We start from the raw sequence: 57,671 nt of genomic DNA on the forward strand, positions 1-57,671 counted from the left end.
ACACCAGTACAGTTACCCTGTTGCAAAGTATGGCTATGTTAGAACTGTTGTTGAAGATGCCTATGGTGAAAAAGTTCGCTACCTAAAAGTAAAGTTATTGAGCGATCGAGAAGTTATTAAACTGTGGCAACGCTACCAAGATATTCATTCGGGTACAGTCCACCCTTCCTGTTATTGTGGTGGTCGCTTCCATATGAACTCCAAACCATCTTCATAAGGGGAAGATGGCTTTCACATGTGAAACACGATCTCCCCCTCCCCCTCTCCTGGTTCAGGCCTTTCACATGCAAAACACGATCTCCCCCTCCGCTCTCCTGGTTTAGGTCTTTCACATGTGAAATACGATCTCCCCCTCCGCTCTCCTAGTTTAGGTCTTTCACATGTGAAACACGATCTCCCCCTCCGCTCTCCTGGTTTAGGTCTTTCACATGTGAAACACGATCTCCCCCTCCGCTCTCCTGGTTTAGGTCTTTCACATGTGAAACACGATCTCCCCCTCCCCTCCCCTGGTTCAGGCCTTTCACATGTGAAACACGATCTCCCCCTCCGCTCTCCTGGTTTAGGTCTTTCACATGTGAAACACGATCTCCCCCTCCCCTCCCCTGGTTCAGGCCTTTCACATGTGAAACACGATCTCCCTCTCCTGGCTTAGGAAGCTTTCACATAGGCTCATTCTGTTTTGCCTGATTTGGGCAGTTTGGCGGGGTTGCATTTTTTATAACTCATGTAGGCTAGTTATATAGGAGAGATTACATCTGTATCTGACCGAAATTGTTTCGTTGTAACTTTTGATAAGAGGGTAATTGAATGATTAAAGAAGAACTATCCTCCAATGAGGCTCAGGATGGTATGCGCCATGCTGGCTACGCACAATGTGTATTCATCCTGGCACAGTCCCTAATCTTTCCTAATTTAGGGAGTATAGGGGCTTTAATTGCAGCTTTATGTGGAATGATGCCTTGGGTTATTCGAACGGCTAAACAGGATCAACTACAAGCATTTTGTATGGTTGTGGCTTCTCTTTGCTTAGCTACAGCCTATGGGAAGCTATGTGAGGTGATCATTTCTATAGCACAGGGAGTTTGATGTTATGGATGTTGTTCGCTCCCCCTACCTTCTCGCTGAGTTAAAAAAGAGAGGCCTCGCTGATGAGGTTGTTTTATCTGAGATATCTCAGCCAGGATATCTCATTCCTATTAGTCAATTGAATAAGTTAGCCAGTCACTTTGGGATTGATCTATCAGAGCAAATCTGTGCACACGAACAGGCTGTTAGCTTGAGATTCAAAGCAAAAATGAGAGGGGGATTGGCTGCATATCTGTTTGAGCACGAAGGTTGTTTTAGATATGCCGAGGGATCAGGCCATGCGGAGATGATGGGCATAGAACAGGATGGCGAGATTGGTCTACCTAGTCGTGCCGCAGATGCAATGTTCTTAGAGCAAATCCTGATTCAGGTGATATCTCGTGCAGAATTTATGCTGAAAAAAATTAACGATAAGTTTGTACGCTCTGAGCAGAACATTGAATTCCGTGAACAGCTTGCTCCAGGTATCTTCAAACTTAACTACCGAGGATTCAAATATAAGGAAAATAAAAACTCAAAGAAAGGAAGTATGTCAGTAATTTCTGTACAGGGTAGAAGATTCAATTGCGTTACGAGTGTTGCGCGAGCTTATGGCATGGACCCTGTTACAGTGCGCAAGCGTATTTCTGATATAGGAAAGAAGGCTGAGGAGTTATCAGAAAAAGAATGGGAAAAAATACTTACTAAAAAGAAAGCAATTCATATTTGTTATGGCGGTAAAACTTATACGACAGTAGCTGACTTTTGCCGTGCATATCATCTCATTGCATCCCGTGTGTATCCTAAAATCAGAAGTTGGGAAAAAAACAAGGGAAATATAAATCTGGCTGGGGACATGTTCTGGCAAGAAATTATTGATAGTTGCTCAGCAAAATTTACTGATAGGAGTCGTTTGATATGATAGGACAAAAACTACGAATTGGAGTCATTGTTGCGATAGTTTTAGGTTCTATTGGCGTGGGAGCTGGGATCTACCAGTTGGCTGTGAAAGATCGAGAGACTAAAGCAGAGATGGACCAGATTAAAAAGGAAATAGCTCAGAGACGAGATACTCTTACTTTTAAGAACATGGCTGAGTTTGATACCGCAGTGGAAGCAAGTGTTAATAGGTTTATCATGAAAAAGCAACAGGATGAGGTAAAGAGTAAGTTCGCTTTATTTTCATCTGCACCTGAGAAAACTGATGGTAAGCATATTTATGGTGATATGGATGCTCGCTTTACCCTTGTTGAGTTTTCTGACCTGGAGTGCGGGTACTGTAAGCAGTTCCATGATACACCCAAGAAAATCGTAGATTCCAGCAAGGGGAACGTAAATTGGCAATGGAAACATATGCCTTTAGATTTCCACAATCCGGCAGCATACAAACAAGCCGTAGCTGCTGAGTGTATTGCTGAGCAGAAGGGTAATAGGGGCTTTTGGGTATTCTTGAGTGATGTCTTTGAACATACCCAAGGGAACGGGCGAGGAGTGCAAGATCTTGCCGCTTTGGTTTCTGGCGTTGGGGCTGATATTAATGTGTTTAGGGCTTGTTTGGCTTCTGGGAAGTATGACGAGCAAGTTAAAGCAGACATTCAGAAAGCTAAAGAAAACGGTGTCAACGGTACTCCAGCTACGTTTGTTGTCGATAACATCACAGGACATACTCAGCTTTTAGGCGGGGCACAGCCGCCCCAGGCCATCATGGCTGTTATGCGAAAAATGATGGTAGAGTCTCAGCAAGAGGACGATGGAGCCTCTAATAACCAGTGACAGTTGTTATGGATCGCTGGTGGCTGTATCTACCTAATGGTCTCAGAAGCTGGCCTCGATGTCAGCTTCATTCTATTTATAGTTCAAAAAGTTCTGAACCACTTCTAGCCGGGGATTTTACGCTAGGAGACCTAGAACACTCCGTGTTAATCCAATCAAATTTGCCCAAAATGGGTATTGGTAAGGAAGCAGTAGGTTGGAAATGGGAGCACAATGATGGTACGAGTTTCACATGTGAAACATGCTCAATTGTAAATTCTGTCAGCGTCACACCTCTTTACAGCATCATAAAATGATGCTATAAAGTAAGTGTATCATCTGAGAGTGATTATATTGTCGTTGAGCGACTCATGTGGCAAATGAAGGTAGGGTGTTGGGAACGCTGTTGTTTCCTGGGGACCTGAGGCAGAAAAAAACATCACTGTCGAGATAATACTAAAAGCTAATCGAGGATTCAGAGGGGAACAACATGGCTGCTATCAATTCACTTCGCGCTCTTAAAGGTGTCACTCCAGCTCAAGATCTGAAAAAAGGCGATGGTTTCACCATTGCTCCCCAGCTCCTACTTGAAGAGGAGGGGTTTAATACTCGCGGAGCCTTTTGTGACAATTACTATGATCGCCCTGACATTAAAGAGGGTATCCGTGTCTTGGCTGAGGCTTATAAGCGCGGGGATTATGTTCCTCCAATCATCGTCAAAGTTATCGATGGCAAAGTCTATATTCGTGAAGGGCACCGCCGTCGTCGGGCGCTTCTACGCGCTATTGAGGAAGGCGCAGATATTAAGCTTGTACAAGTGGTGGAGCATCGTGGTGATGAAGCGGAGCAGAACTTACTGATTGCAACAAGCAACGATGGCCTCCCTCTATCGCCTCTTGAGCGAGCTGTAATTTATGCTCGACTCGCACATTGGGGATGGAGTGATCAAATGATCGCCCTGCGTGTTGGTCGCTCAGCCGAGCATGTTCGTAGCGCCCGTGCGCTTTTGGAAATGCCATTAGAGCTAAAACGGATGATTCAAGAAGGTACTGTCGCCGCTACCTACGCACAAGCTCTTTATAATGAGCATGGAACTGCTGCTGTTGATATTTTGAAAAAAGCCCAAGAAGAACAAGGCAGCGGCGATAGTGATAAGCAGACTAAGAAGTTGACGAAGAAATCCGTTGAGAAGGGGCCTCGATTGGGGAAAAAGGTAGTGGAGGCTATGCGCCGTAGTGTAAGCACAATTACTAACCGCCTCGATGATATTAAGCCGACCGCTGATGGTGATTTTACGCTGACGCTGAGTAAGGAAGATGTTGAGGCCCTTCAAGAGTTGAGGGCGAAACTGACTGAGCTGGAGTCGAAGTCTAAGCCTAGTAGCCCTGAGGCAGATAGTGGGGAGTAATCCTATGCTTCCGGTAGGCGTGGTTAGGTTAGCTTGCCTAAGTTAACCTAACCGAGAATCCACCAGCATCGATTTTATTGTACATGCGGCCTTCTGGCCGTTTTTTGTTTCTAGATTGTTTTAACAGGACCATAATTAGATATTGCAGTATCATTTTTTGGGCTATAAAATCTTTCACATGTGAAAGAGGACTTTCGTTGTTGACTAATCATAGGGGTGAGTATGGGAAAAGTAATTAGTTTCTCCAACCAGAAAGGCGGGGTTGGTAAGAGCACCCTCTGTATCCAACAAGCATTTTATTTGACTCTGATAGAAAAGAAGAAAGTGCTGGTGTTGGATATGGATGGACAAGGGAATACCTCTTCCCGGCTGGCCCCTAGACGATATCTAGAGGATGGCGAGTTTGAGCCGATTCTTTCTGGGACGAAGGCTGCGGAGTTGTTCGCTTATGAACTGGATAAGGTTGAAGTGATGTCCTGTCCATGTGGTGCTGATCTCATCCATACACCAAAGAATGACTCTGACCTATTCGAAATGGAGGCTATCCCTCTAGGTCAGGCGATGAACCCTGCTCGCCATTTGGCTGATTTAATCGAAAACTACGATTACGTGCTGGTGGATTGTCCTCCTGGCCTCGGTAGAAAGCTGGTGGCTGCTCTGGTTATGTCAACCCATGTAGTATGCCCGGTTAAGCTCTCCGGCTTTTCTGTAGATGGTGTAGAAGGCCTCCTGAATACGATCATTGGTATTCGTGAGGCGTATAACCCAGAACTGGAGATCTTGGGGATTGTGATTAACGATATGGATCGTTCTGTTAATCATGAAAAATCGTTGAAGACTTTAGAGGCAACTGTTCCTGAACTTTTGTTCGAGAATAAGATAATGCACCGTCCGCCGCTGGATAGTGCAATTTCCGAAGGGGTTCCTGTCTGGGAGTTGCGCTATGGACATGTTGCGGCAAAAGAGGTTCTAGCAGTATTGGCTGAAATTGTTAAAAAGGTGGGCTAAGCCATGGCGCTAAAAAATCTAAAAAGCTTATCCGATCTGGCTAAAGCGGCAACTGGTAAACGAGGCAAGGAGATCCTTGTCGTTCCTGTCGATGATGTTGTATCTAAGGTGCAGGTCAGAAAGCGCTTTCGTAAAATTGAAGAACTCGCGGCTACTATACTTACAGATGGGCAGCAATCACCCATTATCGTGTCCCCTAAAAATGAGCATGGTAAGTATGTAATTCAGAAGGGAGAGCGACGTTGGCGAGCCTGTAAGCACGCTGGAATTGAGACAATCGAGCTGATCATTAATGACCAAGAGTTAAATCCTCTAGACGAAACTGCCGGGGAGCTCATCGAGAACATCCAGCGTGATGATCTCACTCCAATGGAGATCGCCCTAGCCTTGAATAAGTTCGTTGAGGATGGATGGTCGCAGCGAAAGATTGGTGAACGTATTGGCAAGAGTGTTTCGTTTGTCTCGACACATCTGTCCTTACTGAAACTGCCTATGTGTGTGCAAGAACTGTATGAACATGACATGTGTTCTGACATCGAAACACTAAACAACTTGCGACTGTTGTTTGATCTAGATGAGTCTCGGTGTCAAACAGTCTGTTCTGCTGCTCTGAGTGACGGTATCTCTCGCAAGCAGAGTAGAGAGTATTTAACCGATGCTAAGGTTGCTTTGCTGAAGCTTCCTGACTGTGTGCAAGACGTCTATGAAAAGGGATTATGTACTGATGTTGATACCTTGAAAAATCTTGGTCTCTTGTTCGATGTGGATGAGAATCGCTGCCGTACTGTTTGTGCTGTAGCTTTGACCGATGGGATATCCAGTAAACAAAGTTTGGAGATCTTGAATGATGCCAAGCGTGTTAAGGAGGATATTCATAATTCTGGCTCTACTGAGCATCGAGGCATGGATCAGAATATCACTCATACTGGTGTAGAATTAGGTTCTGAATCAGGTTCTGAATCAGGTTCTGAATCAGGTTCTGAATCAGGTTCTGCACCGGAGACTAACCCTGATTTGAGTAGTGGTGTAGTAACTCCGTCGCCTAAGAGCAAAGAGTGGAAGAATGCCCGTGCGGAAAATTTGATCTTTACTGTCAGTGTAGAGCTAGATGGTGAGATGAAGCGCGGTATTATCATGACAGAACGAGTGTCGTTGTCTCCAGCAATGGCTTGCGTGAAAATACTGGATAACAGTGGTAAAGAGAAGCATGTCATGGTGCCGGTGTCAGACATCCAGCTTCTGGCTATCGAAGGTTAATAACAGGATTAGGCCCAACTTATTTGGTTGGGCCTGAGGAAATAGGTGAAGGTACATATGAAAATTTCACAGGACATGAAGAGAAAATTTGCATTAGTTAATGCCCTGTCTAAAGCTGAGAAGCCAAGCCTCCAGGACCTTCACAAGTTTACAGATATCCCAGAGTCAACAATCAAGCGCCAGCTTTCATCGTTACGTGATGAGTTTGGAATGAACATCCTGTTTGTTAGAGAGTCAACTGGTGAACGCGGTGCCACTGGATACTATATCCTTACCGATTGGGGGATTTTAGATCGTAAGGCTTTCATTACCCGATATGGTAATCTTTAGTGATTAACATTATGAAGTTAAAGTAAAAAACCGACTGTGATAGTCGGTTTTTTCATACTTAGATACAGTGGCTCAATGTGTGGGGAGGTTGTTCCGCATAATAGGATACTCCTTTGGTTTGTCGCGAGATTGTATTGATACAGACTATGCTCAAACTCCTGGGAGTAACATCACGTGACTCAAAGTAGTGTAGTAGCTGGATCAGGCAGGATTTGATCATCAGTGGGTCAATGTCTTCTAGATTGATTGATAGATGCCTTATAGCTTCGGTTCCACTTTCTTTGATCCGGTTTTCCATCCACTGGATAGTATTGATGCCAGATCCACAACATGGTTCGTAGAAGTCATTCCCATCTCTATTGTTCACAAGTTGGGAAAGCAGTAAGCCAACCTCGGGGGGGGTAGGGAAGTAGCTTGTCCCTTTATGATGCAAGCCGAACATACTGAGTATGTATCCTAGCGCGTCATTGGTTGGGTAGAGCTTCATTGTGGACGATAGAGTATGCGAAAGTTCTATGGCTACACTGTTCAATTCATCAGGGATTACTTCTTGAGGGGGGTATAGCCTTGTTTGGAGGTAAGCCCAGTTATCGATGAATGCCTCAATGAATCTATTCGTCCCCATACGATAGCGTGATTGCTCAATAAGGCTTATTGCCTTTGCTCTTAAAGCAGCAAGCTGAGCAGACATATTGGCTCCTATTTTTGTCATGAGAAAACAATCTGACCAATCCCCCAGACGCCCTGGGGGAATAAGAGATTAGTTATGAATGCTTCGCGCTAATTTGGGAGCAGCACATTTTTGCTATTGCTTCACCACACCACTCAGGCATTGTCCGTAAGAGAGGAATAACCTGTTCGGCAGGCATCTGAGGAAGGTCCGACAAACGGACTTTGAGAAGTGGCACAGTTTGTTCTATCGGCGCAATCAGTGGGTTCAACTCGAAGAGTGTTTCGAGGTTGCTAATTAGACTAACGCTTGTGTTTATCGTAGACTGGACTTGCATAGTAACTCCGTCGCATTGAGTGATATGTGGCCCCCTGCTGCAACAGGGGGTTTTCTTTCTCCGTATCAAAAAATACTATTTATAGTATCAAAAATCAATACCGTAAACATACGGATAACCCGTATGTTGAATGTGATTGATAATCACTGATTGCCCCTAATTCTGTTGAAATTGTAAACGAAACGGTTGCAAGGGCCCTTCGTTTCGCTATACTGACGGTAGCGTCAACTTTGACGTTATTATCGCTTATATGAAGACTTTGGATTGATGACGGAGGTGATTATGATTACTCATACACCATACACTATCGGTAAACGCTATGACCTGTTGGGTCGCTTTCGCGTGCCGGGTGTTCCGGGGGAATTCGAAGTTCGTTTTAACAAAGAGCGTGTTAAACGCCCTTTATTAATCGTTGTTCATGATAAGTGGCAGCAAGCAGATCGTCGTGAGCAGATTGCACCCTTGATGGTTCTCCAGTATGAGGCTGACGGACGTGAGAAGTGCATTGAGCAGATTGATGCTGATGCCGTTCCTGCGGGTGATCTGAATTTTTCCAACATTCTAAAAAGTCAGGCTGTTGAGCTTTGCAGGAAGTTAGTGGGATGGAACTCATTAGGTCATGTCGCCGCTTATAATTGAAGAGCACGAAAAAAATTTAATTTGGCCTGATGACATAGATGACAGTCAGGCCTATCAAGATTTAACTCCTATCACTGATAATGTCGGTGATCAGCATCGTGTTGTTCTCGAAGAGGATCTTGGGATGTCGCGGTTGTATCTGCGCCATGTTCCATCAGATCAGATTTCAGCAAATGTCGTACTTGAGTTTTGTCCCGTCACTCCTAACGGTTTCCCCCAGCCAAGCCCACAGGTGACTTCTGTCTATGTTCATGAGGATTATCGAGGCGCTAAGCTTGCTATGCGCATCTATCGACTTGTTATGAGCCATTACGGAGCAATAATTAGCGATACCCATCAAACCACTGGTGGTGCTCTGATCTGGTTACGAATGGTTAGAGAAGATAGTGTTCTGATAAACATCATGCAGGTTCAAGAAGATGGGAGTTTAGAATACCGTTACTCTAATGGTGAGCCGGAGGCTTACCAGGGTGATAGTGATGCTCTTGAGGCTGTTGCTCAGACTATCTGGGGAGGGCCGGAAGAAGTGATCGCTCCCCTAGATTTTGAAATCCTAGGGTTTACACCAGCTCATGTGACGAGAGAGTCCGTCGTACTGGCCGCACGTATCGTATAGTCTTTACTCCCCACTTCAATGTCCTTTCCTTACTCCCTTGATTCCGACTTTCACATGTGAAAATCGATAGGGTGTAGATACATCTTGGCTTGGGTATGATAAGTGGAGTTTCACATGTGAAACCCTTTCTTTTTTACGAGCTTTAGTGGGTCTAGGTGATGGATTATGAGTGTATGGGGATCGATAGCTTCTACGGTGGCCGGTGCTGCAATAGCCATATGCGTTAGTTGGCAAAATCATTATCTCACTAACAAAAGAGAGAGGATGATACGTGATCAGAAAGAGTACGAGGAGTTGCTGTTTATAGGAACAGAGTTGATATTCTCTCTTGAGAGTTATGTACGAGCGTGTTTGGATATCGCTACCGACTACAGAGATATAGAGCAAGACGGGAGAACTCGAACAACTATAGGCACTCCCATAATCTCCTTTGATGATATTTCAGGCAATTGGCGTGTTTTATCGGCATCTCTTATGTATCGCATACGAGAGCTGCCGTTCCTACAAAACGAGATAGAAAGCCTCATACATGATGAGGCGGATCATGATTCGGAATATGCTTTTCATGTGATGCGATGTCAGTATGCCAAGCTAGCGGTTAGAGGCTTAATCCTATCTAAGCAGCTTCGTGCAGAGATTAAAAAATTAGCCCAATCTAATAAACCTCATGATAAAAAAGCTCGCCTTCCCGATCCTAGCTATGGGAAGAACTTTGATGTAAGAGTTTGGCAAGCTTGGCGTCGGGCAGCTAATGCTCGGAGACAGTACAGCCGTGATTTGTGTGTTTAGGATAGAGCCACGTTCGCGGCTCTACTGTGCGGCATATTAAGAGGGGCTATCTGACTTTTTAAACGGTAGGGTTCCTTTGCAGCTTGGGTATGTTGAACATCCCCAAAATTTTGATGCTCGCTTTTTCCCTGGTGCTTTCCCTTTTTTTAGTTTCATAACACTGCCGCAGTTAGGACAGTTAGGGCAGTTCTCTTCCTCAATACGTTGTTCTGGTTTCCCTCGATTATCTGGGTATGTCTTTTTGCATGTGACATTTTGGCATCCCCAGAAAAACCCATTTTTCCCTTTTATTCTGTGTAGTTCTCCACCACAGTTAAAGCAGTCATATGTTGGGGGCTTCGCGGTAGCAAAAGCCTTATCCATTGCGCCTCCCTTCTTTGAGAGAGCTGGTGCCACATTTTTGAGCTGCTCAACGATCTGACAAGTCCAAGACATGATTTGTTTCATGAAGACAGACATGTTTCCTGATCCAGAGGCGATCTTCTCTAGCTCTTGCTCCCAAGCCGCTGTCATACCAGGAGATTTGATGGCCGGAGGGAGCACCGCTATCAGCGCGTGTGCCTTGTCAGTTGCAATTAAGTTTTTTTTCTGGCGACTAAAATACCCCTTATCAACAGCGCCTTGAATAATACTGGCTCGTGTAGCTGGTGTTCCTAGCCCCGCAGTGTCTCTTAGAATCTGTTTGAACTTCTCCTCAGTCACAAATTTGGCAATATTCTCCATCGCAGATAACAATGTTGCCTCAGTAAAGTGTGGAGGAGGGCGAGTCATCTTGTTTGCTAGCTCAGCGTTATTCAAGCGAGCTGGCTCACCTTGGCTTACGTGGGGGAGCTTCTCCTGTTCGATGGGCCTGTCATCGCTGTCGTTTTCGCCTTGAGGATCACTTTCATCCTCAGAAGTGAAGAGCACTTTCCATCCTTGTTTAGTCGGCGTTTTCCCCGAGGTATTGAAGAAATGATGCCCACATTGCACCTCAATTTTTGTCTTGGAGAATTCGAACTCACTATAAAATTGAGCAATGTAGAAGCGACGAATAATATCGTATAGGTTATATTCAATCTCACTCATTGATGAGATATTGACCTTTGCTGGTGTTGGGATAATCGCGTGATGCGCTGTAACTGCTGCGTCGTTAAATACCCGTGCTTTACGATGTGGATTAGTACCAGCCACCAGCCCAGAGACATTGTTATCGGAGAGAATTAGCGCTTGTAGGATATCTGGGATGTCTCCTTTTTGGCTTTCAGGTAAGTATCGACTATCTGTTCGTGGATAAGTTGTTGCTTTGTGAGTTTCATATAAAGCTTGGGCAGCGTTCAGAACTTGTTGAGCAGTGTAGCCCCAACGGTTACTAGCATATTGCTGTAGGGATGTTAGATCAAAGGGGAGGGGGGCTGACTCTTTTCCTGGTTTTGTCTCCGCCTTACTAATGATGGCATTCGCTCCATTGATCTGGGAGATTACCTTTTCAGCAAAAGCTTTGTTGATACAACGTCCTTGTTCATCACTGCACTCATCTGGAGGTGTCCATTGGGCGGTGAACTGCCCGTTTTGTACGGAAACACACACACCCATAGTCCAGTATGGAGATGGCGTAAAAGCTGAGATATCTCGATCTCGTTGGCAAACTAAGGATATCGTTGGAGTGATAACCCTTCCAACGTGAAGGACTTGTTTGTATCCAACGTTACGGGCGAGAACTGAATAGAGCCGACTTGTATTGATGCCCACCAGCCAGTCAGCTCTTTGTCGAGCAAGAGCTGCATAATAGAGAGGAAGTGTCTCTGAACCATCTTTGATCTGAGCTAGTGCTTTTCTAATGCTGGCTTCATCGAGAGCTCTTAGGCACACTCTGCGGATCGGACCAGCGTAGTGAAACCTGTCTAGTAATGAACGAGCGATAGATTCACCTTCTCGATCATAGTCGGTAGATATATAGATGGTCTTGGCCTTTTTAACTAGGTGCTCAATTGCTTTATATTGTTTTATTGAGTTTTTTCTAACGTTATACATCCATGTCGTAGGCGTTATAGGTAATGTCTCAAGAGACCAAGACTTAAATTTTTCGTCGTAGTCTTCCGGCATGAAAAGCTCAAGCAAATGACCTACTGCCCAAGTTATGACAGTATTCCCCCCATCATGTAGGAAGCCTTCTCCTCGTTGGCGAGCATTTAGTACCTCTGCCAGATCTTTCGCTTGAGAGGGTTTTTCACAGATATAGAGATCCATTATATTCCTCCACTCATTAAGGAATGTTGCTTGGCTAAGTCAACCCAGTTTTGAGCTAGGCTACTCATTTCGGGGTGGTCTCTAGATAGGTTATTGAGTACACCTGAAATGACATAGGCTGCTTCTTGGGGACTTTCTCTCAAGCTAGCCTCTTGAAGCATGATGGTTAATGCTTCATAGAGCTTTGCTTGTTGTTGTTGGATATCGTTGGGAGTGACTATTTGAGAGCTTTGCATGGGTTCACCACCGAGAAAGGTCTAACAGAGTTTCGAACGATGCTCCGTTCAGCGTCTGATATGGGCTTTTTAGTGCAGAAGTGCGTCCAAGCAGTTAGATAATCGTTGTAGCTATGGGAGGGAGGGATGCAACCAGTTAAGGCGTTTCTAGGGATGTTGGTTTCTCCTTGGGCTTTTATAAACCGCCAATCATGCTCATCCATCCCTTTTCCGTTGTCACAATATCGTTCCCAGCGGGATAATTCATATAGTGAGTAACCTTTCCCCTCACTCATGGAGTTGAATAGGCCATTATTACCAGTGTTCTTACGAAGCATACCACCAGTTTGTACTTGAGCATTATTCATCGTTGATCCGACATTACCATTGCCGAGTACATGAACATATGCTGGTTGCCGTAGAGCAGCTCCACCTCTACCTATATTGTCCCATGACTGGGACAGCTCTCTTGTGACTCGGTTTGGTTTGGTTAGATCCGCAGGGTTTGGCCCCATGTCTTTTTGTTGTTCCGATGCGCACCCGGTAAGAATTAGAGCTCCCAAGGCTACAATCAGTCGTTTCATTGCGTTATCCCTTTCCTAATGTGGTCTGTAGGTATAGTTCCCATTCTAAAAGGGTGGGGCTCGAAAGAAGGCTTCTCAAACTGCCCAAATTGGACAGTAAGGCGTCTGTGAGAATGAAATATGATTTGAGAGCATGTAGTTACTCGAAATATAAAAGATGAGAAGACGGTCTACATGCTGAAAGCCCTGTACAAGTTATTTGGTAAAGATCGGGGTGAAACGACACCAAATGTAAGGGTGCTTCCTCTCCATGATATAGAGGATGAGGATATTCCCCGCTATCCACCGTTTGCCAAGGGTTTACCTGTTGCTCAACTAGATAGGATTCTTGCTACCCAGGCTGAGTTAATTGAAAAGGTAAGGAACTCTCTAGGGTTTACCGTTGAGGAGTTCAACAGACTAGTTCTTCCGGTGATCCAGCGCTATGCAGCATTTGTGCATCTGTTACCAGCCTCTGAGTCCCATCACCATCGAGGTGCTGGTGGACTTTTTCGCCATGGTTTAGAGGTGGCATTCTGGTCGTCTCAAGCATCAGAGTCAGTGATCTTCTCTATAGAGGGTACTCCGCGTGAACGTCGCGATAATGAACCTCGATGGAGATTGGCAAGCTGTTTTTCTGGACTTCTACATGATGTAGGTAAACCTCTATCCGATGTATCTATCACGGATAAAAATGGCGTTATCACATGGAATCCATACTCAGAGTCCCTATACGATTGGGCCAGCCGCCACGATATTGATCGTTACTTTATCCGATGGAGAGATAAGAGACATAAGAGGCATGAGCAATTCTCTTTGCTCGCTGTAGATCGGATTATTCCGGCAAATACACGAGAGTTTTTATCGGTATCTGGCCCCTCGATCATTGAGGCTATGTTAGAGGCAATTGCTGGAACGAGCGTGAACCAGCCTGTAGCAAAACTGATGTTGGCCGCAGATCAAGAGAGTGTAGCCCGTGATTTAAGGCAGAGCCGCCTTAATGTCGATGAGTTCTCTTATGGTGTTCCTGTCGAACGATATGTCTTCGATGCTATTCGCCGATTAGTAAAAACAGGCAAGTGGAAGGTTAATGAGCCAGGGGCCCGAGTTTGGCATCTTCACCAAGGAGTTTTCATTGCCTGGAAACAATTGGGTGAGCTTTATGATTTGATCAGTCATGACAAAATTCCTGGCATTCCACGTGATCCGGATACTCTCGCAGACATCCTTATTGAACGAGGCTTTGCCATTCCTAATACCGTAACGGAAAAGGGGGAAAGGGCTTACTATCGCTATTGGGAAGTGCTCCCTGAGATTCTTCAAGAGGGCTCGGCATCAGTGAAGATTCTGATGCTGCGTTTGGAGTCGAATGACTTGGTTTTTACTAGTGAGCCACCAGCGGTTACAAAGGCCGAGGTGATCGGCGATGTTGCTGGTGTAGAGATTAAGTTTACTGACCCTGATAGCGATAGCGATAGCGCAGAACAGGACAGCGCGGTTAATGAGCAAGGAGAAGATGAGTCTGTATTGTCTAGTAATGTGCTGGCGGCAGCACAGGAGGCGGATAAGGCATTAGCCGATATTGGTTTTGGAGATGTAATGAGCCTCATGGGCGATCTTTCACATGAGGATAATGATATGCGAGGACTTCCCTCGGTACAGGGTGATCGAGTGGAGGATAGCCCTAATGAAACACAAAGTACCTCGCCAGATTCAAAAGGAGAGGAGATTTCTCCTCAAGAGATCGCGCAAAGTGCTCCTCCATTGGATCTGAATAATCCGCTTAAAGCTCTCCAGGACGTGACCTGGGACTTTAGCCACGATGGTGTCACATCCGAACAAAATCCCCCTTCACCGACTAACCCTTCAACTATGGCGCAGGTTGCTATAGAGCAAAGTGATAGCAATGACCCAGGCCAATTGCCCGAATGGGCCGTAGAAACCATACCAATGTCTTTTGGTGGGGTTACAGACCCAATACCTGAGGATAACTCCCCCCAGTATATGACTGGGGTAGACGAGATACCTTCACCGAGTGAGAGGGCTATTTTACTAGAGCTGCTTACGACTTATGGAGAAGCTACCGAACTACTCAAACGAGCCATTCTGCCCGTGCTGGAGGGAAAATCCACTTTAGGTGAGGTCATATGCCTCATTAAAGGACAGGTGGTGGTTTTATATCCTGATGGTGCTAGTTCTATAGGTGTTCCATCAGAGGTCCTTTCTTCGCTATATCAAGCTGGTGCCATTGATACTGATCCATGTATGCCTAATCGAAAAGTTCGTGATTTTGATGGTGTTAAAGCTATAGCACTTGAGGAGAGGTTATCCAATGCCATTGTTGCAGCGATCAAAGAGGCAGAGTCCTCAATGAGAGGATACCAAGGAGTGTTTGTAGCTCCAGCACAGTTAAAGGAACAGGCTCTAGCTGCGTTGGTATCTCTTCCGAAAGGGCAGGATAAAACGGCCACTACACTCGGATCAGCTACTGCCCCCTCACAATCTGGCTCTGTATTGGAAAAACAATCGAAAAGACGGAAACGAAGAGCCCAGAGAGCGGCTAAAGATGATGAGGGTACAGAAAAAGCTATCCAGGATAGAGACAGCATCACGAGCAGACAACGATCTCAGAGTCGATCTGCTTTAGCAGAGTTATCGGCAGATACACAGCAGCCGGTTGATAGTGAGAAGCAGAATATTGCCCACCTCCCAGTAAGGGAAAAGAGATTTGAGCCTATAGAGAGGCTGGCTCAACAGCCAACATCACAAGACAAAGTAGCTCAGGTTGCTGTAAGTGATCTAGATGCTGAATGGGCAATACAAGCTAAAAGGAAAGGTCCCCCAGAGGATTTACCGGAGGATATATTTCTTCCTCCCAAGCTTAAACCAGAGCAAGCGATTGAGATGCTCAAAGAGATGATCCAGAAGCGCTCAGGACGATGGCTGGTCTCGTCAGTGGAAGAGCAAGATGGATATTTAGTAACTAGTGCCAGATCTCTTGACGTGATTGCGGACAGCGGGTTGGGTGTTTCTAAATTTATTTTATCCGGTGTGTTGAGTAGAGCTCAAAATCGACCGGTGCTTAAAAAAATTGATGGGAAATTATACTTAGAGGTGAATAAATGACGATGAGTTATGATCCACTCGCCTATGAGATGCCATGGCGTCCTAACTATGAGAAGAGCGCTGTATTTGGCTGGGTTGGCGCTGCCGGTATAGCTTTAGCAGTGGAGTCAATTAGTACCATGCCTCCAGAACCGTTTTATTGGATGAGCGGTATTTGTGGGGTTATGGCAATGGCTCGTTTGCCAAAGGCAATTAAGCTTCATTTACTCCAGAAGCATCTAAGTGGACGGGAGCTAGAGTTTATATCTATTGCTGATTTACAGAAGAGTATGCGCGATACACCTAAGGATATGTGGATCGGCAATGGCTTTATGTGGGAGAACCGTCATGCACAACGTGTTTTTGAAATTTTAAAGCGTGATTGGACATCCATTGTCAGATACGAAAAGGGATTTAAGAGGATTATACAGGGCAAGAAAAAGGAACTTCCGATAGGACAACCGTGGATTCATGGTGTGGAACCAAAGGAGATCAGATTATTACAACCTCTGAATCATACAGAGGGGCATACATTGATTGTTGGTACAACCGGCTCCGGGAAGACGCGAATGTTTGATATTTTAATATCTCAAGCCATTTTGCGTAATGAGGCTGTCATTATTGTTGACCCTAAAGGTGATAAAGAGATGCGGGATAACGCTCGAAGAGCTTGTGTCGCAATGGGACAGCCTGAGCGCTTCGTATCGTTCCATCCTGCTTTTCCAGAAGAGTCCGTGAGGATTGATCCTCTACGAAACTTCTCTCGTGTTACTGAAATCGCGAGTCGATTGGCTGCTTTGATTCCATCAGAAGCTGGTGCAGATCCTTTCAAATCATTTGGATGGCAAGCACTAAACAATATTGCTCAAGGGTTAATTATTACCCATGAGCGCCCTAATCTAGTTAAACTTCGTCGTTTTTTAGAAGGGGGTGCAGCTAATTTAGTAAGTAATGCAGTTCGAGCATATGCTGAGCGAGTTATGCCTGATTGGGAGCAAGAGGCAGTTCCATATTTAGATAAAGTTAAAAATGGCTCGCGGGAAAAGATAGCATTTGCCTTGATGAAGTTCTATGAAAATGTTATCCAGCCTAAACATCCTAACTCAGACTTAGAGGGGTTGTTGTCTATGTTTCAGCATGACCAGACACACTTTTCTAAAATGGTAGCTAACCTATTGCCAATAATGAATATGCTAACATCCGGCGATTTAGGTTCATTACTATCTCCTGATGCGACTGACTTGACAGATGAACGGCCAATAACTGACTCGGCAAAAATAATTAATAATGCACAAGTGGCATATTTAGGCTTGGACTCTCTTACCGATAGTATGGTTGGTAGCGCTATGGGCTCTATCTTTCTATCTGACTTAACGGCAGTAGCTGGTGATAGATATAACTATGGCATTGACAATAAACCGGTGAACATCTTTGTTGATGAGGCTGCTGAGGTAATTAATGATCCGTTTATTCAGCTTCTTAACAAAGGCCGTGGTGCAAAATTACGACTTTTTGTGGCAACACAAACTTTTGCTGACTTTGCAGCGAGGCTAGGAAGTAAAGACAAGGCTCTTCAAGTTCTAGGTAATATTAATAATACATTTGCTCTTCGTATTGTTGATGCTGAGACTCAAGAGTATATAGCGGAGAACTTACCAAAAACGCGCCTTAAATATGTCATGAGAACACAAGGGCAAAATACGGATGGAAGTCAGCCAATTATGCATGGAGGGAACCAAGGGGAGCGTCTAATGGAGGAGGAGGCAGACTTATTCCCTCCGCAATTACTTGGGATGCTACCCAACTTAGAATATATAGCTAAAATTTCTGGTGGTACGATTGTGAAGGGTAGGCTACCTATACTGACTCAATAAGAGCAATATAATGGATAAAAAAAACTATATAAATTATAAGGTGGCTTTTATGAGTCCAGTTGAACAAGTTATTAATCAGTTGAAGAGTCGAGGGAGAAAAAATGCTCATATTCTCAGTATCCTCCAGCTAGATTGGCCTGTGTCCGAGATTATTATCGAAAAGTTGATTGGGTATATCTCTGATGGGATATCTGCTAATGATGAGCCAGTTATTTACTCCATCATTGAAGAGGCCTTGGATCGTTATAGTAAATTTGTTTTTCATGATAATAAAGAAAAGTATGAAGACCCTGCGAGAATCAGTGCTTTTGTTGAGAGTATTATTACTGAGACTAGTCGAGCTTTAGAAGTTCAAATTGTTGATGGCTGTGGCTATTCATGGTCTGTTGATTCAGGTGAGCCGTTTTCTCAGTGGATATCAACTCACACGGGAGAGCTATCTATTAAACCGCAACCTCATGAGGATGAAATATCTTTGCGAAGCTTCCTCTATGAACTCATCACTAGTGAAAATGTTAGAACAGTTTTAAGGAGAACTAACTATGAAGAATCAGTGGTTGCTGGTCGTTTGGCTTTTAGTCATTGAAACCGTGATGATCCTTTTGCTGATTCCTGGCGATTGGACTGATAAAGCTATTAAGCGAGAGTCTGTGCTGGTGGAGAAAAGTCTTGGCATAGAATCTCGTCACTGGATACAAAGTAAAGCTTCTGAGTGGTTTAAAGAGAGTGTCGTTGATTCTGGCTTTTACGATGGAATGCATCGTACATTGATCCCATCTGAGGAAGAACGGTTGAAGTCACGAGGAATGCAGAATATGGGAGGGGGATGGTTCTCTTGGGTTAAGGGGAGAATAGATGCTTTAGTTAGCATTATCTATCAGTTCTATACTAGAGTAGCTCTTTTACTCGCTTGGGCACCATACATGCTTATTCTCTTTGCTCCAGCAGTTTATGATGGTGTTATGACATGGAAAATAAAAAGGACGAATTTTGACTATGCTAGTCCGGTGCTTCATCGGTACAGTGTCCGTGGAACTATTTATTTGATATCGGGCCTGTTTATTATCTTTTTTATACCGATTGCGCTTAACCCTATCATCATCCCAATGGTTATGATGCTGTGCTGTGTTCTCGTTGGGTTAACTTTCGGGAATTTACAAAAACGGGTATAGCATCGTTTTTTCCTAGTAACACAGCGGTTCAGGCCGCTGTGTGTCCATCTACCAAGCAGACAGATCAGCTCTTCGTGCCCTAAATAGGTTAGTGTGGCCCTATATAGATAAGGGGTTCTGAGTAATGATTATGGGTGAAGATAGAGCTGAATGATATTTAGGGGGGGGTATGGATTTAGTGTGTAGGGTTATCTTAGTTGCCCTGGTCGCAGCTATTTGTGGTCCGGTGCTTGCGTCTAGTAACGTACCTCCTTCTGAGGTATCTGAGGGTTATGTCATCGATAGCTTGGATAAAAAAATTGAGATGATAAAAGTAAGTTGTCCGGAATGTGCATTGGTAGCTACTGATGTAATAGAGCTTCGTGTTCATAATTGCCAGCTAAAAAATACATCTAGTGAGATGCTTCTGGGAACAATGAAAAATGACCCAATGTATTTTTTTATGCTGGAGGTATATACCTTGGCAGGTTTTGAAAAATATAAGTATGTGAAAGGGGTTGCTGAGTCGGCTGTTGACTGCGGTAATCCAGTTAATTGGGTGCATCTAACTTGGAGAGGCCTCTGGAACTGAGCCTAGGGCGTTGTCAGGGGTAATGCTCTGCCACCAGCTACTTGAGTTAGAGCTCATTCTGATGTTTCACATGTGAAAGTTGCTATGGTCAGAGCGTGGAGCTATGCGGTGTTTTGGGGGGTGTAGATGGCATAGGGGATATGACTGGTATTTCACATGTGAAAGGGACTTCTAGCTATGCTCAGAGAGGTCCCTGTGTTTCACATGTGAAAATTCCCTAGAGATCAAGGCAGGTGGCGTTTTCGCCACCTTTTTTATTCGTTGCTGTAAGTGCCCGAAAAGGGCGCGAAGCCGTGGCAAAAAATCAATGCTATTGAATGAAAATGGTCTTCACTAGGGATAATGAGGGCTGATATGAAACCTACAAAAATACCTGGCTGGATTGATGAGCCACCGCATTTGCTTTTGTGGAGTGCTGATGAATTAGTCCCAATGATACTGGGGTTAACGATAGGTGTGGTCATCGGTAAGGCTTTGGTCTGCTTCTTGATTGGTGTGGGTATCACTAATCTTTATCGTAGATTTAGAGATAACCATCCTGATGGCTATCTCCTTCATATGATTTATTGGGCTGGATTTATTATGACAAAAGCTAAATCCATGAAGAATCCATATGTTCGGAGGTATTTACCGTGAATTATAAAAAATACCTCAAAACTTGGGAGGGGCTCCAGACAGAAAATAAATGGGGCCGTATTTTTCAAAGTGGATTGATTATTATCATTATTTTATTGGTTGTTTTGATTTTTCGTAAAGAAACAATTATTGCAATCCAACCATTTACTCTTACAGAAGAAGCATTAGTAACAAAAAACAACTCATCTCAGTCTTATAAAGAGGCTTGGGGATTCGCTTTTGCCCAGTTGTTTGGAAATGTGACACCAGGGACTGTAGGTTTTATTACTGAGCGAGTTCGGCCTTTCCTCTCTCCTCGCATCTATCAAGATGTGATTGATGCTATTGAGATGCAATCTCGCCAGATTAAAAATGACCGAGTTTCAATCCGATTTGAACCTCGGACGGTGGAGTATGAGCTTAATAGTGACAAGGTATTTGTATATGGTTACTCCTACACGAAAGGTGCGTCTTCAACAGAAGAACGTAGTGAGAGAACTTATGAATTCATTATAAAAATATCCAACTATGCACCTTTGTTAGATTTTATTGATACCTATATAGGGAAACCACGTACTGAAAAAGTTTTAGAGCAGATGAAGCGTAAAGAGGAAAGCAGGAGATCTCATGAGTAACAACGTTAAGTGTTCATTGCTACTGGTTTTGCCATTGGCATTTGCGACATCGTTGGTTTATGCCACCGATGATATTCCTGTGGTTCCTGAGAGTGTAATGAAAAAAAATGTTCCTGCGCCGGTAATGACTGGGCAAAGCTCAAGGATGACTATAAGGATGAACGAAAGCGCATTGCTGACAATGAAGCCTGGCGTAAATCAAATCATCCCAATAGCAATTGGTCATCCAAATCGGATCGTTACGCCATTTAGTAATCCAGAGGTTGTCTCAACATCTTTAAGCGGCTCTAACGAAAATGGGCAATGTGGAGAAATCTGCATAAAAGAGAATGTGGTTTATGTTGCGACTGATAAAGAGAGTCCGGTAACAGCCTTTATTACTGAGAAAGGATCAGAAGCACAATCTCTGAGCTTAACGATGGTTCCTCGTCGAATTCCACCTAGAGAGGTTTTCCTCAAGCTTGATAGCAGTAATGGTATGGGGATCGGTAGCTCCTTTGGAAACTCTAAGGCTGAGACTTGGGAAACAAGCCAGCCTTATGTCGAGACTGTTCGTACTGTATTTCGAAAGATAGCTTTGGGTGAGATTCCCCAAGGGTACACAATTAATCGTATCCCATCAGGCATAAGTACGCCAAGTTGCGCCCAACCTGGAGTCCGTGTGGATTTTAGCAAAGGGCAGTATGTGATGGGACACCATTTGAATGTTTTCATTGGGGTGGCTGAAAATGTTGCAAATCAACCTATAGAAATTAAAGAGGCCATGTGTGGAGGGTGGGATGTCGCGGCTGTGACCTCTTGGCCTTACAACGTATTAGAACCGGGGCAGAAAACTGAGATTTATGTAGCGAAGAAACAATTAAGAGGCACGGCTCCAACATCTAAGCGACCTTCTCTTTTAGGAGGTGTCCAATGATCAAGACGGCGGCCACTAAGTTTTGGGTTGAACTTGACCCCAAGAAGAAACGCATCTTAATGATCGTTGGTAGTGTTGCGGCACTTTTTGCCATCATATCGCTGTTTTCCGGTGGACAACAGAAAGAGGAGAAGCGTGGTCGCCAAGATACGATCAAGCATGTTCTTACAGATAAGAATACTCGCGATATCGGAATTGACTCTCTTTCTGCTGATGTGAAGATGGTTGAGCGCCAAAATGCTGAGTTAAAAAGAGAGATTGAGCGTCTTAAAAGGGAAGGGAGTAAAAATAAAGGGCCATCAGAGACCGCTAATGAAAATCAAGAGATCGGGCGCTTACGAGAAGATGTTGATCGCCTACTGAAAACCAATATTGAATTAGAAAAGCTGGTCCAAAAAGGTGATAAAGGACAGGCTTCTGCACCATCTAATGCCTCTCGTTCAGTGGCATCAGTAGATGGTGGTAATGCTTCTTTTCTTGATAAGACTCCAGACTATAAAGACCCGGCAGCTTTCTTCCGGGATGCTCCCTTACCAGACTCCAAAGGTATTGCTCCATCTATGGGCAAAGATGAGAATCGTAATGTAAACAAGTCATCGGGAATACAGATTGTTACCTACTCACAGAAATCACCGGTTATAGAAGAGAAAGAGGAAAAGGAAGGAGATTCGATTTATTTACCATCAGGCTCCATTCTGACTGGTGTTCTGATAAATGGTATGGATGCACCAACATCTCAAGGTGCTAGACGAGATCCCTTCCCATCAACTATGCGTATTCAGAAAGAGGCTATTCTGCCAAACCGTTTTCGGGCAGATGTTCGAGAGTGTTTTTTGGTTATTTCTGGATATGGTGATCTTAGCTCGGAGCGGGCTTACTTACGGGGTGAAACATTCTCGTGTGTCCGTGATGACGGTGGTGTAATTGAGGCAAAACTAGATTCTTATGCTGTGGGGGAGGATGGCAAGGCTGGTGTTCGTGGGCGCGTCGTATCTAAGCAAGGGCAGATTATTGCGAAGAGTTTAATGGCTGGTTTTTTAGGTGGTGTCTCCGATGCTTTTGACATTAATCCGGTCCCAGTTATTAACACTAATCCTGGCACAAATACTCAATATCAGTCTGTTTTCTCAAACCAGATGTTGCAGGGGGCTGCTGTTAAAGGTGCGAGTAAAGCCCTAGATCGTATTGCTCAATTCTATATCGACATGGCTGAGGGTATTTTCCCAGTTATTGAAGTTGATGCCGGTCGTCAAATTGATGTGATCGTAACAAAAGGGACCAAGCTGCAAATCCGTTCGACAGGGGGCAAGAAAAAATGATTTGTTTGACCAAAATGGGCTTTTCTAGAGGCGGTGCTTCACATAAACAAACAGTAAGATGTTTGAAGATGTTGGGAGCCGTAGCAGCTCTGTCTATGTTAGCAGGATGCTCGGCTTTCAGCATTGGTAGTGACGAGTATGGCTGCCCTGGGATGCCAAATGGTGTCCAGTGTATGTCAGCACGAGATGTGTACGCCTCTACCAATGATGGAAATGTCCCACGTCCAATGAAGCAAGAGGAGGGTGAACCTAAAGCGAATAGTAAGGGGTCCTCCAACGTTTCTGCGAGCTCAGCTAAATCTGGAGATCCTGTTATTGACACGTATGTCGCTCCCCGACTTCCGGATCGGCCAATTCCAATTCGTACACCTGCACAGGTTATGAGGATTTGGGTTGCTCCGTGGGAAGATACAAATGGCGATCTCATTGTTACAGGATACGTTTATACAGAGATTGAGCCTCGCCGATGGGTTATCGGTGATGGTACACCTCAAACAGAACCAGTGTTGAGACCGTTGCAAACGGTAAAAAATGAATCGAAGTCTGAACTGAAATAAGCCATCAAGGAGATGTAACTGATGAACTTTAATGAGCTGTTATGTGTTGAAAAGAAAAAACAAGTCTTCCTCTTCTCTTTAGCAGTAGCGGCATTAGCTATTTTATTCGTATCTGTCCAGGCACATGCAGGGACCGGTGGTACAGAGTTTGATGAAGTCTGGACAACTCTTAAAGATTGGACTCAAGGTACGTTGGGTCGAATTGTCGCTGGTGCCATCATTTTGGTAGGGATTGTCGGGGGGATCGCCCGTCAGTCTCTGATGGCTTTTGCTATGGGGATCGGTGGTGGTATGGGCCTGTATAACGCTCCAACCGTCGTCGAGTCTATGATGTCTGCTACGTTAGAACATGCAGAAAAGGTGATCCCTGCGGTTGTCCATATCACTAATGGCCTGGTAATTTAAGGTTCTATCCCCCTCTAGATCTAGATTGAAAGGGTAGCGGAAACGCTGCCCTTTTATATATCTGCTCCCATTCTGAAAAATATTCATACATATAGCGAATGTTCTCAAAAAGGGCAGTTACACATCCCATGTTTTTGCGTCTTATCCATTAATCTCCAGCATTGGGTTCTTGTAACCCTAGATAAATGGAGAATGTGATGATCAGATTAAAGCCTAAAATTTCAGCTTTACTGGGCACAATCGCAGTTCTGTCCGTTGGGACTGCTGATGCAGAGCTGCTTGAATATACCTTCCGGGCTCCAGATGGAACGCAACGATCTCTGTCCGCGAATGCGAACTACGCCAATCCGATGGATAATGTGTCATTTTCACTAAGTGCTGGTATTGATAGAAAAGTCAGGATATCGGTACTAAAGCCTGATGGCTCAGTGCTTTCCACACAGACGAGCCATCTCTTAGGGGCTACAGACCGTATCACTGTCGGTGGTAAGTCTTACTATGGTGCGGAGCTTCAACTACCAGCTCCACCAGCGGGAGTATATAGACTCAAAGCTGAAATCATTGCCTCAGATAACTCTAGTGTTCAGAGCGACGAGTACCCTTTTTCAGTTGATACCTCTTCACCAACCATTAGCTCAGTCTCCCCTGTTTATAACACGTTCGGCCAAGTTAATAGCGGAAGTGTTTGGAAACTAGGGAGAGGTGGCGCTGAGAGAAACTCTTTCGTGATGACAGGTATTTCTGATGATTCGCCGATAAAGAGTGTACATGTAAAACTGTACCGTCAGGACGGTTCTATCCATAAAGATGAGGCGATGGACTACGATGCCGCTAACAAACAGGCGCGGCTATTTTTTGAGGATGGTTTTTTCCCGAGCACTGATCTTGATGAGGTCTTCAACCTTCAATTCGAGGTCGTGGATAGTGCAGGGAATATCTATGTATCTCCTCGCCAGCAGGTGATGTTTGATAACGTTGTGAATGCCCCCTCCACTCCATTTGGGGTATTCGATCCTGATAGTACGAGTAGCTTAGGCCCAGGGTTACAGAGTTTTGTCCCATACGTTAGTGGAATGGTCTCTAAAACTAACCCTATCAAGCTAGCATGGCGAATCCCTCGTAATAACTGGCATGAGTATCGAGAGGGGGGCCTTAACATGGTGAACTCTCTTGGTGAGATGACAAAGGTTGGGGAGGATAGCAACTACGTTTATCTTGTCACAACTGCATCCTATGGAAATACCGATGGTAACTATTGGCGTTGGGTGAACTTCGGTGAATGGGGTGGATCATATATCTCATATAATTTGAGCCTTGCTCCATCTGCGCCAAAAAGCCCGAGGCTTCTTGGTGTAGATTACAACTACAGCGATATTGGATGGTCAACTATGCACCGTTACTGGGTGAAGAATGATGTTCTTCCAGTAACAGTTAGTGCAATGAAAGTTAAGGTGGAGCCCCGGCCTTATCTGCAAAAGGCCGTTCATCGGGGGACTTGTGAGATTCCCGCAGGGCAAGATCACTGTATCATTGCTAATAGTTTTACGATGGCTAAGGGAACTAGTGGCTATGTGCATGATAATGTCACTGTATTTAATGCTGACGAGTCATTGCGCTCTAACCCGATGTGGGCAGAGGTAAACTGGAACGATCAGTATTACCCTCAACTAACTCAAAAATATGATCCAGAGAGTAAGGTATTTACTCTGTTCGTAAATCAGGCCGGTCGAGGTTCCTTTTTTGATAGGCTTCGATTAAGAGGGGCTTGGATCGAGGACGACAAAGGAAACCGTCTATCACCAGTCGGGGGATTGCTTTCTGATAACTGGGAAAATTACACCTACCAGTGGGATCTTAAAACATTACCCGAAGGGCAATTTAACTTAGTTGCTGCCGCAGAGGAGATGCATGGGCCGCTTACTCGTCAGCCAATGTTCCAACTGACTTCTGACAGAACACCACCCACAATGGCTATCAGTGTAGCCAATGGTGCTAATATCCAGAGCTTAGATGATGTTGTCGTTACTTTAGTCGATGCAATTGATCCATCTCCCAAGTTAGAGTCGATATCTCTTGTTGGCGGTCCGGCTAAAGAGACAGTTCAGTTGTCATGGCGTGAGGAGGCAAGGGGGCAGTTCCGTTTAGAGTATCCGGTGATGTTCCCCTCTCTCAAAGAGGGGGAGTCATATACCCTGACAATCAAAGGTAAAGATGCTCAGGGTAACTCGGTGGCTAAGGCTGTGACACTCGCCTATAAACCACGCCAAGTAACTCTAGCTGATGGCATGGATGGAAAGGTCATGATTCCAGCGGTCACGTATGAATTTACTCATACTGATGGCAGCCGAATATTGGAGACCCAGCCATTAACATTGAGTGATGGTAACATTGTTAGTGGGTCCTATGATGTCTTCGCAACATTGCGCTCTGATGCAAAAGTCCCCCTTGTTGTGAATGGAGTTAGTATCCAGCCAGGGCAGACGATGGGCATTATGAGCCAACACGATTTCAGCGCCTCCAAAGGGCGATTGAGTATTCCTGTTAAACCCGCAGTGCCTGATATAGTCGGTAGTTCCAGCTTACTAGTCATGACTTCTGCGCCAAACTCTCCGATTCTGGTTGTAGATATCAACACTTGGAAGGGGGCCGCGAAATTATCTGCTGAGTCATGGTCGGTTCGCCAGGTTATCGATCCCGTGAAGATATCTGCGGTTCCGGATACGGGAGTCGCCTGTCGTTTTACTACGAAAGAAAGCGAGGCAAGAGCAGCCGATCCAATTCGAGATCCTGTATGTTTGCTGCAATGGGATAGAACTCCAGATGAGGTAGAGCAAAGCACCTCTGATAGTGAAGGCTTAAAGGTCGCTGGGCTAGTGGGACAGGCTGTGAGTATTGGCGAACAACCCGTTGAATATAGCCTATATTTGTTCAATGGTGACGGTTCTAAAGTTAAGGTTGGCTCAGGCTCTAAATCCCTGTCCGTAACTAGTGCATATGGTGCTGTAGGGTTCGCTCCTCGTGAGGATATCGCCCAAGTCAATCGTGTTATCGAGGATTTCTCTGTCAACCTCAAGCAGAATAAAGGGCCTGATTGTCAGCTAACTCTTACTGCTGAGCGAGCCAAGAAAGAGGCCGCCAATAAACCAATTGGGAGTGCGAGCCGTATCTGCCTCTTTGAATGGAAGCAGATCCCTAATGGTTTAGTTCAAGACCAATATTCTGAATCACCATTCCTTTCTGGAAGTCTCTCTGAGAACGGGCCACACCCATTAGATTGGAGGGTAAGCATTTTTACTCGTAATGGGACGCGAGTTACGTTGAATGATGAGAGCTTCAATATTGAGGCTATTGACCCCCCAACACCTACTATTGCTCTGTCTTCAAAATACAATTTTAAAGACAACATCTACATGGTTCCTATGGCTGGCAGCTATTTGGGGGATGCCGTTATTAGTTCAGAGAAGGCTGATCTGAACATTGAGATTTCACGTAATAACGGTGTCTTAGAGTCAGAGTCATTTGCCCCAGGGTGGGGGGCTACGAATACTGTATATCGTCGTATCAATACAGATGATCGTGCATTATGGGAGGAGACCGCTTACAAGGTTAAGGCATCCTATACGAGAGTTCCTGACGTTAAAGCCGAAGCTGTCTATAGAGCGATCTCAGTGCCCTCTGATGGAGTTAAGCCGGTCGTTGAGGTCGAGGGTGATACGGCCTTGGATACTCAGGCCCTGCCTGTTCGCGTACAAATCCGAGATCAGTACAAGCCTACGGCTAAGTATGATGCGAATACGATGGGCGTATGGAAAGTTAGGTTGATCCAACAAAAAGCCTATAACGAAGTGGTCCCTCTCACTGATTATGCAGAAGCACCCAATGGTGAAGCGCAGTTCGCGGTAGACCTGTCTAAGGTGGACACATCTTCTGTGCGGATTGTTGCTGAGGCTGTGCTGGATAGCCCTATCGAGGGGTATAGCCGTGTCGAGACGTCAAGTAGACCCGCGTTCCTGACAGTATTACGTGGTGGAGCTATTGGTGCTGACATCCAAGCTAGAAAATTATCTGGTAAAGCACCCTTTACTGCTGTGTTCAAGTTGGCTCTTGCTGATCGTCAAGACCTTCGGGCGACAGGACGGGTTGAATGGGAAACCAGTGGTGATGATGGCAAGTCATGGGAGAAGTTTGTTCCGGAAGAACGATATAAGTACCAGTTAGTAAAAACTTTCGATAAAGGGAATTATAAGGTACGTGCGAAAGTCATTAACGTTAACTCTGGAGCAGAGAAGTATACGGAGACGGTTAGTGTTGTTGCTTATGACAAACCGGACATTACTGTCACTGGCCCAACGGCTCTCTTTGTCGGTAGTGAGGGTAAGTACACTGCAAACCTGACGTTAAACAAAGAGGTTATCACAGGAGATCATACTGTAATTGAGTGGTCCACTGATGGCGGTAAAACCTATACCCATACCGGAAACAGCCTCACTCTTTCTAGTAATGAGGAGACTCGATACCGCGTGTGGGCACGAGTCCGTTCGGATCAGGCTCCGGCTGACGATGGGTATGCATATGAGGTAGCGAAGGTCGGTGTAGATTTTCGAGCAATCAAACCGCCGCGCCCTTACATCAAAGGGCCAAAAACTATCGAGATAGGGAAAAAGTACACCTTTAAAGCAGAAACCAGCTTACCCTATCGTGGGATGGATGTGACGGTTAAAGGGTTCTTCACATTACCTAATGGGGCGATCGTTGAAGGTGATACGGCAGAGTATGTACCAGTCGAGGCTGACTTAAATCAGTCTGTCGAGACGAAGTACACGACTTGGATTGAGGGATTCCGTGACCAAGGAGCCGAAGCTACATATAGCTTGCATTCTCGTACCTGGCAGTATGTCTGGCCGCACTTTGCGATGCAGATTCGTAGAAATGCAGATGTCGCTCCGGCGACTGTTAGCGCTTCGGTGAGGGCAATTGCTTTCAATGGTAAGTTGGAAGAGCCCTCATATGAATGGGAGTTGCCGCAAGGTGTGACGGTCCAGGAGCAGAAGCAAGATACAGCTAGGGTGTTTGTGATTAATAATCCGGGTGACTATACGATCAAGGTAACTGTGCGTGATTCCCGTGGTCATGAGACAGTCATCGAACAGCCACTGACTATTGGACAGGCCAAACCCTACTCCATAGATCTGCAATACTCCGGTTCGAATAAGTATCAACGAGAGCCGTTCGATGTATTGTTGCGACCATACATTTCTGGCGGACATCCTCGTGATCGTATTGCAGCTCGAACCTACTCGGTTGATGGTAAGGATCTCGATGGAACTGGGTATTATGGTCGAGCCACGTTGGGTGCCGGTGAGCATAGTATCAAACTCAAAATCAACTCAGAAATGGGGCATGAGGCTGAGGGGGAGGTGAAGATCACTGTTGCAGAGAACAAGCTGCCTACGTGTAACCTTACCTCTAAGGAAACTATCGGCTCATGGATAGTCTACGCAAACTGTGAGGATACAGATGGGCGTATGAAGTCGTATGAGTGGACTATTGGGGGGGAGCTACAGAGCATCCGTTCTGATCGCGTTACTATTAGTAAAGGGGCAAACAAGAGCATACCAACGATCTCTGTTGTTGGTGTTGATGACTCTGGTGGCCGGTCTGAAACCGCTACTATGAACTAAGCATCTCTCGTACATCCTGTCTCGATAAGGCCCGGAGCAATTCCGGGCTTTTTTTTAAATCACGCTAAAGTTGTCCAAATTGGGCGCTTACAGAGGCGAAGTTATTCCCGCCTCCCAGATACACTGCAAGCATTCGGGAGTCCAATTCTAGGGGATAGATATGCGAACCAAGTTACTTGGATTAGTGATAGCACTTGGAGCTATTACTTTTGCCAACGCTTCATCAAAGCTGGAAATCACCGATCCCAGGGCAGCGAAAATTGACAGTATTATCACACTTCCAATTAAAGGGATGAAAGCCGTAGATAGTGATGGACAGATCGTGTTCCTATCCGATAACGGAAGGTTTGTCATCTCAGGACAGCTTTACGATTTATGGAGCAAAAAGCCTCTTAGTACAATCTCTGAGTTACAGGACGTGGCTGAACGTATCCATTTTAAAAATTTTGGAATGGATGTTGATACATTGAATACTGTCTCTATGGGACATGGTAAGAAAGAAGTCGTCATTTTTACTGATCCTCGTTGTGATGTGTGCCGCAAGTTAATTGATGAAGCAAAGTCATTGGAGGATGAGTACACCTTCAAAATTATAGTGATACCTGCCCTTGGCGATGAGTCTAATCGGTTAGCGAAGGCAATGTATTGTGCAAAAGATAAAGATAAAGTCCTGGGGGCCCTACAGTCGAACGCTCTCGAATCTCTTGCGGTAAAAACTCCCTGCGATCCAGGTCAGTATGATCAAACCTTACTTACTGCCCACCTTATTGGGATAGAAGGAGTTCCATTTATTGTGGCTCAAGATGGCCGAATCAGCAAAGGCAGACCTCAAAATCTTAAAGCTTGGTTGGAGAGTAAGCAATGATAGTAACTATCAAGAAGAAACTTGAGGATTCTATTATTCATGATCATATGAGAGCCGCAGGTATTGTTCCTGTCCTAGCATATGATGAAGAGAGCCATATCTTCTTAATGGATGATTTAAGTCTTGGTTTTGGTTTTCTTTGTGAGCCTTTAAGTGGCGCAGATGAAAAAATCCAAGAGAGGGTGAATGGTTTTTTAAACCAGGAATTCCCATCAAAAACAACCCTCCAGATTATCCTTTTCCGTTCCCCAGATATTAATCAAGAGATGTATCGGATGCTGGGGTTACGTGATGGTTTTCGTCATGAATTGCTGACATCTGTTATAAACGAACGAGTTGATTTTTTACAGCAGCATACAGCAGATAGGCTTATAGCAAGAACCAATAAAGGTGTTTATGACAATGGTATCATTCAAGATTTAAAATTGTTCATTACGTGCAAAATTCCCATTAGTGGGAATACGCCAACAGAAAATGAGTTGAGAGATGTATCTCAACTACATACGAAAGTTCTGTCTTCACTACAAACTGTGGAACTCGCACCTAGAGTTATGACTGCCGGACATTATATCCGCATCATGAATACAATCCTTAACTGGGGGCCTGATGCTGCATGGCGGAGTGATTCTGTTTGTTGGGAAACGGATAGGCCGATTTGTGAGCAGTTGCTTGACTATGGAACGGATTTAGAGGTTAGCAAGAAAGGGATTCGCCTGGGCGATTATCATGTAAAGGTGTTGTCAGCAAAGAAAATGCCGCAGTCATGCTATTTTGGTGATGCTTTGAGTTATGTTGGCGATCTTAGCGGCAGTAACAGCAACATCAAAGAAAACTACATGGTAGTGACTAATATATTTTTCCCTGATGTTGAAAAGACACGGAGTAGCTTAGAGCGTAAGCGACAATTCATTGTAAATCAGGCCTATGGTCCTATGCTCAAGTTTATTCCTGTTTTAGCAGATAAAAAAGATAGCTTTGATACTCTCTATGACTCGATGAAGGATGGCGCAAAGCCAATAAAAATATCTTATTCAGTGGTTATTTTTGCACCTACAAAAGATCGCGTTGAGGCCGCTGCAATGGCCGCTAGGAGTATTTGGCGCGAGTCTAGATTCGTGCTGATGGAAGATAAGTTCATAGCTCTCCCTATGTTTATTAATTGCCTTCCATTCTGTACCGACCGGGATGCTATTCGAGATCTGTTTCGATATAAAACAATGAGCACTGAACAAGCGGCAGTTCTGTTACCTATTTTTGGTGAATGGAAGGGAAGTGGGACGTTCCATGCCGCACTGATTTCTCGTAACGGTCAGCTCATGAGCCTCTCCTTGCATGATAGTAACACCAATAAAAATTTGGTGATTGCTGCTGAATCAGGGTCTGGTAAGTCATTTTTAACTAATGAGTTGATATTTTCATACTTATCAGAGGGTGCTCAAGTATGGGTTATTGATGCAGGTAAATCGTATCAAAAACTAGCAGAAATGTTAAAGGGTGACTTTGTTCATTTTGAAGAAGGGACTCATGTATGTATTAACCCATTTGAGCTTATACAGAATTATGAAGATGAAGAGGATGCCATTGTGAGCCTTGTTTGTGCAATGGCATCAGCCAAAGGTCTATTAGGTGAGTGGCAGATCTCTGCATTAAAACAAGTGCTAGCCAATATCTGGGAAGAAAAAGGCACGGAAATGAAGGTGGATGATATCGCTGAACGCTGCCTAGAGGAGGACAATGATCAGCGTCTGAAAGATGTCGGTCAACAGCTTTATGCATTTACATCGCAAGGTAGCTATGGGAAATATTTTTCGCATAAAAATAACGTTAGTTTTCAAAATCAATTCACAGTATTAGAGCTTGATGAGCTTCAAGGTCGTAAACATTTGCGTCAAGTTGTATTACTCCAGTTGATTTACCAGATTCAACAAGAGGTTTTCCTCGGAGAGCGTAACCGGAAAAAAGTTGTCATTGTCGATGAGGCATGGGATCTCTTAAAAGAAGGGGAGGTTTCTGTATTTATGGAACATGCATACCGTAAGTTCCGTAAATATGGTGGTTCTGTTGTTATCGCAACACAGTCAATCAATGACCTTTATGAGAATGCTGTTGGCCGAGCAATTGCAGAAAACTCTGCTAGCATGTATTTACTTGGTCAGACAGAGGAGACCATTGAGTCAGTAAAACGTAGTGGTCGATTAACTCTTTCTGATGGTGGCTTCCACTCTCTTAAAACGGTCCATACTATTCAAGGTGTTTACTCAGAGATATTCATTAAATCGAAATCCGGTATGGGTATTGGCCGACTCATAGTTGGTGATTTCCAAAAGTTACTTTATTCAACAGATCCTGTAGATGTGAATGCTATCGATCAGTATGTGAAAGATGGGTTTAGCATCCCGGATGCAATTAAAGCTGTAATGCGCGATCGTCGGCAATAAAACATAGGAGGAGTTATCATGGATATTAAAACCATCTTAATCGCATCTGTTTTAGGCTCTGCTGGTGGATTACTTGGCAGTAATTATATTATGGATAAGCAAATTACTGCTATAAATGATCGTTTAAATCAAAGCCCTCCAATTGTAATTGTGGATTTTGCTAAGTTAGCATCATCGTATCCTGCGGGAGCTTCTCAGGAGGAAGTGGAGCAGCTAATGGTTAAAACCAATAATGCGATAGTGAAGTTGAAAGATGCAGGGTATTTGGTTCTTGACTCTAGCAGCGTCGTTGGAGCACCAAGAGATGTGTATCTTCCTGATGAGGCATTGAAGTAATGAGTCGATGGCTAGAAAGATTTTTTGTGAAAAAGGAGCCATGGGTATATTTTTCCCTAAAGGCTGGGATAGTGATTGTCGCTATTCTTCTAGCTGGATCTATGTTTGCTAATCGTTATCGTATTGGGATTGACCCGCAGAAGGAAAAATGTCTGCCTGGGTATACTTTTTTTCTGGTAGATCTTCAAGATAAAGAAATGGAAAGAGGGGCTGTGTATGCCTTCCATGCGAAAAACATGGAGCCATTCTATAAAGATGGTACTCGCATGATCAAGATACTATCCGGTATGCCAGGAGATATAGTTGAAATCAACGATGACTGGCTAATCAAAGTAAATGGGGATGTTGTCGGTGAGGGACTACAGCTTGCAAAGCGCTTACAAAGGCAGGAAAGCAGCTTTTATGGTAAAGCCAAGCTAAGTGATGGCTCTTACTGGTTTATGGGCAAGAGTCCGTTCAGCTTCGATTCGCGCTATTGGGGAACTGTAAAAAATGATCAAATTATTGGCCGAGCATATCCATTATTCTAAGTTGATTCTAACGGCAGTAGTGTTTTCATTTTCTTGTGGTGTTACTGCACAGGACTCCTTACTGTCAGTCCAAGATAAATCTCTAATAGAGCAGGGAAAACTACTGACCCAGAAAGCGCAAGAGATGGATATGTCATCCATGCTAATGAACAAGCATATGGATTCAGCTCAGATCGAAGCAAAAAAATTCCTTAAAGAGCTTCAATCAAGCAATCCAACAATGCAAGAGATGCGGAGAAAACAAGCTGAAAAAGGAATTTATACTGATCATAAGACATTGGTTTTTACGTCTAACTCATTAGGAGAGCAGGGGGTAAATGACATTCTCACATCTGTATCTGGGCACCCAGATGCGGTAGTGGTTTTTCGTGGCATCCCTGAGGGGATGACTCTAGGACAAGGAATTCAGGCAATTCAAGCTTTGGCTGCAAAGAAAAATCCAGTACCAAATATCATTATCAATCCAATGTTGTTCAGAATGTACAATGTCACTGTAGTACCGACGATTGTTATGCTGGAGGATGAGCCCTTACCAGGGGAGACTCCCATAGCAGTTGCACAAGTATCTGGCCTATCAGATCCCACATGGCTTGCACGAGAAGTGAAATCAGGGGAGTCTGGTGATCTAGGAGTAAAAGGGCCTACAGAGAGTATTAGTGAGCCAGATCTTATTGATGTGGCAAAGCAACGCTTAGCTAAGATTGATTGGAATGAGAAGAAGAAGGAAGCTGTAGCAAGGTTTTGGACTAAGCAGAAGTTTAGTGAATTACCTACAGCTACACGGGCTAGGGTAAGAGAAATTGATCCTAGTGTTGTTGTGACTAAAGATATCACTACGCAAGATGGTACGGTTTTAGCCCATGCTGGTACAGTGGTTAACCCTTTATGTAATTCTTCTATATGCAAGCCGGGGACAAGACCATTTACTCAAGCTGTAATTGTTTTCGATCCATTAAACAAAAATCAACTTGAGTTATTGTCAAAGAAACTTCCTGAAATAAGACGTGAGCCAGGTGTCCAGAGATTAACATATATTGCCACTATCCTTGATAGGGATAGTGGTTGGGACTCTTACAAGAAAATCTCAGACCATTTTGATGCTCCGATTTATCTTCTTACACCTGACTTAATCTCTAGGTTTGAGTTGGAGTATACCCCTAGTGTGATCACAGCCAAGGGGGGGAAGTTTATAGTGCGCGAACTATTTGAGGTTGGGGAGGGAGGGGAATGAAATTTGAGCCATCCTTACAACTAATAAAGGATATTGTATCTGGTGATTTTGTTGCTGCTGAGGCTCTTGCTCGATGGCATGTCCATGGCGGGATTGTTTCGCCATCCAGTATGATAGTGAAACCTAATTGGGCTGAGGTTGACTTTAGGATGGCTTTATTTATAAGGGATAATATTCATGTATGCATGAAACACGGTGCGCTTTTTATCAACGTATCTGAGCAAACACTGAGCTCAGATATACTGTTTAACTCTTGGGTGAAAATCATAGAGTCTCTCTTAAAGCAAACTAGTCATATCGTTGTGGAAATTACGGAAGAGGTTACTGATGCGTCTCTATCCGCCCGATGGAGAGAACTAGCGGCGATTGGGGTTAAGTTAGCATTAGATGATTATGGGAAAATAAACTCATCTTTTGAGAGACTATGTAACTATGGATGGCACTACTGTAAGTTTGATGCAAGACAACTTGACTCTCTTATTGACAACCACGCTATTCATCACTGTATCAAAAATAAAGTAGCCATTATTGTTGAGTGCGTTGAGTCGTCAGCTTTAATGAACCGTGCCAAGTTACTTGGTCTTTGCTGGCAGCAGGGTTTTTATCATGCTGAGCCTGAGACCATCAGCGGTCAGTCAAATAAATTAAAGGCTCAAGTATGATTAAGCATATTGTTCGATATATTGGTTTTTTGGCGCTGGCATGGAGCGGTGCTTCGATAGCAGAGCCTGGATGCCAAAACGCAAATGTAATTAGTGGAAAATTAATTACAGATATATGTTGGAGTTGCATTTTCCCAATAAAAATAGCTGGTGTTCCAATCAGTGGTCCCGGTGGTAACTATCCTGATGATGCGGCAAAAAACCCACTTTGCTTGTGCAATGATAATCTTGGCGTTCCGCGACCAGGTGTGACTACATCGATGTGGGAGCCCGCTAGGCTAATCGAGTTCCAGAGAGTTCCAGGATGCTCATCTGTGTTAAATGGCATGAGGTTTCCTTTCGATCGAACAAATCAAGGACATCATGGAGAGGGGGATATGGATGGAGGTGATGGATCATTTATGCACTATCACTACTATGCATTTCCATTGCTATCCATGTTAGATCTTTTTGTGAAACAAGCATGTAATCCTGATGGGTATATGGATTTGGATATTATGTATTTATCTGAGCTTGATCCGACATGGAATAATGATGAGCTTGCCTTTTTCACAAATCCTGAGGCGGCGTTAGTTGCGAATCCTGTAGCTGCGATGGCATGTACCGCAGATGCTATCTCATCTACAGCCGGAAAACCTTTGAAAGAGCTTTTCTGGTGCGCTGGGTCATGGGGGGCTCTGTATCCTCTTAGCGGCAATCAGAATGGAGGGAAAGGAGTATTGAGAGATAGTTCCCTTTTAAGCACTCGGGTTTTAGCCGCTCTCCATCGTAGAGGATTAGCATGGAAAACGATGGGGTCAGATGCAATGTGTAGAGGTGTCATTAGCCCCACACTGCCTAAAACTCAATATAAGTTTACCTTGCTGTATCCAGTTCCTGAGACAGATTCATCCCATGTTGTTGGTGAGTCTGCATTAACATGGGGATTAGCAAAAACGATACCTGCTATTGGGCAAGATCCAATTTATACGATTTGGCGATGGAACGACTGCTGCAACCGATAATGGAGATGCATTATGAATGTTCAATGTATAGCTTATAAAGCAATGGCGACCATTCTGGCTGTTACCACATCGTTTCTGCCTGTTCATGGATACGCAAATAGCGATATTTCTCAAGTTGGTCGGGATGCTCAAAACTTGGGGAATAGTATGGCTGAATCATTTAGGTCATCATCAGGTAGTGTTCAGAATGGACAAATAACACTTCCTACAATAAAAGATGGAAAGTTTGATATGGGAGGGCAGGAAAGTTTTAACGTGAACGAGCTCTTCCCTGGGACGAGTTCTGCTAATAATAATGCTGGCGGGTTTTTCCCTGATGGAAAAAAACCGAGTGTTGAATCACTCAAGGGATTATATGACTCTAGTCCTAATATGGACTCACAAGGTAACGATGCACAAGGGAGTTTATGGAGCGATGCTAATAGTGGAAGCCCTTCCATTGCTGGTGCTGCTTATAAAGTGCTACTTGATGCAGCTAATCGCTCAAGACCTGATTTTTCAAATGATCCAATCCTTAACACAAGTAAGGATATTTATGGAAATATGGATCTGATTGCTGGAGGGTTTGGTGATTGTTCCTCTGATACAATCATCAAAGATAGCACTCTTAATGCTCACGTTCCCAAGTATGAGCGTTGCCAACGAGTCATGGATCAGAGTGCTGACTGTGAGGTATTACATGACTATGATGCCTCAGTGGTTAAGCATTATGATGGGCCTTACAACATTAAGTCCTGTGGGCCAGACTGCACAGAACTATGGATTGGTAGAATTGGAGATAACTATTGGAGTGGTTGGTGCTCAGTTTATGAAGAGTTTACACGTGTCATTGTAAGTAATCCCGACGCTATTATCTCAGCTACTTTAGAATACGCGAAATGGGACGATTATATGCAGGTCTGGGTAGGTAAGTCTGGATCTGAAACGAAGGTATGGCAAGGCCCTAATAATAATTTTCCACCAGAAACTGGAGGGTCTTGTGAGTTAAACACTAGCTGGGAACGAAACCCAAATGTAGATGTCACTCGATACTTTAAAGAGGTTAGTCCTGGAGATGTTGTAACTTTTAAAATCCGTGTCTCTGTCGCAGGGGAAGGGGAGGGATTTGGACGAATAAAAATTAGGTTTGATCCATCTAAGACCGTGACTAAAGATACATGGACTCCTCAGTCGTGCTTAAACTCTGCAAAAGGAGTTGTAGATGGTTTTGCTAAAGGAACAATTGAATGTATTGATATGCCTAATGTTAGTTCCGATAAGTGTACTGAGATAAACGGTATTCGTATTTGTGAGAATCATTTGGCAGAATCACCTTTGCCTGACATTAGCCGCTTTTGCAAGAAAGTACATGTAAAAGCTGACTGGGATTATTATCAAGGGCAAATGGATTGTTGGGTTGACCCTCAAGGAGAGAAACACTGTCCTATAAATAATGGTGGTAATTTAAACTCATGTAAGAAATATGAGGATAATCCAAAATGTGGATTTATAAGCTCAGAATGTATTGACGGAGCAAAAGGGCAGTCTGGGACTTGCTATGTTTTTAAAGATACTTACGATTGTGGATCGGATGTAAAGGTCCCGAATGTAGAGAAGGAGACCGAATATAACTGTGGTGGTCCCATTCGGTGCATGGGAGATGATTGCCTTGATTTGAGTAAAACTCAGAGCACTGATTTTGCTAAGGCCGCAGCTTTGTTAAATGCTGCGCAGTTCATGACTCAGGATATGGTATGTACCGGCCAGGATGGTAATAGCAAGCCAACTGGAGATGAGAACGTTGTCTGCTCTGCATTTGGAGGAAAGAGTGGTGAGTGTAAAATTGCAGTCGGTGGCGTTTCTGATTGTTGTGAAAAACCGAGCAATATATCACTGGCAGATTATCTAAACTTGATTATGGCCGTTCCTAAATTGGATGGTTCGATCATGAGCTTATCCACTGGTAATCCTATTAAAGGGGCTTATCAAGTAATTCGCGATCCGGTTATGCAGGGTTGGACTGAGGTGACAAAACCATTCACTAGTTATGTTGAGAATTTATCTGGCAGTGTTGATGCTATTACTAAACCAATGACAGAGTTTGTCGATCAATTCATTGATCAAATAAAGGGGAAAATAAAAGATGTTATGGTCGATATACTAAAATCGACTGGGCAAGATGCGGCAATGACAAATACAGCAGCCACAGCGGCATCTAAACAAGCTGCCGAGCAGTTAATGCAAACAGCAACGACGTGGCTTAGCACTGCTATGACTATCTATACGGTCTATGTAGTCAGTATGGTAATGATTCAAATGATTTGGAAGTGTGAAGAAGATGAGTTTACAATGAACGCTCAGAGAGCATTAGATAATTGTACTTATGTTGGTTCTTACTGTAAGACTAAAATATTAGGCCAGTGTATTGAGGAGCGTGAGGCATACTGTTGCTTTAATTCCCCGCTCTCTCGTATTATTCAAGAGCAGGTTAGGCCTCAGCTTGGTATGACATTTGGTTCAGCGAAGAGTCCACAGTGTGATGGTATTCCATTAGAAGATATCGGGAAAATCAATTGGGACAAGGTTGACCTTACCGAGTGGTTGGGTATTTTACAGCAACATGGTAAATTCCCTAATCCTCAAAATATAAATATCGAATCAATTACTGGTTCGGGGAATGACTTTAACATTGATGGAACTAGAAAGAACTCACAAGAGAGAGCTATTGAGCGATTAGATGGCCTTGATGTAGATGGGATTAGGAAAAAGGTAACAGATAATATGGATATTAATACTGGGGCTAAGAATAGTTTGGGTAAGATGACTAAATAGATAAGGCTATCTAAAATAAAAGGCCGCAATGCGGCCTTTTACTATTTGGTGTTGGTGGCTTTTATTTTGGGTAAACAAAAAACTCAGGCTTCCCATTTTCTAACATGTAGGGAAATCCAATTTTCTCCCCATTACCCAAGGTTACGCCTTTCGGCGCTAAGTATAAGATCACCCAGCTAGGTAATTTCTTACTAATATTTGCATAAATCATTTGTTGTGGCATATGGGCATTGGTCCCATTGGTTAAATCAATACGGTTGTATTGAGTGGCATCCTCCGACGTGAAAGCCCATATTTCTTTTGGAGAGCTGCTGATCAAGGAGGGTGCTACTCCTTTGTGTGGATCGATAACTTGTACGTCTATCGAGCACAACTCAGAAAGGGCTTTACCTTTGTCAGTGAAATCAGGGCATCCCCAATCTTTCTTTGCGATGAAGTAGGTTAGTCGCCCGTCTTTACCGTATACATCAAAATCTGCGTTGAGATTGTTTAGTGTTTCAGCAATGGACGTTTTCACATGTGAAACTAATTTGTCTCGGGCTACTGAGGGTGAGCTGGCTTCGTTGGCTGGCATCCATGCGATAAGGCTATTGCGAGCACCCTGTTGCTTCGGGCCAAAGGCCCAGTTTGCTAGATTAACAAGTCCTCCCTGCCAATTAGTCATACCAAGAGTTGGTGAGGCATATCCTGCTAATACATATGCAGCACCGAAAGTTTTTGTGTCTGTTAGGCGCTCTAAGGTGTCACGAGGAACGCTGGCATCTCTGATGCCAGTAACTAATCCACCAGCCTCTGCAAGGTTGTACGCTCGGCTATGGTCTGCTTTAGGTGCCGGAGGTGTGTAGGTTGTGGATGCACATCCGGTGATGGTGGCGATCGCGACTGTGAGCGATGCAAATAATACTTTGTTCATGTTGCTCTCCTTTTCGAATGTATTTAGACAATATCACAGAGTTATAAAATGCAACTGTAAACTATAAAAAAAGCCCCTCAAATGAGGGGCAAATCCTGGTGAAGCGCTATATTGTTAGTTTGACTTTTTATGGAGATTTAACATCAAGCATTGCTATGCAACACTTTCCTGTAGTTCAGCGGTGGAGGTTGGTTTGCCCAGAGAAATCTTTGTGGCGATATTGTCTTGGATAACATCACAAGATAGGCCGTCTTCTTCTGGCATTTCTTGAGTTTCTGGTGCGGCCTGTTCTACCTCGGTCGCTTTCCCTTTCGAGTGGGCTGAGATACGTGCCCGTTTTTCAATACCAATAATGCGACCGGACAGACGGATAAATCGCTGTTGCCATTGGTAGTTGGCATCAGTACGTTGTTTGCTATTTAAAATTGAGTGTAGCCACAGTGTGTCTACCACACCCATGAGTGCATCCATTTTACGGATCATATGTGCAAACTGGGCGACTTGGGGAGAGTTGATCTCGATAGAGTATTCTTTTGGATTGGTATATCCAGGCATTTCATCAATACCGTTATCGGCCATCAACTTTTTGAGTTGAGCTGAGGTTTGATCCAGGTCATCACTGACTTTACTGATATGTTCCAGGATAACGAGCTCAACTTCATCAATAGCCGCTTGGTCCCCGATAATGCGTAGAATCACATCAATGGAGAACAGGGCATTTGATACCCGAGAAAAGCTACGATCCATGACACGTTGTGCTTGGAGGCTATTCAATTTTAAGGATTGAGTGAAAACAGGTCTAGAGTGGATGTTGCTGCTTCGCTCACTCCCGGTTTCAGTTACTGCCACTGCTTCTGCCATATGGATAACTCCTAATTTTGAGGTAAAGATAAACGCATAAAAAAGAATAAGGCTTATTAATCGTCTTTCAGACATCCCAATGTGCCCAAAATGGTCACTTACAGCGTTTTCCTACCTACAAATGTGAGCTATATTTAGGACATCTTAGTCGCATCGCGACTATCTGTGAGATAGCTGGTCTCCAAAAACAAACAGCATCTACCTATATGCTTACTGCATATCTTAACCCCACCGGGGGCATACCCCGGCTATCGGGCGTTGCTCCTGGATTTTCTATCTATAGGAGTAACACCATGCATATCCTTACTTTCATTGCGTGTATGCTTATGGCTTTTGGTACGTTATGTGTTGGGGCAAAGGTATTTGTTACGGCCTTTGCAGCCCTTACGAAGACGTTCCACCGCTTTGGTTTGTTCTTAATGAACAAATATGCAATAACCGCAATGCGGTCCGTACAGGCCGTCATCAAATCTCGAACAGCTAAGGCTGTGAAGCAGCCGAAGGCTGTTGTTGAGTTTTTCCCACAAACTCAAAATATTATCGAGCAAGATCGAGATTTAGATTATCTTGAAATCCCTACTTACTTGCGTAAAGGCGATCATCTTGTATGGTAGTAACGTGCCAACGTGTGGCTCGTTTATCGACATCGGGGAGAAGTATCTCCTCGGTGTCTCTGTCGCTAGCTACTGATAGTGACAGAAGACACAGCCTCTGTGGCTTGTCTTAAAAATTGCCTGGAGGCAGGTGTTTTCTAAGACAAGCTACGGAGGTTTTATCGTAGAGTCTGTTTACTTATGGTTTTGATCATCAGTAAACAGATTTTGTCCTCTCCGAGGGCGAAAAGTGCGATAGCTGGTCGCCAAAAATAAACAGTAAACACTTAACCCATGCGGGTACACCTCCCGCTTGGGGCTGGTGTACCCCCCTTATCAGGAGTACACCTTATGTCAACACTGGCTACATTTTCAGTACAAGAGATCTTCGGTCTACCGGATATCCCTAAGGGGGTAAAAGCTACTGGCTATGCTGATAGCTCTAATCCTTTCATCCCATCTATTAATAAATACTATGTCTTCCGCAAACAGTTGTTGAGAGAGGTTTTAGCTTACCTCGCTGAGCCTGGGGGAGACGCTTTGTTTATTACTGGCCCCACGGGGTCAGGTAAAACCTCAGGGATTACTGAGATTGCAGGGCGCTTGAATTGGCCTGTTCAGCAACTAACGGCCCATGGCCGGATGGAGCTGACGGACTTGATTGGGCACCATGCACTGATCGCGGAAAAACCTGGGGAGCCTCCAGTCATGCAGTTCATGTATGGCCCATTGGCTGTTGCCATGCGAGAAGGCCATATTCTCCTCATTAATGAGGTAGATTTGGCTGATCCTGCTGAGTTAGCAGGGCTGAATGATGTCTTGGAAGGACGTCCGTTAGTGATCACCCAGAATGGAGGGGAGATCATTAAGCCACACCCGATGTTTCGTGTTGTCGTTACCGGAAACTCAACTGGTTCCGGAGATGCGTCGGGCTTGTACCAAGGTGTGATGATGCAAAACATTGCAGCAATGGATCGCTATCGTTTCACTGTGGTTGGGTATGCAGACGAGGCTTCTGAACTTTGCATCCTTAGTCTCGTCACTCCAGCTCTCCCCGCGAATGTACGGAATGGTATGGTTCGGATCGCAAATCAGATCCGAAAGCTATTTCTTGGCGAAAACGGAGCTGATGGTCAGCTCAGTGTAACCATGTCTACCCGGACATTAGTACGGTGGGCAAAGCTTTCCTTGGCGTTCCGTGGAGCACCTAACGCTATTGAGTACGCGTTAGAGCAAGCTCTGCTTGCACGAGCTGCCAAGGAAGAGCGGGAGGCAATCCTGCGTATAGCTAAGGATGTCTTCGGCGATCAATGGAGCAGTAATCATGGTGGAAAATAGCTGTGCGTGTAGTCGCTACGTCTTTGTTGATGGAGCAACGGCAGAGCGAGTGGAGGCCTGTATCGGGTATAAAATGCTCCGAGAGCCAGATCCAAAACTCTTATCACCGGGATTATTCTCTTTAGTTAAGCTAGAACGTATTGTTAAAACTGGAGACCTAGGAAGTTGGTCTGAAACTACACTTAGTGGGCCTTTTGAAGCAACTAGTTTACATACGATCCCTATGTCCTATAAGGACCAAGAAAAGCAGTATGTCTCACAGTTTCTCAGCCGGTTTAACTACCTGGATGAGGTTCTGATAAACGCACAGAGACTTACTGTAATTCGGGATGGGGATAATGGCAGTAGTTCCCGCCATTGTGCTCGTGTGGTATCCCTTAGCTGGTTGTTATCACCACCGCCTGTGCGTACAGGCCGTATGGGAGCATTAAGTGTTTTTATCACAGAGGTGTTTACTCAGGGCGCGGATTTACTCGGCTTTGAGTCTACTCCAGATGTGTTGATGAAAACCGAAGAGGGCTATTCCTTATCGGTTGATACAGCTCTCGGAGAGAACACTATCCATCCAGATACATTGGTTGGGGCTGGTGAAATCCTTCCGGAGCATGGGTATAAACCGTGGCTGATGTTGGTGTACTTGCAACAGCAATTTCAGCAGCGTAGTAGTGAGTTCTCAGACGAAGTTAAGCCGCTGGTGGAGTTCTGCGATGAGCTGGGCACTATCTGCGACTTTAAGCGTTTTGACTCATACCTGCCTCTTATTCAACGATTTTGCTTCAACCATGATGAGGTCAGAATGGATGCAGAAAGGCTTGGCCTTGTATCTGCTCTGATTAATCTGGTTGCAGTTAAAACCGATCGAGAGGACTTTTTTTTCTAACCTACGATGTGCTCCAAATCATTTGGAGCACATATTTTTAATATCCCCATCGGGGCACCAGTGCCCTGATGGGTCGTGGTGTCCCGCTAAGTAAGGAGAACACCATGTCTGAATCCTCATCCTCATCCTCATCCTCATCGAAGGATGAGTCTCCTTCACTGGTTAACCGTGTAGCTAGTCGTTACGGGATTGACCCTGTGAAGTTTTTTGATTCTCTGAAAGCTACAGCGTTTAAACAACGTGATGGCTCAGCACCAACGAATGAGCAAATGATGGCTTTGTTGATCGTTGCAGAGCAATACAGGTTGAATCCTTTTACTAAGGAGATTTACGCCTACCCTGATAGGGAGAATGGCATAATTCCTGTGATAGGAGTTGATGGTTGGAGCCGAATTATCAATGAACACCCACAATATGATGGCGTGGAATTTGTGTATTCGAATAAGCTCGTGCAGATGAGAGGTGCCAAAGTTGAGAGCCCTGATTGGATTGAGTGTGTAATGTACCGCAAGGACAGGACACGCCCTATTCGTATCAAGGAGTTTCTCGATGAGGTGTACCGCCCTCCATTTCAACTGAAATCTAAGGGCGGCAATCAGTACACCATGGATGGCCCTTGGCAGACGCATACAAAACGCCAACTTCGTCATAAGGCGTTGATTCAATGTGCTCGTATTGCATTCGGTTTTTCAGGTATTTATGACATAGATGAAGCTGAACGTATCCATGAACAGTCTGAGAAGATCATAAATCCAGTTAATTTTGAGGATGGAGATCGTGAGGGCTGTTTAGAGGATAAGACCCATACTCCTTTAACTATCGAGCAGAACGAGGTTCAGGCTCCTCTGACGGATATCGAGCATAAACAGCTCGATGAAGTCGTGAGGCTGCTGGTTAAGCGGGTGGGGGATATTAATAATAGCTGGAAACCTGCGTTTCAATATGCAAAACGGCGGTATCAAAATGATCAGCGAAGTTTGTGCTATATAGTCGATGCTCTCAAGGCTAAGGAGCTCAAGGCTAAAGAACAAACTCAACAACCTCAGCAACCTCAGGCTAACATGGCGATTGACTTGCATGAGGCAACGAAGTTTTGCGACGGTGATCATTACTATTAACCCTAGGGGTGGCCTCCCCTGGGGGTGGCCCCTCCAATTTTTTTCTTGGAGGGTTCTATGAATGTCGTTGACCTTTCGCAGGAAGGTGATGATTGGTTAGAGTGGCGGCGTAATGGCATAACAGCTACTGATGCTGCCATTTTAGTGGGATTATCGCCTTATAAGACACGATGGAGACTCTGGGCTGAGAAGACAGGGTATGCGCGAGAAGTAGATCTTAGCTTGAATCCTTTAGTTCGCAGAGGAGTCGAGAACGAGGATATTGCAAGGCGTGCATTTGAGGAAAAGCATAATGACTTGCTTCTTTCTCTCTGTGTCGAGTCTGTAGCAACTCCACTAATGAGAGCATCGTTAGATGGACTCAACAGTCAAGGAGAACCCGTCGAGCTGAAATGCCCGAGCGGGTCAGTATGGGAGGAAGTTTGTGCTGAACAAACAAACAGCAAGGCATACCGACTTTACTATCCGCAAGTTCAGCATCAACTGTTAGTAACAGGTGCAACACGGGGGTGGTTAGTCTTTTACTTTGATGGACAGATACAGGAGTTTTTGATACTCCGAGATGAGACCATGATCCAACAAATCTTGGCTGAGGCTCAAGTATTCTGGCAACAAGTAAAAGATAAGAAGGAGCCTGATAAAAATCCGGAGAAAGATCTGTTCATTCCACATGGAAAAGAGATCGATATCTGGATTACTGCTGCTGAGTCGTATCGCCTGTATGAAAGTGAAATTCAGGAGATAAAACAGCGTTTGGTGCAGCTTCAAGAGCGCCAGAAGCCCCATGTTGAGATGATGAAATCACTGATGGGAGAGTACCTCCATGCAGATTACTGCGGTGTGCTAGTCACTCGATATAAGGTTGCTGGCCGAATAGACTATAAAAAGCTACTGGATGAAAAAGTGTCAGGTGTTAAGCCAGAAGACCTTGATCATTACAGGGAAAAATCATCTGACCGGTGTCGGATTACGGTTACTGGTTCGGTGAAACCTCGGTATATTGTTGATGAGGATGTTCTTGCGCCTCTGAATGATCGACCGGAAGAAGTAGAGACATTCTACTGGTAAGTAGGGGGAGTCCCCTGCTTTCCAAGTGGTATCGATTTTCACATGTGAAAATTTGTGCCACTTGGAAAACAGATTTTGTTCTCTTCGGGGAGCGAAACGTGCGATAGCTGGTCGCCAAAAATAAACAGCAAACTAACGTTTTTATTAGCTAGCCCAACCGGGCGTATCCACCCGGTATGGGTCGTGATGCGCCCTCAACTTAATGGAGTGCATCATGAATAAACTTAACCACTTAGAAAAAATCTGTGTCATTTATGCAGACTTTGATATATGGAGTGGACAAACTCGGTTATCTGCATCAGATCTCAAGCTGGGCGAGGGGGGTGAAATTCCCCCGGAAAAAGTAGCTCAACTTGGGAGTAAAAAAATCTGTGACCCTGCGAAGTTAAAAGGTTTCCATCGACTGAAAACAGAGACTCGTCGTATGTTGTTGAGATTTGGTATGCCATTCATGAATGGTTTTGCCGTCCCTATCAGCAAAAGAGATGAGATCTGTGCAAAGTTAAATGGAGTCAGCTTTCAGTTTGAACAACTAAAGCAAGACTTTATCAAAGGTTACAACGATGCAGTTGATGAGTGGTGTCGTGAAAACCCTGAATATGCTGGAGCTATCCGAGCTGGTTCTTTGCCAAAAGAAACCGTTGAAGCCAGGATCGGCTTTGAGTATCAATTGTTCATGGTTCAGCCAGTAAATGAAGATGAAGGTAGCGCTAAGCGCCTTAATCGTAAAATTGAGAGCTTGGGGGACGATCTCATCTCGGAAGTTGCTCAAGAGGCAAATAAGTTCTATATGGAGCGTTTAGCTGGTCGTGACCAGTGTGGAATTACGACACGGCAAACTCTTCGGAATATTCGCGATAAGGTGGATGGACTTAGTTTCTTGAACAATGCCTTTAACCCACTGGTGAAGTTGCTTGATCAGACTCTCAATGGTTATGAGAAACATGCCGATGGTCGAAACATCGTTGCGCCTTTCTTTTATCAGGTCGTGGCCGCTGTGCTGATCATGAGCGAGAAAGAACGTATTGAGCAATATGCCAATGGTTTGATCAGTGTAGAAGGGATGGCTAATGATATTGGTGGCTCGGAGACCCTTACAGGGAATCCGGCTAATGATACAAAAGCCGAACCGGAAAGTGTTAAATCTAGTGATGATACACATGAGGATGAATGGAAGGGGGATGACATCAAACAACAGAATAATGTTGCTGATGTTGTTCAATCTGAGGGAAACAGTATCAGTAATGGTATTGATGATTTGAGTGAGGATATCGACAATTTCTTTAAAAATTGTCCTGAACTAGGCGGGAGTGAGTCGAAAGATAACTCCAATGCAGATGATACAGTTCAAGCTGACCTCTCTGAGGCTAGTGTTGCAACTGCTTCGCTGGATGATGCTAAGGCAGAACCCATTCAGAACCAAGGAGATGTGAGCGATCAATCTCTTAATCAGGAACAACCTGAGGCTGATAGTAGCGACTATTTCTTCTAATAGTCTCTTGAACTAAACCGACCCGGAGGGGATGGCCATCCCCTCCGGGATGGACTATCTCCTTCCCAACCAGGAGAAAAGATATGTCCAAAAAACGTACTATTTATAGCGCGTTACCAATTGTGGCCGCAGCCTACGGTGAGAAACTTGGTGTTAAAGTCGCGATCGGTAATGATGAGGCTTACACCGATGGTAAAACTATCGTAGTTCCGAATATCCCCGATAGCTATCCACATATGGATGCTGTTTGGGGTTATTTGGCTCATGAGGCTGCCCATGTTCGCTTTTCAGATTTTGGGGTTGAACGCCGTAGCGGTCTTCATGGTGAGCTGTCCAATATTTTAGAGGACTGTCGCATTGAGCGAGCCATGATGGAGCTGTTCCCTGGAACATCCCATACGCTGAATGAGGTAGCGCGTTACATGGCTCAGGCAGGGCATTACTCACATGTCACAGAAAAAGACTCTCCAGCTTCTATTCTGACAGGGCTCTGCTTGTATTGGTTACAAACGAAGGCTGTGGGGCAATCTGTCCTTCAAAGCTATCTCGATTCCGCTACTACGGTATTCGAAAATGTGTTTCCTCAAGGTGTTGTGATCCGACTAAATGCGTTACTTCGTAAAGCAGTTAACACTAAGTCAACCGCAGATGTAACAGCATTAGCTGACGACATTATTAAAATGCTCCAAGAGGAAAAGGAGAAAGAAGATAAAAAAACCCAGAAAGATCTGAATGAACAAAACCAGCAAAATGATGGTAGTGGACAACAGAACTCTATGGGTAACAGTGGGAATGATCAGCATCAAGGGTCTAGTACCAATGGGGATGATCAACCAGGCAAGAGCCAGCAGCAAGATGATGCCCAGGAGGTATCTGAGCCGAAAGGAGCAGATAACCAAAGTGGGTCGAATGCTGATGGCGGCAGTACAGCAGGACAAAGCGGAGCTGGTGGTAATTCTGACGCGGAAAAACAAGACGCGGCCAAGATACTCCAGCAGGTTTTAAATGCTGGTGCCGATGACTTGCGTGGTGATGCGCGTGAAGCACTAAAGGCTGAGCTGAGCCAGTTAGCTAAGGAGCAAGGCGATAGTAGCTATATGACGGTTCGTGTAGCTTCTGAGGCAGTGAAACACCCTGACGCCGGGAAACGACTGATTGATGATGTGAGAAGCACTACGTCAAAAATCAGGACTCAGCTCTATGGCTTGGTCCAAGCGAGTCAAAGGGTTGCTCACCGTAATAACCGTTCTGGGAAACGTGTGGATGTTCGCAAGCTACATCGTGTGGTGTCCGGCGATACGCGTGTATTTCTCAGCCCTGAGTCGAAGCCGCGCCCGAATACTGCCGTTCATATCTTGGTTGATATGAGCCTATCGATGACTTCGAAGACTAAAAATGGTAAGGAGCGACAGGATATTGCGAGAGAGTCAGCGTTAGCTATTGCGTTGGCACTGGAGGCAATCCCTGGCGTAAATCCGGCAGTCACCTTTTTTGGTGGAAACAAGAGCAATCCCGTTTTTAGTGCCATCAAGCATGGTGATACAGCACGGAGTCAGGCTGGTCGATTCCTCTTCCAAGCAACGGGAGGGACTCCAATGGCGGAAGCCATCTGGTATGCAGCATATGAACTTGTCAAGACTAAAGAGGCTCGTAATATGTTGATAGTAGTGACTGATGGGGAGCCACAAAATATCCCGGCATGTCGTTCTGTCATCAACCTTTGTGAGCATAGCGGTGTTGAGGTAATTGGTATAGGTGTAGAGACTGGATCTGTTTCTGGACTGTTCTCAAAGAACATTGTTATTAATGATGCCTCTTCTCTACAGCACTCTTTATTTAAGCTAATGGAGCGTGCTTTGACCGTCTCTTCTGTGTCTTGATGACTCAGTAACATGGCTGGTGGCTCTGCCAGCCATAACTTTAACTAACCCAACAGGGGGCTATCACCCCTTGTTGGGGGATGGTTCCTCTGTGATTTTTACGGAGTGTGATTATGTCCATCCTTCGGTTCGATATTCAGGATGTTAAGAAGCTGTTGGCTGAGCTTGAGGCCGCTGAGCAATTCAAACCGACAATAGATGATATGTTTGCTAGAGAGATTAAACATATCAGGCGGAAGAAAATTCGACCTAGTTTAATGTTAGTTGGGGATCATGGTCTTTACCTGATCACTAATGCGAAGTTGGATGGAACTCCGGCTAGCCGTGGCGCAGTTGCTTATGCCAAAGGGTGTAACCCCCATGTTGATCAAGATTTTGATGACAACAAGTGCAAGTTATTTGGCAGTAGCGATGGAACCATAACTATCCAGCCGTTCTTGGCATACTTGGCTGTTAAACAAGGGAAATCCGAGTTTCGGATTACTTGCGACCCAGATCATTCATGGATGGAGAGATCTTGGGATTCGACTAACCTATAGACGGTTAGGTATAAGCAACCTGGCCCCTATCTCTTGAAGAGGGGGCCAGACTTCCTTCTTGTGTACCCAAAAAGGGCAGTTTCAGATTCGTACCCGAGCCTGTTTTGTTGAATAATGTATTCTGATCATTTTCCCAGATGTCTTTGTATAGGGCATCTTAGAAAGTTATTTTTTGTCCTCATGTGAGGGCGAAATGTGCGATAGCTGGTCGCCAAAAATAAACAGTAATCATTTTAGCCCACCGGGCGCACTGCGCCTGTTTGGCAACGTGTGTCCAAAACGATAAGGGAGCACGTATGTCTCATATTGAAAAACTTAAAGCAGAAATGCTGAGTATCTCTCAAAAGAACAAACTACCTACTTTTTATGCCGATGATCTTGAAAAAGATCTTTCTATGCTTGAAAAGTACAATGGTCGTGAGTTGATCTGGGTACTTCGTACTTGTGGGTCTTTATTGGTGCCTATTAAGGTTGGCGTTCACCCAACTTATGTTATGCACTGGACTACAAGAAGCTCAGGACAAGAGATTGTGATGTTCTTAGTCGATACCCGCTTAGGCATCATTGAAAAGATTAACTTTGATGAGGCTAATCGCATGATTCAACAGCCTCCATGCCAGTTGAACACTTCAATGAGTAAGGAGAAGCTCAGTGATTTAGTGGATCATGTTTTATCCGTCGGATGTAGTTTGAAAGTTTGGGGAGTTTTTGAGTCGCCTACATATGGCATCTCAAAAAATAACTGGGCAGAGTGGCGGCGATATTTTAAAGCTGCTGGAAACTACATTATGGATGATTTTATAAGTAAAGCTATACGCTTTAATCAGCGGTAGTACATACCTGAGATTTTTAATAAACCCGGAGGGGCCTTACCTGCGGGTTGGGGCTCCTCTATTTACTTGAATGAGGAGTTTTATTATGTCTATCCATACCAATTTGGAAAAAATCGCATACGGTTATGCAACTGCCCAAACTCTCAGCAGCTTGGGGGACCAGACGGAGTGGTATCAGGCTTATGTCTACTTGTCTACTTGTGTTGGGCAGGGAGTATCACCTGATGGTCTGATAATTTGGCAGCCGTTTGAAGATTGGGAGTGGGAAGATGTACTAGAGCATATTGAAGATGGGGCAAAGTCAATACTGTCATCTTTGAAACAGGTTTTAAATCTGGCTCATAAAGGTATTGTGCAATCATCAGCTAATGGTGCTTTAGATACTAATCTGACTCAATTAGATATGGCCTTAATGGTTGAGGTCGGTTTTGATATTGAATATCAAAAAGGTGTCGGGGGTGAGTATGCAGCTTAACCGATACACGGCCAAAGAGTCAGATAAAAATAGAATCATTAGAATGATAGGTTGGTGTAAACGTAACAGTTTGTCACTGGCTGGTCTTCCATATGATGATAGTTTTTCTGGCCCAGAGGGAATCGATGTCGAAATCATCACTCCACCTAGAATGTCGCGAGAAATGCTAGAGCAGGCGATCAGGGAAGGGTATTCAGAGCGTGATGTCGTAAGGCATCGTATTGTTGAATGCCCTCTTGCTTGGTTCATGGAGGCAGAAGGAAAGGCTTTTAATCAGGAGCTTTTCTATGATTATGTGATGGCTTATGGTCGTGGCGAGCCATCATGTAAAGCATATGAGCTAGCAGAGAAATGGTTTTGGCAAGGTTATGATTATGCATTTATAGCTGCGGAAATTATTACTCGCCCTTATTGTCTTTGTGAGGATAATGATGATTGAGGAAATTTTCGATGCGGTAGGATTGCATAAAGAAATTAATGTTATGTCAAAGCCTATGGCGAATGATAAGTCTGAAATCGCCAACTTAGATAATAATGCTAGTTTGGATTCTCTTCATGCTTGGCTAAGGAAGGTGCGAATAAGCGGGGAAATTCTTCTCGGCTGACTCAGTCATTTCATTTCTTCATGTTTGAGCCGATTTTTTCTCCCGTAAATGCCTTGAATCAGCCTATTTAGACCGTTTCTTCGCCATTTAAGGCGTTATCCCCAGTTTTTAGTGAGATCTCTCCCACTGACGTATCATTTGGTCCACCCGAAACAGGTTGGCCAGGGTGAATAACATCGCCTGTTGGTTATCGTTTTTCAGCAGCCCCTTGTATCTGGCTTTCACGAAGCCGAACTGCCGCTTGATGATGCGAAACGGGTGCTCTACCTTGGCACGGATGCTGGCTTTCATGTATTCGATGTTGATGGCCGTTTTGTTCTTGCGCGGATGCTGCTTCAAGGTTTTTACCTTGCCGGGACGCTCGGCGATCAGCCAGTCCACATCCACCTCGGCCAGCTCCTCGCGCTGTGGCGCTCCTTGGTAGCCGGCATCGGCTGAGACAAATTGCTCCTCTCCATGAAGCAGATTACCCAGCTGATTGAGGTCATGCTCGTTGGCCGCGGTGGTGACTAGGCTGTGGGTCAGGCCACTCTTGGCATCGACACCAATGTGGCCTTCATGCCAAAGTGCCACTGATTGCCTTTCTTGGTCTGATGCATCTCCGGATCGCGTTGCTGCTCTTGTTCTTGGTAGAGCTGGGTGCCTCAATGATGGTGGCATCCACCAAAGTGCCTTGGGTCATCATGACGCATGCTTCGGCCAGCCAGCGATTGATGGTCTTGAACAATTGACGGGCCAGTTGATGCTGCTCGAGCAGGTGGCGGAAATTCATGATGGTGGTGCGATCCGGCAGGGCGCTATCCAGGGATAATCGGGCAAACAGGCGCATGGAGGCGATTTCGTACAGGGCATCTTCCATGGCACCGTCGCTCAGGTTGTACCAATGCTGCATGCAGTGAATACGCAGCATGGTCTCCAGCGGATAGGGCCGTCGGCCATTGCCCGCCTTGGGATAAAACGGCTCGATGACAGCGGTCATATTCTGCCATGGCAGAATCTGCTCCATGCGGGAGAGGAAAATCTCTTTTCGGGTCTGACGGCGCTTAGTGCTGAATTCACTATCGGCGAAGGTGAGTTGATGGCTCATGATGTCCCTCTGGGATGCGCTCCGGATGAATATGATGATCTCATATCAGGAACTTGTTCGCACCTTCCCTAACAGAGAGCATTAACTCTCAACTAGCTGGTGGTGTAGAGACCAAATGATTTTAACCCCGTCGGGGCACTTTGCCCCTGCGGGGGTATGGTGCCTCTAATAGGAGCTACCATGAGTGCAGTAATGATTATCCAAGAGGATTGTCAGATTGATCTACCATTTCCTCTGTTGGATATAGGCTGTAACACGGCTGATATCCTTCCATTTGAAAATAAGCTTGAGTGGTTGGATGATGAGGTAAAGCAATTACGCGAGGGGCTACTATGGCATAGCCTTAGGGTCTTGGCCGATGGTCGCGCTGGACGTGAAATTAAACAGGAGACAATGGATTGGGTGATGTCCGATGAGGTGCATCCATTTGCATTTGTGGTCTGCTGCTACGAGGTCGGTTGTGATCCATCAGGGATAAGGGAAGGCGTCGAGTCTATCCTGAGGCGCTTAGCGCGAGTTAACGCAGGGGGGTAGCCCCCTGCTTTCCAAGTGGTATCGGCTTTCACATGTGAAAGTCTTGTGCCTCTCGGAAAGCAAGGTTTTACTCTCTGATGAGAGTGAGTAGTGAGGTAGCTGGCCTCCCCAAACAAACAGCATTTGGCTTAACCCTTGGGGGATCATAACCTCTCGGGCTGGTGGTCCCTTGCCAAACATTGAGTAATCAACCAACCCCAAACCGGGTGCATTCGCCCGGCTCGGGACGTGGTGCGCCCCTAAACTATTCGGAGTGCATCATGGAAAAATATAACCTCAAATCCGGATTCAGCATCTATTTCGCTGACGTCCATTTCGAGAACCAAGTCTACGCATTCGGATCAGGACTTGGCTTCACCTCTGTGATTTACGCCTACTCGCTGGGCCGAGATCCGGAAGAAGCTGAAAGGCTGGTACTTGAGAAGTACGATTCTGATGAAACGAAGGTGAAGAATGTGTATGTCAATCTGGCTCTCAGCCAGGACATCAACCACTATATCTTCCCTGAACAAATGGCTGGCTTTGCTAATGCCATTCAGTCTCACAACGCCGCTGTGAGCTGAGAACTACTTTAAACCCATCGGGGTCATTACTCCCGGTTGGGGGGTCGTGGCCCCTCAACTGAAAGGAGAGATCTTATGGCTACTATCGTAAACACCAAGCTAGGAGAGCATCGAGGTAAGAAACGCGTTTGGCTGGAAGGACAAAAGCTACATCGTGAAGGGTACTATCCAGGCATGAAGTATGATCTGGAGTTGAAAGATTCCCAGGTTGTGCTTCGTGTCAAAGAGGAGGGTAAGTTCACAGTCAGTAAGCGCGAGCGCAATGGCCGGGTGTCTCCAATCATCGATCTGACCGCGCAAGAGCTTGCTACCGTTTTTGACGGTGTAGAGATGCTCCGTGTGTTCATCCGTAACGGTACAATTGTGATCTCCGCTCACCATCAACAAGAGCGAGTGATCGAGCGAGTCAACCGGCTTATTAGTAAGCTGGAGAATGGAGAGTCGCTTTCGGTATGCAGCCTCTTTCATGGAGGTGGTGTGCTTGATAAAGCGATTCACGCCGGTTTTCACAAGGCGGGAATAGCCAGCGCCATATCAGTGGCCGTAGAGATGGAGGGTAAATACCTTGATTCATCTTTGGCAAACAACCCGGAACTTTGGAACGAAGATTCAATTGTTATCGAATCTCCAATCCAGGCTGTGAATCTCAGCAAGCGCCCACCTCAGGTGGATGTTTTGATGGGAGGCATACCATGTTCCGGTGCGTCAAAGTCAGGTCGCAGCAAGAAAAAATTGGAGTTTGCCGAATCGCATGAGGCGGCAGGGGCCATGTTCTTCAACTTCCTGCAATTCGTAGAAGCGCTTAACCCAGCCGTTGTACTGATTGAGAACGTGCCTGAGTACCAGAACACCGCTTCGATGGAGGTGATCCGTTCTGTACTCTCTTCGTTGGGTTACTCCCTACAAGAGCGTATTCTCGATGGCAATGAGTTCGGAGTGATTGAGCGCCGTAAGCGTCTTTGTGTTGTAGCTCTTTCTCACGGTATCGACGGTTTTGAGCTTGAGAAGGTTCAACCTGTTCGTACCAAGGAAAGCTGCATCCAGGACATCCTGGAGCCGGTGCCGCTCGATTCTGAACGTTGGAAGTCATTCGACTATCTGGCTGAGAAAGAGTTGAGAGATAAAGCCGCTGGCAAGGGATTCTCTCGTCAGCTTCTGACTGGTGACGATGCGTTTTGTGGCACCATAGGGAAGGACTATGCAAAATGCAGAAGTACAGAACCTTTCATTGTTCATCCGGAGCAGACTGAGTTATCTCGCATCTTTACCCCGATAGAACACTGTCGAGTGAAAGGGATACCAGAGGAGCTCATCCAAGGTCTGTCGGACACTGTTGCCCACCAGATTCTCGGACAATCGGTAGTCTTTCCCGCGTTCGAGGCTTTAGCCCTCGCATTAGGGAGCAGTCTTTGGAGCTGGGTTGGAATGATGCCAATCATGGTCGAAGTCGTAGATGAATCACAGCCGATGCTCGGAGGTGAAGACTTCCATTGGGCAACGGCATTGGTTGATGCAAAGGGCACGCTTAAACTGTCACCAGCAGCAAAAAAACAGGGGATGCCCTTCAACATTATGGACGGTCAATTGGCTGTCTATTCACCTAACGGAACCCAAAAGAGCTGCGGCCATGAGCCTTGCGAATACCTTCCGGTAATGATGTCCGGAGACGCAACCATAGTCATTTCATCTTTGGTTCATTAGTAACACACGGGGGAAATGCCGAAAGGCCTTTTCTCCGACCTATCGGAAGGAAGAGTAATCATGAAAATAGAAATTGTTGAGCCTTTACCTCCCCAGGATTCAGGCCTTCAACACTGCATTGCCAGGTTCCATAACCACAATATAGATTCCAAGCGAAAAGACACAGCCCGTTTTTTCAGGAGGGAGATGGTTGTGATCGTAAATTTAGAGACCAAGGCACAAGTTCTCCGGTATGCGATGGGCAACCCAGGGTCTTTATCCATCACCAAGCAGGGTGTCGCGCTGGATTACGACGCGGTAGATGCTCTTGGTGTTGGTTTTAGAAAACCTGTAAATCTTGAGGTTCGCAGAGCCCTCTTCAAGGAAGTCTTTTTGTGGTTCTGGGGGTATCCTGATCAAAGTATCCAACTGTCAATCAGACTAGGCGTGCTTGGATCTGTGCTAGGACTCTTGGGCTTCCTGATCAGCATAATTTCGTTTTTCTAGTGATAAACCAATAAGCCGTTAACGGGCAATGTAAGCCCGGAGACGGCTTACATTGCTCTCTCGTAAGTGGAGAGTTAAATGAATAAATTAGAACAAGTTGTAAATCAGAGGGTGCTTGAGGAAGGTCTGAAAAAGGCGAAGCCATTGGCCGCGCAAATGGGACTTGAATCAGTACCTGATGAGATGCTTGAAATGATCTGCCCGAACTTGAACTACTCTGGGCAATTTACGCCAGCTCTTTACACAAGGTTCCAAAGCGTAAAGCGATTGCTGAAAGAGTTGTCGGATCAAATCTCACCTAAGCACGGGCATATTGTAAAGTTTACCAACCAATACGGGAGCTACGATGAGTCAGCCTTGCTGTTCAAAGACGGCGACGTCAGAAACCAGAATTTGGTTGCTTGTGTGGGCGGGAAAACGCTAAACCTCGGAGAGCTAGAGCTTCAAGATTATGGGCTCAATATGCACATCGGTTGCGGTGGGCCATTTGAGCCGATCTCAGAAGCGCAGATTCAGTCTTTGTCTGAGTTTGACCTCTATGAGACGACTTACAGGTTCTGGGGCCAGAGTCCATGTGGAAACGGAATGTTAGACATCACCGTACCTATGAAGCGCTGGTTTTTGACTGTGTAGGTTCAATCTGAGTGCGCCGAGAAATCGGCGTACCGTTCCCTTTATAAGGGTAATCGGCGCAGGGGGAAACTCCGCGCTTTCCCAAGTCTCTCGGATTCCCAGGATGCTTCGGAAAGTGCCTTAGGCGCTCAAGCGCGGTAGCTGGCTGCCAAAAACAAACAGCAAATTATCACCCCTGACATAAGACTTAGTAGAAGGTGAGTACAAGTTCATGGCCGCGACCAGAAGAAAGGCTTATACGGCCCGCTGTGAGCTTCTAGGCCATACTAACGCCCTCTGGGCGACAGATGTGGCCTTGGGGGCTGTAGGGGAGTATGAGGCGATACAGGCAGCCCTAACCGAAGGTTCCGCGCTGGCTGGCTACCTCAACTGGATCAACCTTACTATCAAAACGTCTCCAGCCTCTTTGAAGCGACATGTCAGAACGATGATCAAAGTGGTTCAACAACTACATCGCCGCGACGACA

53 protein-coding genes and 1 pseudogene (1 of these 54 only partly in view) are annotated in these 57,671 nt (G+C 45.0%); 48 read left to right on the plus strand and 6 right to left on the minus strand.

Annotated features, from left to right (window positions below):
- From ETEE_RS20650 to ETEE_RS19080, 8 genes are all read left to right on the plus strand, one after another.
- Nucleotides 1-217: the 3' end of a PD-(D/E)XK nuclease family protein gene (locus tag ETEE_RS20650; RefSeq protein WP_071881966.1), read on the plus strand. 323 nt of this gene lie to the left of the window's left edge; only the last 217 of its 540 coding nucleotides appear in the window; its start codon lies beyond the left edge, outside the window; it ends in the stop codon at nucleotides 215-217.
- Nucleotides 218-807: 590 nt separating this feature from the next.
- Nucleotides 808-1,086 (plus strand): hypothetical protein, encoded by a 279-nt coding sequence (locus ETEE_RS20655; RefSeq protein ID WP_071881967.1) that lies wholly within the window; start codon nucleotides 808-810, stop codon nucleotides 1,084-1,086.
- A 4-nt stretch (nucleotides 1,087-1,090) separates the two neighbouring features.
- Nucleotides 1,091-1,987 (plus strand): hypothetical protein, encoded by an 897-nt coding sequence (locus ETEE_RS19055; RefSeq protein ID WP_051905145.1) that lies wholly within the window; start codon nucleotides 1,091-1,093, stop codon nucleotides 1,985-1,987.
- A gap of 110 nt (nucleotides 1,988-2,097) precedes the next feature.
- Nucleotides 2,098-2,838, plus strand: a complete 741-nt coding sequence (locus tag ETEE_RS19060; RefSeq protein ID WP_370558374.1) for a DsbA family protein — start codon at nucleotides 2,098-2,100, stop codon at nucleotides 2,836-2,838.
- A 469-nt stretch (nucleotides 2,839-3,307) separates the two neighbouring features.
- Nucleotides 3,308-4,225 carry a chromosome partitioning protein ParB gene (locus tag ETEE_RS19065; protein ID WP_034164958.1) on the plus strand — a complete coding sequence of 306 codons (918 nt, stop codon included), beginning with the start codon at nucleotides 3,308-3,310 and terminating at the stop codon, nucleotides 4,223-4,225.
- A 222-nt stretch (nucleotides 4,226-4,447) separates the two neighbouring features.
- Nucleotides 4,448-5,233, plus strand: coding sequence for a ParA family protein (locus tag ETEE_RS19070; protein WP_034164957.1), 786 nt, complete (start codon nucleotides 4,448-4,450; stop codon nucleotides 5,231-5,233).
- A 3-nt stretch (nucleotides 5,234-5,236) separates the two neighbouring features.
- On the plus strand, nucleotides 5,237-6,490 hold the full coding sequence (locus ETEE_RS19075; RefSeq protein WP_034164956.1) for a ParB/RepB/Spo0J family partition protein: 1,254 nt from the start codon (nucleotides 5,237-5,239) through the stop codon (nucleotides 6,488-6,490).
- A gap of 57 nt (nucleotides 6,491-6,547) precedes the next feature.
- Nucleotides 6,548-6,820 (plus strand): helix-turn-helix domain-containing protein, encoded by a 273-nt coding sequence (locus ETEE_RS19080; protein ID WP_034164955.1) that lies wholly within the window; start codon nucleotides 6,548-6,550, stop codon nucleotides 6,818-6,820.
- 58 nt (nucleotides 6,821-6,878) lie between these two features.
- Here the strand turns inward: ETEE_RS19080 and ETEE_RS22270 are convergent, their stop codons facing one another.
- Nucleotides 6,879-7,532, minus strand: a complete 654-nt coding sequence (locus tag ETEE_RS22270) for an N-6 DNA methylase (RefSeq protein ID WP_337588727.1) — start codon at nucleotides 7,530-7,532, stop codon at nucleotides 6,879-6,881.
- 577 nt (nucleotides 7,533-8,109) lie between these two features.
- Here ETEE_RS22270 and ETEE_RS19095 point away from each other — a divergent pair.
- The 3 genes from ETEE_RS19095 to ETEE_RS19105 all read left to right on the plus strand — a co-directional run bounded on the left by ETEE_RS19095 (nucleotide 8,110) and on the right by ETEE_RS19105 (nucleotide 9,871).
- Nucleotides 8,110-8,466: a hypothetical protein gene (locus tag ETEE_RS19095; RefSeq protein ID WP_034164952.1), complete on the plus strand. Its 357-nt coding sequence runs from the start codon at nucleotides 8,110-8,112 to the stop codon at nucleotides 8,464-8,466.
- The gene (locus ETEE_RS19100; RefSeq protein WP_034164951.1) at nucleotides 8,447-9,082 is read left to right on the plus strand and encodes a hypothetical protein; all 636 of its coding nucleotides are present in this window, start codon (nucleotides 8,447-8,449) and stop codon (nucleotides 9,080-9,082) included. Before ETEE_RS19095 ends, ETEE_RS19100 begins: the two co-directional genes overlap by 20 nt.
- Before the next feature lie 264 nt (nucleotides 9,083-9,346).
- On the plus strand, nucleotides 9,347-9,871 hold the full coding sequence (locus tag ETEE_RS19105) for a hypothetical protein (protein ID WP_051905151.1): 525 nt from the start codon (nucleotides 9,347-9,349) through the stop codon (nucleotides 9,869-9,871).
- A 36-nt stretch (nucleotides 9,872-9,907) separates the two neighbouring features.
- Here ETEE_RS19105 and ETEE_RS19110 read toward each other — a convergent pair whose 3' ends face one another.
- Entirely contained in the window at nucleotides 9,908-12,100 is a 2,193-nt protein-coding gene (locus ETEE_RS19110) for a DNA topoisomerase 3 (RefSeq protein WP_034164950.1), read from the minus strand.
- Nucleotides 12,100-12,336, minus strand: a complete 237-nt coding sequence (locus tag ETEE_RS20660) for a hypothetical protein (protein WP_071881968.1) — start codon at nucleotides 12,334-12,336, stop codon at nucleotides 12,100-12,102. Before ETEE_RS20660 ends, ETEE_RS19110 begins: the two co-directional genes overlap by 1 nt.
- Before the next feature lie 737 nt (nucleotides 12,337-13,073).
- Here ETEE_RS20660 and mobH point away from each other — a divergent pair.
- The 20 genes from mobH (at nucleotide 13,074) to traN (ending at nucleotide 39,605) form a co-directional block, all read left to right on the plus strand.
- Nucleotides 13,074-16,004, plus strand: coding sequence for a MobH family relaxase (gene mobH / locus ETEE_RS19570; protein WP_051905154.1), 2,931 nt, complete (start codon nucleotides 13,074-13,076; stop codon nucleotides 16,002-16,004).
- Nucleotides 16,001-17,857: a conjugative transfer system coupling protein TraD gene (gene traD / locus ETEE_RS19120; RefSeq protein WP_081926461.1), complete on the plus strand. Its 1,857-nt coding sequence runs from the start codon at nucleotides 16,001-16,003 to the stop codon at nucleotides 17,855-17,857. Before mobH ends, traD begins: the two co-directional genes overlap by 4 nt.
- Before the next feature lie 10 nt (nucleotides 17,858-17,867).
- Nucleotides 17,868-18,443, plus strand: coding sequence for a hypothetical protein (locus ETEE_RS20670; RefSeq protein WP_071881970.1), 576 nt, complete (start codon nucleotides 17,868-17,870; stop codon nucleotides 18,441-18,443).
- A complete protein-coding gene (locus ETEE_RS19125; protein ID WP_034164949.1) occupies nucleotides 18,400-19,029 on the plus strand; it encodes an IncC plasmid conjugative DNA transfer DtrJ family protein in 630 nt (209 codons plus the stop codon). The genes ETEE_RS20670 and ETEE_RS19125 overlap by 44 nt, the downstream gene beginning before the upstream one ends.
- Before the next feature lie 169 nt (nucleotides 19,030-19,198).
- A complete protein-coding gene (locus ETEE_RS21470; protein ID WP_071881971.1) occupies nucleotides 19,199-19,600 on the plus strand; it encodes a hypothetical protein in 402 nt (133 codons plus the stop codon).
- 354 nt (nucleotides 19,601-19,954) lie between these two features.
- Nucleotides 19,955-20,236 carry a type IV conjugative transfer system protein TraL gene (gene traL / locus ETEE_RS19130; protein ID WP_034164948.1) on the plus strand — a complete coding sequence of 94 codons (282 nt, stop codon included), beginning with the start codon at nucleotides 19,955-19,957 and terminating at the stop codon, nucleotides 20,234-20,236.
- Nucleotides 20,233-20,850: a TraE/TraK family type IV conjugative transfer system protein gene (locus ETEE_RS19135; protein WP_034164947.1), complete on the plus strand. Its 618-nt coding sequence runs from the start codon at nucleotides 20,233-20,235 to the stop codon at nucleotides 20,848-20,850. Before traL ends, ETEE_RS19135 begins: the two co-directional genes overlap by 4 nt.
- On the plus strand, nucleotides 20,843-21,766 hold the full coding sequence (locus ETEE_RS20680) for a TraK domain-containing protein (protein WP_071881972.1): 924 nt from the start codon (nucleotides 20,843-20,845) through the stop codon (nucleotides 21,764-21,766). Before ETEE_RS19135 ends, ETEE_RS20680 begins: the two co-directional genes overlap by 8 nt.
- Nucleotides 21,763-23,085 (plus strand): TraB/VirB10 family protein, encoded by a 1,323-nt coding sequence (locus tag ETEE_RS19140; RefSeq protein ID WP_034164946.1) that lies wholly within the window; start codon nucleotides 21,763-21,765, stop codon nucleotides 23,083-23,085. Before ETEE_RS20680 ends, ETEE_RS19140 begins: the two co-directional genes overlap by 4 nt.
- Nucleotides 23,082-23,642 (plus strand): type IV conjugative transfer system lipoprotein TraV, encoded by a 561-nt coding sequence (gene traV / locus ETEE_RS20685; RefSeq protein WP_081926462.1) that lies wholly within the window; start codon nucleotides 23,082-23,084, stop codon nucleotides 23,640-23,642. The genes ETEE_RS19140 and traV overlap by 4 nt, the downstream gene beginning before the upstream one ends.
- Nucleotides 23,643-23,663: 21 nt before the next feature.
- Nucleotides 23,664-24,047 (plus strand): TrbC/VirB2 family protein, encoded by a 384-nt coding sequence (gene traA / locus ETEE_RS19145; protein ID WP_034164945.1) that lies wholly within the window; start codon nucleotides 23,664-23,666, stop codon nucleotides 24,045-24,047.
- A gap of 197 nt (nucleotides 24,048-24,244) precedes the next feature.
- Complete coding sequence (locus ETEE_RS19150; RefSeq protein ID WP_034164944.1) at nucleotides 24,245-29,728, plus strand: Ig-like domain-containing protein; 5,484 nt, start codon at nucleotides 24,245-24,247, stop codon at nucleotides 29,726-29,728.
- Nucleotides 29,729-29,888: 160 nt separating this feature from the next.
- Complete coding sequence (locus ETEE_RS19155) at nucleotides 29,889-30,593, plus strand: DsbC family protein (protein ID WP_034164943.1); 705 nt, start codon at nucleotides 29,889-29,891, stop codon at nucleotides 30,591-30,593.
- Nucleotides 30,590-33,031: a type IV secretion system protein TraC gene (gene traC / locus ETEE_RS19160; protein ID WP_034164942.1), complete on the plus strand. Its 2,442-nt coding sequence runs from the start codon at nucleotides 30,590-30,592 to the stop codon at nucleotides 33,029-33,031. The genes ETEE_RS19155 and traC overlap by 4 nt, the downstream gene beginning before the upstream one ends.
- A gap of 18 nt (nucleotides 33,032-33,049) precedes the next feature.
- The gene (locus tag ETEE_RS19165; RefSeq protein WP_034164941.1) at nucleotides 33,050-33,367 is read left to right on the plus strand and encodes a hypothetical protein; all 318 of its coding nucleotides are present in this window, start codon (nucleotides 33,050-33,052) and stop codon (nucleotides 33,365-33,367) included.
- Between the two features lie 26 nt (nucleotides 33,368-33,393).
- Entirely contained in the window at nucleotides 33,394-33,897 is a 504-nt protein-coding gene (locus ETEE_RS19170; RefSeq protein ID WP_227625209.1) for a S26 family signal peptidase, read from the plus strand.
- Nucleotides 33,860-35,128: a TrbC family F-type conjugative pilus assembly protein gene (locus tag ETEE_RS19175; RefSeq protein WP_034164939.1), complete on the plus strand. Its 1,269-nt coding sequence runs from the start codon at nucleotides 33,860-33,862 to the stop codon at nucleotides 35,126-35,128. Before ETEE_RS19170 ends, ETEE_RS19175 begins: the two co-directional genes overlap by 38 nt.
- Nucleotides 35,125-35,790, plus strand: a complete 666-nt coding sequence (locus ETEE_RS19180; RefSeq protein ID WP_034164938.1) for an EAL domain-containing protein — start codon at nucleotides 35,125-35,127, stop codon at nucleotides 35,788-35,790. The genes ETEE_RS19175 and ETEE_RS19180 overlap by 4 nt, the downstream gene beginning before the upstream one ends.
- On the plus strand, nucleotides 35,787-36,794 hold the full coding sequence (locus ETEE_RS20690) for a TraU family protein (protein WP_071881973.1): 1,008 nt from the start codon (nucleotides 35,787-35,789) through the stop codon (nucleotides 36,792-36,794). Before ETEE_RS19180 ends, ETEE_RS20690 begins: the two co-directional genes overlap by 4 nt.
- Nucleotides 36,795-36,806: 12 nt before the next feature.
- Nucleotides 36,807-39,605 (plus strand): conjugal transfer mating pair stabilization protein TraN, encoded by a 2,799-nt coding sequence (gene traN / locus ETEE_RS19185; RefSeq protein WP_034164937.1) that lies wholly within the window; start codon nucleotides 36,807-36,809, stop codon nucleotides 39,603-39,605.
- A gap of 61 nt (nucleotides 39,606-39,666) precedes the next feature.
- Here the strand turns inward: traN and ETEE_RS19190 are convergent, their stop codons facing one another.
- Together ETEE_RS19190 and ETEE_RS19195 are read right to left on the minus strand one after the other, a co-directional pair.
- Nucleotides 39,667-40,518 (minus strand): hypothetical protein, encoded by an 852-nt coding sequence (locus ETEE_RS19190; RefSeq protein WP_034164936.1) that lies wholly within the window; start codon nucleotides 40,516-40,518, stop codon nucleotides 39,667-39,669.
- A 153-nt stretch (nucleotides 40,519-40,671) separates the two neighbouring features.
- Nucleotides 40,672-41,379: a hypothetical protein gene (locus ETEE_RS19195; protein WP_227625210.1), complete on the minus strand. Its 708-nt coding sequence runs from the start codon at nucleotides 41,377-41,379 to the stop codon at nucleotides 40,672-40,674.
- 293 nt (nucleotides 41,380-41,672) lie between these two features.
- Between ETEE_RS19195 and ETEE_RS19200 the strand changes: the two genes are divergently transcribed.
- From ETEE_RS19200 to ETEE_RS21580, 12 genes are all read left to right on the plus strand, one after another.
- Entirely contained in the window at nucleotides 41,673-41,993 is a 321-nt protein-coding gene (locus ETEE_RS19200; RefSeq protein WP_034164935.1) for a hypothetical protein, read from the plus strand.
- Nucleotides 41,994-42,323: 330 nt separating this feature from the next.
- The gene (locus tag ETEE_RS19205; protein ID WP_034164934.1) at nucleotides 42,324-43,310 is read left to right on the plus strand and encodes an AAA family ATPase; all 987 of its coding nucleotides are present in this window, start codon (nucleotides 42,324-42,326) and stop codon (nucleotides 43,308-43,310) included.
- Nucleotides 43,297-44,190 (plus strand): hypothetical protein, encoded by an 894-nt coding sequence (locus tag ETEE_RS19210; protein WP_034164933.1) that lies wholly within the window; start codon nucleotides 43,297-43,299, stop codon nucleotides 44,188-44,190. The genes ETEE_RS19205 and ETEE_RS19210 overlap by 14 nt, the downstream gene beginning before the upstream one ends.
- Before the next feature lie 104 nt (nucleotides 44,191-44,294).
- Entirely contained in the window at nucleotides 44,295-45,308 is a 1,014-nt protein-coding gene (gene bet, locus ETEE_RS20695) for a phage recombination protein Bet (RefSeq protein WP_081926463.1), read from the plus strand.
- 57 nt (nucleotides 45,309-45,365) lie between these two features.
- A complete protein-coding gene (locus tag ETEE_RS19220) occupies nucleotides 45,366-46,376 on the plus strand; it encodes a YqaJ viral recombinase family nuclease (protein ID WP_034164932.1) in 1,011 nt (336 codons plus the stop codon).
- Nucleotides 46,377-46,590: 214 nt separating this feature from the next.
- Nucleotides 46,591-47,868: a DUF3150 domain-containing protein gene (locus ETEE_RS19225; RefSeq protein ID WP_034164931.1), complete on the plus strand. Its 1,278-nt coding sequence runs from the start codon at nucleotides 46,591-46,593 to the stop codon at nucleotides 47,866-47,868.
- Nucleotides 47,869-47,951: 83 nt separating this feature from the next.
- Nucleotides 47,952-49,748, plus strand: coding sequence for a VWA domain-containing protein (locus tag ETEE_RS19230; protein ID WP_034164930.1), 1,797 nt, complete (start codon nucleotides 47,952-47,954; stop codon nucleotides 49,746-49,748).
- Nucleotides 49,749-49,861: 113 nt separating this feature from the next.
- The gene (locus ETEE_RS19235) at nucleotides 49,862-50,287 is read left to right on the plus strand and encodes a DUF3085 domain-containing protein (protein WP_051905157.1); all 426 of its coding nucleotides are present in this window, start codon (nucleotides 49,862-49,864) and stop codon (nucleotides 50,285-50,287) included.
- A gap of 296 nt (nucleotides 50,288-50,583) precedes the next feature.
- Nucleotides 50,584-51,120: a hypothetical protein gene (locus ETEE_RS19240; RefSeq protein ID WP_034164929.1), complete on the plus strand. Its 537-nt coding sequence runs from the start codon at nucleotides 50,584-50,586 to the stop codon at nucleotides 51,118-51,120.
- An 85-nt stretch (nucleotides 51,121-51,205) separates the two neighbouring features.
- Complete coding sequence (locus ETEE_RS19245) at nucleotides 51,206-51,595, plus strand: hypothetical protein (protein WP_034164926.1); 390 nt, start codon at nucleotides 51,206-51,208, stop codon at nucleotides 51,593-51,595.
- Complete coding sequence (locus tag ETEE_RS19250) at nucleotides 51,585-52,034, plus strand: hypothetical protein (RefSeq protein ID WP_034164925.1); 450 nt, start codon at nucleotides 51,585-51,587, stop codon at nucleotides 52,032-52,034. Before ETEE_RS19245 ends, ETEE_RS19250 begins: the two co-directional genes overlap by 11 nt.
- On the plus strand, nucleotides 52,024-52,200 hold the full coding sequence (locus tag ETEE_RS21580) for a hypothetical protein (RefSeq protein WP_158407659.1): 177 nt from the start codon (nucleotides 52,024-52,026) through the stop codon (nucleotides 52,198-52,200). The genes ETEE_RS19250 and ETEE_RS21580 overlap by 11 nt, the downstream gene beginning before the upstream one ends.
- Before the next feature lie 108 nt (nucleotides 52,201-52,308).
- On the opposite strand, the pseudogene ETEE_RS19255 reads toward ETEE_RS21580, so the two are convergent.
- A pseudogene (locus ETEE_RS19255) lies at nucleotides 52,309-53,287 on the minus strand (IS5-like element ISKpn26 family transposase).
- A 180-nt stretch (nucleotides 53,288-53,467) separates the two neighbouring features.
- Between ETEE_RS19255 and ETEE_RS19260 the strand changes: the two are divergent.
- The 5 genes from ETEE_RS19260 (at nucleotide 53,468) to ETEE_RS19280 (ending at nucleotide 57,204) form a co-directional block, all read left to right on the plus strand.
- Entirely contained in the window at nucleotides 53,468-53,821 is a 354-nt protein-coding gene (locus ETEE_RS19260; RefSeq protein ID WP_034165904.1) for a hypothetical protein, read from the plus strand.
- Between the two features lie 260 nt (nucleotides 53,822-54,081).
- On the plus strand, nucleotides 54,082-54,384 hold the full coding sequence (locus ETEE_RS19265) for a hypothetical protein (protein ID WP_034165903.1): 303 nt from the start codon (nucleotides 54,082-54,084) through the stop codon (nucleotides 54,382-54,384).
- Between the two features lie 75 nt (nucleotides 54,385-54,459).
- Nucleotides 54,460-56,085 (plus strand): DNA cytosine methyltransferase, encoded by a 1,626-nt coding sequence (locus tag ETEE_RS19270; protein WP_034165902.1) that lies wholly within the window; start codon nucleotides 54,460-54,462, stop codon nucleotides 56,083-56,085.
- 60 nt (nucleotides 56,086-56,145) lie between these two features.
- Nucleotides 56,146-56,571: a hypothetical protein gene (locus ETEE_RS19275; RefSeq protein ID WP_034165901.1), complete on the plus strand. Its 426-nt coding sequence runs from the start codon at nucleotides 56,146-56,148 to the stop codon at nucleotides 56,569-56,571.
- A gap of 78 nt (nucleotides 56,572-56,649) precedes the next feature.
- Nucleotides 56,650-57,204, plus strand: coding sequence for a hypothetical protein (locus ETEE_RS19280; protein WP_034165900.1), 555 nt, complete (start codon nucleotides 56,650-56,652; stop codon nucleotides 57,202-57,204).
- Nucleotides 57,205-57,671: the final 467 nt, after the last annotated feature.

This window comes from Edwardsiella anguillarum ET080813 (assembly GCF_000264765.2).
Lineage (GTDB): Bacteria > Pseudomonadota > Gammaproteobacteria > Enterobacterales > Enterobacteriaceae > Edwardsiella > Edwardsiella anguillarum.

Excerpts from the sequence above, each read along its gene's own strand:
- ETEE_RS20655 (WP_071881967.1), top strand. The coding sequence starts at position 808 with ATGATTAAAGAAGAACTATCCTCCAATGAGGCTCAGGATGGTATGCGC.
- ETEE_RS19055 (WP_051905145.1), top strand. The coding sequence starts at position 1,091 with ATGGATGTTGTTCGCTCCCCCTACCTTCTCGCTGAGTTAAAAAAGAGA.
- ETEE_RS19060 (WP_370558374.1), top strand. The coding sequence starts at position 2,098 with ATGGACCAGATTAAAAAGGAAATAGCTCAGAGACGAGATACTCTTACT.
- ETEE_RS19065 (WP_034164958.1), top strand. The coding sequence starts at position 3,308 with ATGGCTGCTATCAATTCACTTCGCGCTCTTAAAGGTGTCACTCCAGCT.
- ETEE_RS19070 (WP_034164957.1), top strand. The coding sequence starts at position 4,448 with ATGGGAAAAGTAATTAGTTTCTCCAACCAGAAAGGCGGGGTTGGTAAG.
- ETEE_RS19075 (WP_034164956.1), top strand. The coding sequence starts at position 5,237 with ATGGCGCTAAAAAATCTAAAAAGCTTATCCGATCTGGCTAAAGCGGCA.
- ETEE_RS19080 (WP_034164955.1), top strand. The coding sequence starts at position 6,548 with ATGAAAATTTCACAGGACATGAAGAGAAAATTTGCATTAGTTAATGCC.
- ETEE_RS22270 (WP_337588727.1), bottom strand. The coding sequence starts at position 7,532 with ATGACAAAAATAGGAGCCAATATGTCTGCTCAGCTTGCTGCTTTAAGA.
- ETEE_RS19095 (WP_034164952.1), top strand. The coding sequence starts at position 8,110 with ATGATTACTCATACACCATACACTATCGGTAAACGCTATGACCTGTTG.
- ETEE_RS19100 (WP_034164951.1), top strand. The coding sequence starts at position 8,447 with ATGTCGCCGCTTATAATTGAAGAGCACGAAAAAAATTTAATTTGGCCT.
- ETEE_RS19105 (WP_051905151.1), top strand. The coding sequence starts at position 9,347 with ATGATACGTGATCAGAAAGAGTACGAGGAGTTGCTGTTTATAGGAACA.
- ETEE_RS19110 (WP_034164950.1), bottom strand. The coding sequence starts at position 12,100 with ATGGATCTCTATATCTGTGAAAAACCCTCTCAAGCGAAAGATCTGGCA.
- ETEE_RS20660 (WP_071881968.1), bottom strand. The coding sequence starts at position 12,336 with ATGCAAAGCTCTCAAATAGTCACTCCCAACGATATCCAACAACAACAA.
- mobH (WP_051905154.1), top strand. The coding sequence starts at position 13,074 with ATGCTGAAAGCCCTGTACAAGTTATTTGGTAAAGATCGGGGTGAAACG.
- traD (WP_081926461.1), top strand. The coding sequence starts at position 16,001 with ATGACGATGAGTTATGATCCACTCGCCTATGAGATGCCATGGCGTCCT.
- ETEE_RS20670 (WP_071881970.1), top strand. The coding sequence starts at position 17,868 with ATGGATAAAAAAAACTATATAAATTATAAGGTGGCTTTTATGAGTCCA.
- ETEE_RS19125 (WP_034164949.1), top strand. The coding sequence starts at position 18,400 with ATGAAGAATCAGTGGTTGCTGGTCGTTTGGCTTTTAGTCATTGAAACC.
- ETEE_RS21470 (WP_071881971.1), top strand. The coding sequence starts at position 19,199 with ATGGATTTAGTGTGTAGGGTTATCTTAGTTGCCCTGGTCGCAGCTATT.
- traL (WP_034164948.1), top strand. The coding sequence starts at position 19,955 with ATGAAACCTACAAAAATACCTGGCTGGATTGATGAGCCACCGCATTTG.
- ETEE_RS20680 (WP_071881972.1), top strand. The coding sequence starts at position 20,843 with ATGAGTAACAACGTTAAGTGTTCATTGCTACTGGTTTTGCCATTGGCA.
- ETEE_RS19140 (WP_034164946.1), top strand. The coding sequence starts at position 21,763 with ATGATCAAGACGGCGGCCACTAAGTTTTGGGTTGAACTTGACCCCAAG.
- traV (WP_081926462.1), top strand. The coding sequence starts at position 23,082 with ATGATTTGTTTGACCAAAATGGGCTTTTCTAGAGGCGGTGCTTCACAT.
- traA (WP_034164945.1), top strand. The coding sequence starts at position 23,664 with ATGAACTTTAATGAGCTGTTATGTGTTGAAAAGAAAAAACAAGTCTTC.
- ETEE_RS19150 (WP_034164944.1), top strand. The coding sequence starts at position 24,245 with ATGATCAGATTAAAGCCTAAAATTTCAGCTTTACTGGGCACAATCGCA.
- ETEE_RS19155 (WP_034164943.1), top strand. The coding sequence starts at position 29,889 with ATGCGAACCAAGTTACTTGGATTAGTGATAGCACTTGGAGCTATTACT.
- traC (WP_034164942.1), top strand. The coding sequence starts at position 30,590 with ATGATAGTAACTATCAAGAAGAAACTTGAGGATTCTATTATTCATGAT.
- ETEE_RS19165 (WP_034164941.1), top strand. The coding sequence starts at position 33,050 with ATGGATATTAAAACCATCTTAATCGCATCTGTTTTAGGCTCTGCTGGT.
- ETEE_RS19175 (WP_034164939.1), top strand. The coding sequence starts at position 33,860 with ATGATCAAATTATTGGCCGAGCATATCCATTATTCTAAGTTGATTCTA.
- ETEE_RS19180 (WP_034164938.1), top strand. The coding sequence starts at position 35,125 with ATGAAATTTGAGCCATCCTTACAACTAATAAAGGATATTGTATCTGGT.
- ETEE_RS20690 (WP_071881973.1), top strand. The coding sequence starts at position 35,787 with ATGATTAAGCATATTGTTCGATATATTGGTTTTTTGGCGCTGGCATGG.
- traN (WP_034164937.1), top strand. The coding sequence starts at position 36,807 with ATGAATGTTCAATGTATAGCTTATAAAGCAATGGCGACCATTCTGGCT.
- ETEE_RS19190 (WP_034164936.1), bottom strand. The coding sequence starts at position 40,518 with ATGAACAAAGTATTATTTGCATCGCTCACAGTCGCGATCGCCACCATC.
- ETEE_RS19195 (WP_227625210.1), bottom strand. The coding sequence starts at position 41,379 with ATGGCAGAAGCAGTGGCAGTAACTGAAACCGGGAGTGAGCGAAGCAGC.
- ETEE_RS19200 (WP_034164935.1), top strand. The coding sequence starts at position 41,673 with ATGCATATCCTTACTTTCATTGCGTGTATGCTTATGGCTTTTGGTACG.
- ETEE_RS19205 (WP_034164934.1), top strand. The coding sequence starts at position 42,324 with ATGTCAACACTGGCTACATTTTCAGTACAAGAGATCTTCGGTCTACCG.
- ETEE_RS19210 (WP_034164933.1), top strand. The coding sequence starts at position 43,297 with ATGGTGGAAAATAGCTGTGCGTGTAGTCGCTACGTCTTTGTTGATGGA.
- bet (WP_081926463.1), top strand. The coding sequence starts at position 44,295 with ATGTCTGAATCCTCATCCTCATCCTCATCCTCATCGAAGGATGAGTCT.
- ETEE_RS19220 (WP_034164932.1), top strand. The coding sequence starts at position 45,366 with ATGAATGTCGTTGACCTTTCGCAGGAAGGTGATGATTGGTTAGAGTGG.
- ETEE_RS19225 (WP_034164931.1), top strand. The coding sequence starts at position 46,591 with ATGAATAAACTTAACCACTTAGAAAAAATCTGTGTCATTTATGCAGAC.
- ETEE_RS19230 (WP_034164930.1), top strand. The coding sequence starts at position 47,952 with ATGTCCAAAAAACGTACTATTTATAGCGCGTTACCAATTGTGGCCGCA.
- ETEE_RS19235 (WP_051905157.1), top strand. The coding sequence starts at position 49,862 with ATGTCCATCCTTCGGTTCGATATTCAGGATGTTAAGAAGCTGTTGGCT.
- ETEE_RS19240 (WP_034164929.1), top strand. The coding sequence starts at position 50,584 with ATGTCTCATATTGAAAAACTTAAAGCAGAAATGCTGAGTATCTCTCAA.
- ETEE_RS19245 (WP_034164926.1), top strand. The coding sequence starts at position 51,206 with ATGTCTATCCATACCAATTTGGAAAAAATCGCATACGGTTATGCAACT.
- ETEE_RS19250 (WP_034164925.1), top strand. The coding sequence starts at position 51,585 with ATGCAGCTTAACCGATACACGGCCAAAGAGTCAGATAAAAATAGAATC.
- ETEE_RS21580 (WP_158407659.1), top strand. The coding sequence starts at position 52,024 with ATGATGATTGAGGAAATTTTCGATGCGGTAGGATTGCATAAAGAAATT.
- ETEE_RS19260 (WP_034165904.1), top strand. The coding sequence starts at position 53,468 with ATGAGTGCAGTAATGATTATCCAAGAGGATTGTCAGATTGATCTACCA.
- ETEE_RS19265 (WP_034165903.1), top strand. The coding sequence starts at position 54,082 with ATGGAAAAATATAACCTCAAATCCGGATTCAGCATCTATTTCGCTGAC.
- ETEE_RS19270 (WP_034165902.1), top strand. The coding sequence starts at position 54,460 with ATGGCTACTATCGTAAACACCAAGCTAGGAGAGCATCGAGGTAAGAAA.
- ETEE_RS19275 (WP_034165901.1), top strand. The coding sequence starts at position 56,146 with ATGAAAATAGAAATTGTTGAGCCTTTACCTCCCCAGGATTCAGGCCTT.
- ETEE_RS19280 (WP_034165900.1), top strand. The coding sequence starts at position 56,650 with ATGAATAAATTAGAACAAGTTGTAAATCAGAGGGTGCTTGAGGAAGGT.